We start from the raw sequence: 56,389 nt of genomic DNA, 5'->3' as shown, positions 1-56,389 counted from the left end.
TTTCCTGATTCACCGCGTCGCCCGGCGCCGCCGGTTTTTCCTGGGCCATGGCGGGCAGCAGGCAGGCGTAAAGGGAGGTGAGGAGGCAAAAGCGGGAAAAGTGCATGGAATGCGTGTCAGGTTAAGCTTGCGATGGGGAGCCGGCCAGGCTGGACGGACTGCGGATCTTATCATTCATGTAACTGCCAAATTATCACCAATTGTCTCGTTCGTGTCGCACGGCTGGCGCTGGTGGCGGAAAATGGGACGTCGTGGCGGCAACCACGTAAAATAGCGGATTGACCGAACGATTTTGAAAGCAAGAGCATGGCGATACAATGGTACCCAGGACACATGAACGCGGCCCGCAAGAAAGCGGCCGAGACCATGGAAAACACCGATCTGGTGATTGAAGTGGTGGACGCGCGCCTGCCGGCAGCCAGCTGCAATCCCATGGTGGACGAGCTGCGCCTGTTCCGCCAGCGCCCTTGCCTGAAAATCCTCAACAAGACCGACCTGGCCGACCCTGCCGCCACCGCCGCCTGGGTGGCGTATTTCAATGCCCAGGAAGGCGTGACCGCGTATGCGATGACGACCAAGAAGCCGGGCGACGTGGCGCGCATTCCGGACCTGGCCAAATCGCTGGCGCCGCACCGCGGCGTGCCGACGAAGCCGCTGCGCATCATGATCATGGGCATCCCCAACGTGGGCAAGTCGACCCTGATGAACGCGCTGCTGAAAAAGCGCGTGGCCAAGGTGGGCGACGAGCCGGCTGTTACAAAGATGCAGCAAAAGCTGTACCTGGACAAGAACACCATCCTCGTCGACACCCCCGGCATGCTGTGGCCGAAGATCGCCATCCCCAGCGACGGCCTGATGCTGGCGGCCAGCCACGCCATCGGCTCGAACGCGCTGATCGAAGAGGAAGTGGCCGTGTTCCTGGCCGAGGAATTGCTCAAGCGCTACCCGGACTTGCTGGCAACCCGCTACGGCACCAAGGTCGATGAAGTCGACGCCATCGGCGTGGTCGAGGGCATCGCCGCCAAGCGCGGTTTCCGCATCAAGGGCGGCGACTACGATTTCGAGAAAGCGTCGCACACCCTGCTGCTCGATTACCGCAGCGGCATCCTCGGACGTATCTCTCTGGAAACGCCGGACACGCGCGCGGCCCTGCTGGCCCAGCACGCGGCCGAGATGGCGGAAAAAGCGGCCAAGGCAGCGGAGATCGCTGCCGAGAAGGCGAAGAATGCGGCGCGCGGCAAGCGCGGCACGTAATGAACTAAAAGCCGCTTGTTAGCGGCTTTTTTTAACCCAACAGCGACGACTGGGGTCGGACCCTGAGGGACTCGGCGTCCCCGTCCGACCCCGGCATTTTCGCTGTGCGGGTTTATGTTGCCGCCTTAGCCAAACCGGAAACTCGTCACCGCCAGCGCGCCAAAAAAATCCTCCTCGTGATACACCACCTGCGCCGCTTCCTGCTCGGCCGCGCCGAGCGCCACCATCAGCGGCAGCAAATGGTCTTCCTGCGGATGGGCCTGGCGCGCGCCGGGCGCCCTGTCCCAGGCCAGCAATTGCTCCAATCTTTGTTCCGGCGGCAGGGCCATGGTCTGGCGCAGCCAGGCGTCGAACTGGTGCGAGGCGACGGCGCCCGCCTGGCCGAACTGGCGCAGGTTGTGGTAACTGAGGCCGCTGCCCAGTATCAGCACGCCCTGGCGGCGCAGGCTGGCCAGCGCGCGGCCCACCTCGACGTGCGTCAGCGGGTCGTAGCCGTGTTTCAGCGACAGCTGCACCAGCGGCATGTCGGCCTGCGGGTAGATGGGGAACAGGGCGCTGAAGGTGCCATGGTCGAAACCGCGCTCATGGTCGAGGCGCGCCGGATGGCCAGCCGCGTCCAGCAATTGTTTGACCTGCGCCGCCAGTTCCGGCGCGCCGGGCGCCGGGTACTGGATTTGATAGGTGTGCGGCGGAAAGCCCGAATAATCGTAGATCATGTCCGGCCGGGGGCTGGCCGAGACGAGAAATTGCGGCCCTTCCCAGTGCGCCGTGACGACCAGCACGGCCTTCGGCCGCGCGCCGATCTGGCGCGGGATATCCTGCAAGGACGCTTCCAGCACGTCGTAGCGGCCGCCGAACTGGTCTTTCATGAACGGCCACGGGCCGCCGCCGTGCGACAGGAAGTAAGTGGGAAAGGTGTGCTCTTGCATGGCGGCTCCGGAGTGGAATGACTGATGCTATCGATGATAGTCATGCCCAGCCAGTTGATCAAGATCGCAATTATTGATATATCATTTCCATTTTGTTGATGATCGGATCGTCATGGATACCTTGCGCAGCATGCGCGTGTTTCGCGCCGTGGTGGAACTGGACAGTTTCGTGCGCGCCAGCGAGCGCCTCGATCTGTCGCCGGCCATGGTCAGCAAGCATGTGATGCACCTGGAGCGCCACCTGGGCGCGCGCTTGCTGAACCGCAGCAGCCGCCACCTGAGCCTGACGGAAATCGGCAAGGTGTATTTTGAACAGTGCCGCGACATGCTCGACAATCTCGACGAGGTGGAAGCGACGGTCGGCCGCACGACGGTGGTGCCGCGCGGCATGCTGCGCCTGAGCGCGCCCGTCTGGTTCGCCAACGCCATCTTCACGCGCACCCTGGCCGCCTACCGCGAACGCTTCCCGGAAGTGACGTTCGACATCGACCTCAGCGGAAGAGTCGTCAATCTGGTGGAAGAGGGTTTCGACCTGGCCCTGCGCGTCAGTCAGGCGCCGTCGCCGGCCCTGATCGCGCGGCCCATCGGCAGCATTGCCTTTCACCTGGTGGCCGCGCCCGCCTATCTGGCGCGCGCGGGCCACCCGCAGCTGCCGCAAGACCTGGCGCAACACGCCATGATCAGCTATTCCTTGCTGGCAAACGGTAATGAACTGGATTTCGACGGGCCGCAGGGGCGCGAGACGGTGAAGTTTTCGCCCGTCCTGCAATGCAATAACGAAAGCCTGCTGCACGCGGCCGCGCTCGACGGCATGGGCATCGCGCTGCTGCCGTCGTGGCAGACGGATGCGGACCTGGCGGCGGGGCGGCTGGTGCGCCTTTTCGATGATTTCAAGTTGGCGGGCGGCAAGGTGTACGCCGTCTACACGAGCCGCCGCTACCTGTCTTCGAAAGTGCGCACCTTCATCGACTTTCTCGCCGATGAAGGGCGCCTGGGGACTTGATTACGCCAGCGAGCGTTTGACGTCGATCAGCGCGAACAGGCGCGCGCTGCGCATCCACGCCAGCACCAGCGCCGCCAGCTGCGTCACCAGCAAGCCGGCCACGATGGCCAGTGGACCGGGCGCGGCCAGGTTCAGGCGCGCCACGCCCAGCAGCGCGTACAGCGCCAGTCCCAGCAAGGTGATGACGAGGTAGATGGCCAGGCTGGCCAGCGGACGCCGGCGCAGCATGCCGAGGCCCCGCCACCAGGCCTTGACGGCCGAGGTGCGGCGGCGGTCGACGGCCAGCGCCGCGCGGCCCGCGTCCAGCGTGGCGCAGGCCAGCAGGAACAGCACGCCCGCGAACAGCAAGGCCAGGTGGCGGGCCAGGTCGGCATCGGCTTCCAGGATGGCTTTCGCCGCGTGCTTGTCGGCCAGTTTCAGCGCGCCGGCGCCGATCGTCAGCGCCAGGCCCAGCGGCACGATGCTCCACAGCAGCATGCGCAGCATGCGGCCGTATTCGCTGAAGGCGCCCGTCAGCAGGGCGCCAAAACCGAGTGGCGCAGGCGCGCGCGCGGCCGTCACCACCAGGCCGCTCAGCAGCGGCGACAGCAGCAGGGCCAGCACGATGCCGGTGATGGCGGCCTGGCTGATGGCGGCGCCGTTGCGCCCCGCATTGGCCACCAGGTCGGCCAGGGTCATCAGGTCGAGCTTGTGCGCCAGGGCCGCCGCATGCACGGCGTTATCGAGGCTGGCGCTCAAGGTGCGCCACAGGGGAATGACGGCAAGGATGGCGGGGATCAGCAGCAGGCCGGCCCACAGCAGCAGCAAGCGCCATTGCAGGGCGGCGCGGCTGGCGCGCGTGGTCAGTGTCAGGCCGCTGGCCCGTGTCGTGGAAGTGGCGCTCATACGGTGGCAATCAGGGAAAGAAGGTATTGGAAGGCGGCGGCAAGGTCGAAGCTCCAGCGCCGCGCGGCGGATTTGTCGGCTTTCAGGGTGCGGCCGTCATCGAGCTTGTTGACGTCGAGGTAGTGCACGCGGTCCGGGTCCAGTTCGGCCGAGACGGCCTTCACGGGCTTGCTCCAGGTGTAGCGCTGCCACAGCTGCTCGTTGTCCCACACCACGCGTTCGGACGTGCCGTCGGCAAATTTCACCAGCAGCACCTGCGGCACGGGCGCGCCGCGGCGGCGCAGGACCACGCTGGTGAGATACGGATACGGTCCCGTGCCGGGCTTGGCGTCAGGGTGCGCCTTGTCCCACGCCTCGCGTACCTTTTTCTCCTCTTTTTCCAGCGTGTCGGCCGTATGTTCCACGCGCTTGCCGTTCACCAGCGCCGTGCCGGCCAGCGGCGTCTGCTCTTCGCTGGTGAAGGTGCCGATACGGTCGTCGATATTCGCGCTGGTATACACTTGCTGCGCGAAGACCTGCTCCACGATGCGCCGCTGGCCCGTTGCCTCGGCCAGCGTTTCGCGCAGGTCGGCCACGCTCGGATGGCGGAATTTCCACTGTTCGTAATAAGCCTTGAAGCCCCGTTCCATGGCCTCGCTGCCGATGCGCGCTTCCAGGTCGCGCATGGTGATGGCCGTGCGGCTGTAGACGGGCCCCACGCCCTGCAGGCGGTCCCACGCGTTCTGTCCCAGCGGATCTGCCGCATCCTGGCGCGGTGCGGCCATGCGCTCGAATTCGAAGACCTTGAAGACGGGATCGAAGCCCAGGCGCTTGAGCAGGGGCGTGGTGGCGTGGATGTGCTGGTCGCGCGCGCGCAGCATGCGCTGGTCCCAGTACTCGTTCAAGCCTTCGTCAAGGATCGGTTCCTCGAATTCGTTCGAGGCCAGGATGCCGTAGAAATAGCCATGGCCGAATTCATGGATGGTGACGAAATCGAGGCCGAACTCGGGGATGGTCTTCGGCTGCAGGTTGGCGTAGCTCGACGCCGTGATGAAGGTCGGGTACTCCATGCCGCCCGCTTCAGCCGCGTTAAACGGCGGAATCACCACCGTCAGTGTCTTGTACGGATACGGACCCAGGGTGCGCGAGAAATACGTGAGCGAGTCCTTGGCCGCCTGCAGCGCGGGCGCCGCGTTCGACGCGTATTCTGGCGGGTACAGCACCTTGATGGCTACCGGCGGGCTGCCAGGGCCGCTCCAGCTGCCCGTCAGCGGCTGGGCGCTGTGCTTGTCGGCCGTCCAGGCGAAATCGTGCACGTCGCCCTGCACATAGTGATGCGTGAGCATGCCGTTCTTTTCCTGCGGCGTGCCTTGCAGCTCGCCCGTGGCGCCCACCGTGTACTCCTTGGGCACGGTCAGCTTCACGTCGTAGTGGCCGAAATCGGCGTAGAACTCCGAATTGAGGTGGAATTCATGCGCGTTCCAGCGCGGCGCGGTGGCGCCCCGTTCGCCGGGCAATTCCAGCACGGCGATCTTCGGGAACCACTGGCCCACCAGGTGGAAGCTGCCGAAATAGCCGGTGCGCGCGATGACGCGCGGCAGCTGGTCGAAGAAGCGGATGTCGAGCGTCGTCTCGGCGCCCGGCGCGACGGCCTGCGGCAAGTCGACGCGCACGACGGTGCGGTCGGTGGCCGGGCCGTTGTCGGGCTGGACGAAATGCCAGGGCGCCTTGGCGCCGTTCTGCGTCATGCTGCGCAGTTCGATGTAGCCCCACTCGCCGTCGCGCGTGTCGACGCCCGAGCGGAAGCCAGTATCGAGCTTGCGCTTTTCGGTGAAGAAGGTCGAATGTTCGCCTTCGAAGGCGTTCAGGTACAGGTGCAGGTAGACGCTGCTGACGGCTTGCGCGCTGCGGTTGCGCCAGCGCAGTTTCTGCTGGCCGTCGATGGTGTGCTTGACGGGATCGAGCGTCGCTTCGATCTGGTAGTCGACCACGCGGTCCGACAGGGTCGCTTGCGCGCCCGTGCGAGCGCCGCCCCAGGCGTTGCTGGCGCTGGGCGTGCTGACGGCCGACGCGTGCGGCGACGCTAGGGCGATGCCGTCGGCCGATGGCGCCAGCGGCAAGGGCGCGCTGGCTGGCTTGCCTTGGCCAGGCTGCGCGAACAGGTCGGCCTGCAGGGCAAGGCCGGCCAGCAGCAGGGCGGCGATGGAGAGGGCTTTGAGCTTGCCCGAGATGGGGAAAAAACCAATGCTGCGGCGCGTGCTGCGGGGACTTGGCGGCCCCTGGCGCGTTGTGCTACGACTTTCCATGCGTGACTCCCACAGTGACTTCTTATTGTTGATTTTTAAATGCAGTCGGCTGCGCCCAGGATCGCCGGGCGCAGCTTAATATACCTACAAAAATGCCAAATCACCAATAAAATATTGGCATAAGGAAAGTACCACCGGGCTGGCGCTTGCGGCGCCGCGCGCCGTGCGTATAATGATTCGCTTTTGCCATCCCTCCGTTCCGCCTGCGCGCACCCGCGCCGCGGTGACGCCTCAAGCCTGCCGCCATGATGCCTGCCCCTCCCGTCCTGACCATCGCCACGCGCGCCATGCTGCTGTGCGCCCTGGCCATGCCGGCGTGCGCGCAGGAAGGTGTGGCTGGCGTGGATGCTGGCGCGGCCGGCGTCACGCATGGCGACGTGTCCGCCGAACTGGGTCAGGGCGGCCAGCACAGCGTGCGTGGCGCCCTGTCGCGCGAGCAGGGCGGCATGACGCTCGATGCGGCCGTCGACGCTCTGCGCAACGGCAATTACCGCGATGGCAGCGTGTTTCACCAGCGCGGCTTCACCGGCGGCGCGGAATGGAAGGCGCGCCAGGGCCGCTTCGGCTTCAGCGCCGACCAGCTGAACCAGGACACCCGCTATCCGGCGCCCGAGGCGCCGTTCCTGGCCTTGCTGGCGGCCCGTCCCGAAGACCTGTACCGCTATGAGGTGCGGCGCGCCAGCGCTTTCGTGCAGCGCTATGTCGGCAAGTTCGAGCTGGGCGTGGAACTGTCGCAGCGGGAAAAACGCGCCACGGCCCACTATGCGGGTGAGGACGGCAGCAGCGAATCGACCTACAGCAGCCGTCGCCGGCAACTGGCGCCGCGCCTGCGCCATTACGGCAAGGTGGGCGGCGTGGGCACGGATACGGAAGTGGGCCTGGACCTGATGCAGTGGCAGCGGCGCTCGGGCCGCGATGGCGATGCGCGCCGGCGCCAGATTTCGCGCGCGCTGCTGCTGCGCGAGGAACTGGCCTTCGGTGGCCCGTATGCGCCGCGCCTGCTGCTGGGACTGCGGCATGAACAGTTCCAGCTCGATCCGGCCGACCTGCCCGCCGGCGGCAGCGACTGGGAAAACCAGAATGCCTGGGACGTGCAGGGCAGCCTGCAATTGCGTCCGCAACTGAGCGTGTACGCCAAGGCCGCGCGCAGCTACCGCATCGACGACGACGGCTATACCCGCGCCGGCTACCGCCCCCTGGCGGGCCAGCTGCGGCGCGACATGGAAGTGGGCGCCACCGTCGGCGACGCGGCCCGCAGCGCTTCCGTGCGCGTCTTCAGCGAGCGCCTGAGCAACCAGATCGTCTTCGACCAGAACCTGGGCCAGCTGGGCTTTGCGGGCAACCTCGACCCCTCGCGCCGCGACGGCATCGCCATCGAGGCCAGCATGGCGCTGGCGCGCGACTGGCGCCTCGACGGGCAACTGCGGCAAGTGCATGCGCGCTATGACGATTACGCCTACGACGGGCCGGACATCGCCCTCGTGCCCAAGACTCTGGCCAGCCTGCGCCTGTACTGGACGGGGCAGGGCGGCGCCAGTGGCGACGTGGGCGTGCAGTGGCTGCGCGCGCTGCGCTATGGCCCCGATTTCGCCGGCAGCTGCCTGGCGCAAGTGCCCGCGTTTGCCACCGTGGACGGGCGCTATGCGCGCAAGCTGGGCGCCTGGGAGCTGGAACTGGCCGGCAGCAACCTGGCCAACCGCCGCCATTATGGCGATGCACCGGGCTGCCGTTCCAGCATTTACCTCAACGACGCGCGCCAGCTGCGCGTGTCGGCGCGCTACCATTTTTGAGGCGCAGGCGCAGCGGGGCTTAAATGCGGCTTAAGCGGGCGCAAAGCGGGGCGATAAACACGGCTTTTTTCCGCCCGGGCCTCATCGCCCGGCGCAAAAAGTGGTAATCTCGCCCCGTTCACGACCACTTTATGATGAAGGATTATTATGCGTTTTCTGCGTTTCTTGCGTCCCCTGCTTGCCGCCGTCACCCTGGTGGCGGCCACCGGCGGCGCCATGGCGGCCGATACCGGCTTTACCACGCTCACGACGCCAGTGCGTACGGACACGGGCAAGAAGGTGGAAGTGGTCGAGTACTTCATGTATTCGTGCCCGCATTGCTACGCGCTCGATCCGCTGATGCACGACTGGGTCAAGAAGCAGGGCGACAAGATCGCCTTCCGCCGCGTCCACCTGGCTGCCACCGGCCCGAAAGACTCGCAGGCGCACGCCTATGCCACCTTGGAAGCGATGGGCCAGCTGGACCAGTTCCACGACAAGATCTTCCGCGCCATCCACGTCGAGCGCAACCGCCTGAACCGCGATGACGCCATCCTCGACCTGCTGGTGAAGAACGGCATCGACAAGGCGAAATACCTGGACATGTTCAATTCCTTCGGCGTGCAGACCAAGCTGAAACGCAACGAACAGCTGATCACCGCCAGCAAGATCGACAGCGCGCCGACCATCGTCATCGATGGCCGCTTCGTCACGTCGCCGGCGCAGCTGTCGCGTCCGGGCCAGTCCGAGCCGCAAACCCAGACAGCGACCCTGCGCGTGATGGATGAACTGGTGGCGCGCGTGCTGAAAGAGCGCGCCCCGGCGCCGGCGAAGAAGTAAGCGGAGCGCATCATGAAACAGCTGCCCTGGACCCTGTGCGTGCTGGCCTTCGCCCTCGTGGCGTGGCTGGCGATCGCCGTCGTCAGCGTGGAAAACCAGCGCAATGCGCTGGTCACCAAGGCGTGCGTGGACCCCGCGTTCAAGAACGAGGTCGACGCGAAATGCCTGGCGTCCGTGCGGTCGCGCGAGCACTGGTGGCAGCATCTGAGCTACGCCATGACGCACTTCCGAAACTGAATGCGTCAGCATGAAAACCCGCCGCGCGCGGGTTTTTTTTCGTCCGCGTATGATGAAGACACAACCAGCCAGGAGGGGCAATGAAGGAAGTGATCTTGATTACCGGTAGCAGCCGCGGCATCGGTGCGGCGACGGCGCTGCTGGCGGCGCGCCAGGGCTATGCCGTGTGCATTAACTATGTGCGCGATGCGCAGGCGGCCGAGGCGCTGTGCGCGCGCATCGTGGCCGACGGGGGCGAGGCCATCGCCGTGCAGGCCGACGTCAGCGACGAAGCGCACGTGGCGCGCTTGTTCGGCGAAATCGATGCGCGCCTGGGGACACTCACGGCGCTGGTCAACAATGTGGGCGTGCTGGAGCAGAAATGCCGGCTGACCGACATGTCCGCGCAGCGCCTGGAACGTGTGCTGCGCACCAACGTGATCAGTTATTTCCTGTGCTGCCAGCAGGCCGTGCGGCGCATGTCGACGGCCCATGGCGGGCAGGGCGGGCGCATCGTGAATGTGTCGTCGGCGGCCGCGCGCATCGGCTCCCCGAACGAATACATCGATTACGCGGCTTCGAAAGGCGCCGTCGATACCCTGACCCTCGGCCTGGCGAAGGAAGTGGCGGCCGAAGGCATCCGCGTCAACGGCGTGCGGCCCGGCATCATCCATACGGAGATCCACGCTTCCGGCGGCGAGCCGGGAAGGGTGGCGCGCCTGGCGCCCGGCGTACCGATGCAGCGCGGCGGTGAGCCGGAAGAAATCGCCGACGCCATTTTGTACCTGCTGGGACCGGGCGCGACCTATGTGACGGGCAGCATCCTCGACGTGGCGGGCGGGCGCTGATTTTCAACTCATTTTCAAATTTGGCGAGCGACTGATTCAAGCGCGGGGCCAATTATCAAGCAGGGCAAGCGAGTCCAGAATGGCGGTGTGTCATGTGCACGCCGATCAACCAACCTGGATTCATCATGCCCGTATCTGCTTCCGCCTCCGTTTTTGCCCCCGCCCTCCTGGCCCTGTCGCTGCTGGGCGCCGCGCCAGCCCATGCCGCCATGGATTTGCCCATGCCGGCCCACCTGTCCGGCGCCACCGCCACGGATACAACGGCGCTGGCCGCGCGCCGCTACGCCGCGTTCTGGCAGAGCGGCGACCCGGCCCTGGCGCGGCTGGCGCTGGCCGACGATTTTATTGACCGCACCTTGCCCGCCGGCCGTCCGCAGGGCCTGGCCGGCCCGCTGCAGGCCTCGCAAGTGTTCCATGCGGCCGTGCCGGATTTGAAAGTCGCCATCGAGGAGATGCTGGTGGCGGGCGACCGGGTCAGCCTGCGCCTGCATTTCACGGGCCATTTCACCGGCGTCTTCCCCACGCCGCAGGGCGAGCTGCGCGGCCAGGGGCAAGCCATCGATTTCCATGCGTTCGACCTGTACCGAGTGAACGCGCAGGGGCGCATCAGCGACAACTGGCACCTGGAAGATAATCTGACCCTGCTGCGCCAGCTGGGCGTGCTGGCGCAGTAAGGGCGGCCTTCAGACTTGCAGCGCGGCGAACTGCTGCAGCAGGAACTCGGCCAGCAGGGTGATGCGCGGCGCCTGGAAGCGGCTGCGCCGGTACAGCAGGTTCAGGGGGACACTGTCGGCAAAGTAATCGTCGAGCACCGTCTGCAGGCGCCCCGCGCGCAGGTCGTCGCTGATGTCGAGCAGGGATTTGTAGGCATAGCCATGGCCGGCCACGGCCCAGCGGCGGATGATTTCACCGTCGTTGCTGTGCCATTCCCCTTGCAGGCGCAGGCCGTGGCGCTTGCCGTTTTCGCAGTAGCGCCATTCCTGTGGCGCGCCGTCGCCGGCCATGAGCACGAGGGTTGGCAGCGACGCCAGGTCGCGCGGCGCGGCTGGCACGCCGACCCTGGCGGCCAGCGCGGGCGCCACGCACACGACGCGCCGGCCCGGGTGCAGCAGGCGCGCCACCATGTCGCTGTCGGGCAGCTCGCCGTAGCGGATGGCCAGGTCGACGTCGTCCTGCACCAGGTCGGCCGTGGCGTCCGTCAGGGTCAGCGCATGGCGCACTTGCGGGTGCAGCGCGGCAAAGCGGTCGAGCATCGGCAGCAGCAGCTGGCGGCCGATGTCGGACGGCGCCGAGATGCGCACCAGGCCGCGCACGGCGCCGTCGCCCGCATGCAAGCCGTCTTCGGCCTGCGCCAGCAAGTCCAGCGCCTGTTCGCTGTAGCGGCGGTAGTGCACACCTTCATCCGTCAGGCGCAGCTGGCGCGTGGTGCGTTCGAACAGGGTGGCGCCCAGCGCCGTTTCCAGGCGCGCGATGGCGGCGCTGGCGGCGGCCGGCGACAGGCCGTGCTTGCGGCCGGCCGCGGAAAAGCTGCCCAGCGCCGCGGCGTCGAGGAACAGGGCGATTTCCGCCAGGCGCCCGGCGCCGCCGCGGCTCATGCGGGGTGCGCGGTCGCTGCTGGCTTCGGCGCCGCTGCCGAATGCGGCGTGATCACCACGGTACACGTGGTGCCGGCCACCAGCAATTGTCCCTTCGGCTGCTCGTCGATGTGGATGCGCACAGGCACGCGCTGCGCCAGGCGCACCCAGTTGAAGGTGGGGTTGACGTCGGCCAGCAGTTCGCGGCCCGTGGCGGCGTCGCGGTCGGTGATGCCGCGCGCGATGCTTTCGATGTGGCCATGCAGGGTACCGCCGCTCATCAGGTTCATTTCCGCCTTGTCGTCCTGCGCCAGCATGCCCAGTTTGGTCTCTTCGAAGTAGCCGACGACGTAGTAGGAGGCGCTGTCGATGACGGCCAGCTTGGCCGCGCCGACGGCGGCGAAGTCGCCCTTGTGCACGTTCAGGTTCGTCACGTAGCCGCTGACGGGGGCGCGCACGGTGGTGCGCTCCAGGTTCAGTTGCGCCAGCGTGCGGGCGGCCACGGCGGCCTGCACTTGCGAGGTGGCCGAGCTGGCGGCAAAGGCGGCGCTTTCGCGGCTTTCCGTCGAGATGATGCTGGCGTCCAGGCCTGCGCGGCGCTGGGCTTCCTTGCCGCGGCGGCCCATTTCTGTTTTTTGCGCGGCCAGCACGGCGTCGGCCTGCGCCAGTGCGCTGGCATAGCGTTCCTTGTCGACGACGAACAGGATATCTCCCTTCTGCACCACCTGATTGTCGCGCACCAGCACGTCCGTGACGGTGCCGGCCACGTCGGCGCTGATGTTGACGATGTCGGCCTTGATGCGGCCGTCGCGCGTCCACGGCGACTCCATGTAGCGGTCCCAGACGGTCTTGCCTGTCCACAGGGCTGCGGCCAATAGCAGCACGGTGATTGCATAGCGGGTCAGTTTGCTTACCATGGTGGCAGCCTTTCCTTGATGGGGTTGAACAGTTTTTTTTATTTGTAAAGCGATAAAGCCAGCGCGCCGAAGATGGCGATGAAGATGCATAGCCGCGCCAGCGACGGGTGCCACACCATGCGGTACACGCCCAGCCAGCCCAGCACGCGGTCAAGCAGGGTTTGCAGGGCTATGCTGAGGAGGAACAGGGGCAGCAGGGTAGGAATCAGAATTCCGAACAGGGCGAATTCACGCGGCATGGTGGTCTCCGGCGCCAGGCGCCATATGGTCGAGCAATGAGGTGTAGATCGAATGCAGGTCGGCCAGCGCCGTCTGCAGGCGCAGGTCTTGCTCCTGCTTGCGTTCTTGCGTCGTACCCGCTTCCGTTTGCGCCACGCGCACGACGGCGCCCGCCTGCAGGGTGGCCGCCAGGGCCGCCTGCAGTGCAGGGTCGCTGCGCGTGCGCAGCCAGGTGGCGATGTGATCCACGCACTGTTGCAGCGCGTGAGGCGTGGCGCCTGGCCGGGCGGTGGCGATCAGTTCACGCAATTCGATCACGGAATGGCCGATTTCCAGCAGGGTCAGGGCCTGGCGCACGACGGCGCGCGTGGCCTCGCCCGGCGCCGGTCCGGCCGCCGCATTGAGCTGGCTGAGCAAGTCGCGCACGCGGTTGTCGAAGCGGTGTTTTACACGGCGCGCGGGCGCCGTGCATGCATGCAGCGCTTCGCGCCACAGGGCCCGGCCGATGTGGTCCTTGTGGCCCATCGTGTGCTCGGGCAGCAGCACGGCAAATACGAGGGCGGCCAGCATCAGTCCCACGATCAGTGCCATGCCCGTGTTCAAAAAGGCCGCGCCATCGACGTGCATCACATTCGTTGGCGCCATCTGCGTGATGAAGGTCGACACGCCCAGGCCCACGCCCAGCTTGGCGGGATTGGTCATCAGGTACAGGCCGACGGCCAGAAACGGCGCAAAGCTGAGGACCAGCATGGGGAAGCCGTCGCCGTGCACCAGCACGAAATACACGCAGACGAGCGACAGCGGCATGGCGATGAGGAAGCCTGCCAGCACTTGCCGGATCATCAGGATGGGGCGCGGCGAGGACGAGGCCAGCGCGCAGAACACGGCCGCCATCAGCATCGCCGTGCTGGCATAGGGCCACGCGAGGAAATAGGCGCCCAGCGCCAGCAGGGCCAGGCTGATGCCGGCGCGTGCGCCGCTGGCGAGCACCAGCGCGGGCGGCGTCTTCGGCGCATACGCCTGCGGCGTGCTCACATCGAGCGGCGTGTCGTGCACGAGGCTGAAATACACTTCGTGAAAGCGGCTGATGTCGCGCGCGAAGCGTTCGAGCAGTTCGCACACGGTGTCGAAATCGATGCGCTGCGCATGCGCGATGGCCGCGCCGTCGATGTCCGCGCGGGCCTGGCCCAGCGCCGTTTGCAGATGCCGCTGCATGGTGTCGAGCGAATCTTGCGACGGCGTCGTTTGCAGCGCTTCGGCGACGATGGCGTACAGGGGCGCGCAGGCCTGCATGACCTGGGTTTCGCCATCGCGCTGCAGGCGGTCGAACAGGCGGTGGAAGGTATAGAAGGTGGTCAGCGCCGTCATGAAGGTGGCGTTGAAGGCGTGCAGCTTGCGGTTTTGTGCGCGCACGTGGCCCACTTTGCTGGTGACTTCGAACAGGGCGGCCGAGCGCCCCAGTTCCAGCGCCGCCACGTCGGCGGCAAACTGCAGATGCGTCAGTTCCACCTGCGCCGGCGTGAGCTTTTGCTGCAGCACGTCCTGGCAAAAGGTGAGGAATTTGCCGTAGCGCGCCTGCACCGTGCGCATCACCTGCGTGCCCTGATGGCGTGGCAGCAGCACGCTGGAGACGGCCGCCGAGCAGATGATGCCCAGGCTCACTTCAGCCACGCGCGTGACGGCCAGCGAAAACACCTGCATCGGCTGCTCGATGGCGGGCAAGACGATCATGCAGGCCGTGTAGCCGGCCAGCACGTACACATATGACTGGGCGTTGCGGTGCAGGGCCGAGCCGCTCGTGCACAGGCCCACCCACAGGGCCAGGCCGGCGAACAGCAGCACGGGCTGCTGCGGGAACAGGCCGATCAGGGTCAGCGCGGCCGTGCAGCCGAGCAGGGTGCCGCACAGGCGGTAAAAGCTTTTTTCCAGCACCATGCCGCTGCTGGGCAGGGCCAGGATGATGGTGGTGGTCATCGCCGTGCTGGGCGAATCGAGGCCCAGGCGGTAGGCCAGCCACAGGGCGCAGAATGCGGCGATGAGGGTCTTGCCGACGTAGATCCAGCGCTCGCCTTCCGTCGCGCGCCAGTCCTGCAGCGCCAGCGCCAGCCAGTGGGCCGCCCGGCTCAGGGGGCCGTGCGTAGGTGTTGTTGCTGTGGCTGGCGTCATCGATAGGCTATCAGTTCTGGTTGTTGAGATTGTTCAAATTGCGCAGCTGGCGCATGTACAGCTTGTCGAGCACTTGCAGCTCTTCTTCCGTGAAGCCTTCGTACAGTGCCGAGGTTTCCTGGTACACGTCGGGCAGCGCCGTTTCGATCAGCGCGCGGCCCTTGTCGGTCAGCGAGATCATCACCGAGCGGCGGTCGCCGGGGCGCGTGCCGCGGTGGATCAGGCCGCGCGTTTCCAGGTCGTTGCACACGCGCGTCAGGTTGGCCGGCTTTTCATGGCAGGCCATGCCCAGGGTGCAGGCGTTCGAGGTTTCGTCGTCCGTGCCGTACAGCACGGCCAGCACCATGTAACTGGCATCGACCAGGTCGTGCTTTTTCAGCGCCGCGTTGGTCAGGTCCTTCATGCCTTTTTGAATGTGGTACGTCATGCGCAATAAACGCATCAGTTCCATGGGGAAGCCTGGCATGCGCGTGCGGATGTTTTGCAGCCGCTTGGAGGTGGCGTCAAAAGCGGTCATGTCATATTCCTTCATGTGTGAATAAAGTTCCGATTGTATCTTGTTGGGCTAAGGCAATGCCAGGATTGCAAGCTCAGATGCCGCCTCCTAACGCATTCATCAAGGAAACGTACAGATCGAGCTCGCGCGCCCCATTCTGCGCCTGCTGCTGTTCTTCCGCCAGCAGCGCCACTTGCGTGTTGAGCATGGCGATGGCGTCGCTCATGCCCGCCTTGTAGGCCTTTTCCGCCAGGTCGCGCGCGCGCTGCGCCGTCGCCAGCGCCTGCACGGTCAGCTGGTGCTGTTTGGCCAGCGACTGGGCGCGGGTGACGGCATTGGCCACGTCCGACATGGCGTTGATGACGGTGGCGTTGTACTGCTCCACGGCGCCGTCATACACGGCCGTCTGGCTGCCCAGCTGGGCGCGCAAACGGGCGCCGGCAAAGATGGGCAGGCTCAGCGCGGGCGAGACGCCGCGAATGTCCGAATTGGCGTCGAGAAAATGGCTGAAGCCAAATGCCTGGAAGCCGGCGAAGGCCACCAGGTTGACGTTCGGGTAGAACTCGGCTTTGGCCGCATCGATGCGCTGCGCCGCCGCTTCCACTCGCCAGCGTTGGGCGGCGATGTCGGGACGGCGGCCGATCAGCTCGGCCGGCAGGGCGGCGGGAATGGCCAGCGGCTGGTCCAGGCGCAGCACGGGGCGCGTGAGCGCCGCACCGGCGGCCGGACCCTTGCCTGCCAGGGCGGCCAGCTGGTTGCGCAGCAGGGCCAGCGATTCGGCCGACTGTTCCAGCTGGCGCCGGCCGGCCGGCAAGGTGGTTTCGATTTGCGCCACGTCAATGTCCGTGCCGATGCCGGCCGCCTTGCGCTGGCGCGTGATGTCGAGGATGCGGGCGCGCTGCGCCAGGCTGCGTTCGATCACATCCTGCAGCTGGAATTCATACGACAGCTGGATGTAGGTGCGCACCAGCGCCGTTTCCAGCGCCAGGCGGGCCATCTGCGATTCGGCCGACGCCATTTGCACGTCGCCCAGGGCGGCGGACAGGGCGGCGCGGTTGCGGCCCCACAGGTCCAGGTCGTACGAGGCCGTGACGGTGGCCTGGTTGCGCCATGCGTAATTGCCGGCCAGCGGCGCCGGCGTGCTGCCGTGCTGGGAATACAGTTCGCGGTTGATGGAGATGGCCGCGTCGGCCTGCGGGCGGGACTTGTCTTCGGCCGCGCCGGCCAGCGCCTCGGCCTGGCGCACGCGCGCCTGGGCGCCGCGCAGGGTGGGGCTGTCGGCCAGGGCCTGGTCCATCAAATGGTTCAATTGGGGGTCATGCAAGTCTTGCCACCATTGCGTGCGCGGCCATTCGATGGCGGCGCTGGCGGCGGCATCCATGGCCTGGCTCGCTTGCAGTTTGTTTGCGTCGAGCATGGCCGATTGCGGCGCGATATGGCCCATGTCGGCGCAAGCGCTCAAGGCAAGGATCAGGCTGGCGGCAAGCAAGCGGCGGTGCAGGGACATGCAGGAACTCCGGAAGGTGGTATTGGGGCGATGCTGACAGCTCGCCGCGGTGAGCGCCGGGAGTGGCCCGGCCGGGGTAGGCCCGGGTGCTGCGCCGCAACTGAGGTGTACTACTGTGTGACTGAAACCGGCTGACTGGTTTCTTATTGCACGACCTGCTTGATCGTATGCGCGATATCAAAGTCCGCTTCCGTTTGCGGGATCAGGCCTGCCTTGCGGGCGGCGTAGAACTCGGCCATGACTTGTTCGCGCGTCACCTGGCTGGCGGCGGTGGCCGGCGTTTTCGGGTAGTCGACTTCGCTGGTGGCGATTTCGCCGGCGTTGCGGGCGCGGATGTATTCGGCCGTGACTTGCTCGCGCGTCAGTTGCTTGTCCGTTGGGGCAGGTGCGGCGCTTTGGGCGAAAGCCGAAGTGGCGGTGGTGATGGCAAACAATGCTGCGATGAGTGATTTGGCTTGCATGATAAGACTCCAAAATGTGCATGATGGCTGGGTGGATGGGCCGGATCGCCACGTACCGGTCGGTTCGTCGGCATGGCGCTGGTGGGCGCCGTGCCGGCGATGAAGCAGTTTCTGGATGAGAAGATGCTTACTTGAATTAACTATAGCAATGAATAGTACATTTGTGAAGTAATTTATGAAAATAGTTGTGCGCCGCCGCATTTGCCCCTTGGAAAATGCGGTGCAGGCGTGCGCCGCTGGCCGGGCCAGGGGAGTAAGCTGGTTTTTTGTTCAACGGGAGTCAACCATGAGCGGCAGCACACTCGATCCGGACAATTTGCCCGTCATCCCCGACCGCGTCCTGGGCAGCGGCCATGGCAAGGGCGCGCTCGGCCCCAGCGACAGTTCCGACAGCGGCAGCGACATGCAGGGCGTGCCCGGCCAGGATGCGGAAGAGCTCGACAACGACAGCGATGCGGCCGGCACCGGTGAGCGGGCCGGCGTGGAGCCGCGCAATACGGCGCCCGATGGCGGCGACATCGACGTCGACCATATAGAAAGCATGGCGCCCGTGCGGCCGGCGGAGGAAGGTGGTGGCGAATCGCCCCCATGAATTACCGCCTCTCCTGCGGCATCAGCGTAAAATGCGGGCAAGGCGGCGTGCGCGCCGCCATGGCCAGCCGGCCGGCACAGGATAGGATGTCAGAGGATGCAAACGCAGATGTCGGAAGAGAAAGAAAAAGACTTGATGTCGATGTACCGCGAGACGCGGCCGCGCGAGTTTTTTGGCGAAAAAAGTAACACCAATCACCTGGCCTGGAGTTTGCTGGTGATCTTGCTGGCGCTGGGATTCTGGCTCGTCGTGGCCCTGGCAGCGGCGGAAAACCAGCGCTACGCCTTGGAAACGAAGGCATGCCAGGATCATGTGTTTCCTGCGGAGATCGACACGTCTTGCCTGAAACAGGTCAAGTCGCGCGATCACTGGTGGCAGCACGTGGGCCACGCGCTGGTGCGCATGGGCGCCTGAGCCTGGCGCAAGCTGGCTGAACGGTCTGGCTGACCCTGCGGCGGCAAGTGCCGCTGCGGTGATTGTGATGGGTGATAAAGCGATAGTGCGGGAGACGCCATGCCACGCGATCACTCGCGCGAGCAGCCGCAATGGCTGCTGGCGCGCCACAGTGCCTTGACGGCGCGCCAGTTGCTGCGCGCCTACGGCTTGCTATGCCTGTTTTCCCTCGTCATTGCCGCCGCCTTTGCACTGCGCGGACTCTGGTACATCCCCGTTTTTTCGTTCGCCGAATTGATCCTGGTGGCCGCCGCTCTGCTGCATTACCTGCGCCATGCGCGCGACTATGACCACATCGCCTTGCGCGACGGCGAGCTGATCATCGAACAGGTCAGCGCCGGGCGCCGCCGGCGCCACCACTTTGCGCCGTCGTGCACGCGCATCGCCGTGCCGCAAGGGCCGCGCCAATTGATACACATCAACGATATGCGTGATGCTACCCGGCATGTGGCGGTGGGCGTCTTTGCCACGCCGGAACGGCGCCGGCAAGTCGCGCAGGAACTGGGCGCGTTGCTGCCGCCTTATTTAGGCCCGTAAAACTGGAAAGTCTTGACCACCAGCAAGGTGGCGGGGAAGCCCGTGAGGGTCTTGAATTCCTTGATGCCGGTAATCTTGTAGGCGCCGGCCTGAAACGCTTCGCCTTCCTCCCAGCTGTGGTCCTGCATGGCAAACTGCAGCAGGCGCTGGTCGTTGTAGCGGTAGCTGAAGATGGTGTAGGCGCCGACGCGGCTGGTGACGACGAAACGTTCATCCTGCGCGTCGGCGATCAGCAGGATGCCCGGATAGCGCCCGATGCCCGCCTCCTCGTTCTGGATTCTCAGGATCACATCGGTAAAACTGCATTCGGCGTCGCGGATCTTGTCGCGCTTCGTGGCGATCTTCATCACCTCGTCGTAGCTCTTGTTGTGCACGATCGACCAGCGCGGCGAGTCGCAATAATTGGCTGCGCGGACGTTGGCCGCGCAGGACAGCAGCAGGCAGAGGGCGATGGCGTGGATGGCTTGCATGGAACCTTGTGGTAAATGTTGAAAGGCGGCGGCAGTCTACCTGCCCGCTGCCGCCGCCACAAGCGCAGGACGGGTGATCAGGTGGCCCGCGACGGACCTTCCCACAGGTTGATATGGCCTTCGCGCGCCTGCACGTCGATGGCGGCCAGCTCGTCGGCCGTGAACGACAGCTGCTGCAGCGCGGCCACGTTTTCGCGGATTTGCGCGCTGCTGCTCGCGCCGATCAGGGTCGAGGTGACGCGGGGATCGCGCAACACCCAGGCCAGCGCCATCTGCGCCAGGGTTTGCCCCCGCTGCGCGGCGATCTGGTTCAGTGCGCGCACGCGGGCCAGGTTTTCCGCGCTCAGGTGCTGTTGCGTCAGCGAACCGCCGCCGGGGCGGTTGACGCGGGCATCCTGCGGCACGCCATCGAGGTACTTGTCGCTGAGCAGCCCCTGCGCCAGCGCCGTGAACGTGATGCAGCCTATGCCTTCTTGCTGCAGGGTATCGAGCAAGCCATCTTCCTCGATCCAGCGGTTGAGCATGTTGTAGGCTGGCTGGTGGATCAGGCACGGTACTTTCCATTCCTTCAGCAGGGCGGCCGCCTCGGCCGTTTTTTGCGGCGAATACGAGGACAGGCCCACGTACAGCGCCTTGCCCTGCTGCACGGCGGTGGCCAGCGCGCCCATGGTTTCTTCCAGCGGCGTGTCGGCGTCGTAACGGTGCGAGTAAAAGATGTCGACGTAATCGAGGCCCAGGCGCCGCAAGCTCTGGTCCAGGCTGGCCAACACATATTTGCGCGACCCACCGCCTTGGCCGTACGGGCCTGGCCACATGTCCCAGCCCGCCTTGGTGGAAATGATCAGTTCATCGCGGTACGGTAAAAAATCGTCGCGCAGCAGCTTGCCGAAATTGCTTTCCGCGCTGCCATACGGCGGGCCGTAGTTGTTCGCCAGGTCGAAATGCGTGATGCCCAGGTCAAACGCCGTGCGCAGCATGTCGCGCTGGGAAGCCAGATTGTTGCTGTCGCCAAAGTTATGCCACAGTCCCAGGGACAGCAGCGGCAGTTTCAGCCCGCTGCGCCCGCAGGTGCGGTATGGCATGCTGTCGTAGCGGTTCTCGGCGGCGTGGTAGGTCATGGCATCTCCTGGTTGAATGAAGCGCTTATTTTCGCGCAAAATCAAGGTCCGTGTGCGTGCTCCTTGCGAGCGGCCGGACGCGCCTTACAATGGGCGTTCAGGAGTCTCGCAAGGAGCGGTCATGGAAATCGAATTGAAATTGTTGCTGGCACCGCAAGACGTGCCCCGTTTGCGCGCGCACCCGCTGCTGGCGCAGTATGCGCAAGGTGAGCCGCAGCTGCTGCGGATGCACGATATCTATGTCGACACGCCCGATTTGCAGCTGTGCCGCCAGCAGGCGGGCTTGCGCGTGCGCCAGGTGGACGGGCGCTGGGTGCAAACCCTGAAGGCGGGCGGTACCGTCAGCGGCGGCTTGCACAGCCGCCACGAATGGGAAGGCGAAGTTCCCGGGCCGCAGCCGGACCTGGCCGCGCTCGATGCGGCCATCGGCCGCAAGCAGCCCATCCGCGCGCTGCTGCGCCAGGACGCCATCCGCGACGCCTTGCGGCCCGTGTTTACCACGCGCATGGAGCGCACCGTATGGCAGTTGCGCACGCCGCAGGGCGACGAGATCGAATGCGTGCTGGACCAGGGTGTCATTGAAAGCGGCGCGGACGGGGCGGATAGCGTCGTCCGCACTGTGCCCGTCAACGAGATCGAGCTGGAGTTGAAGCAGGGGCAGGCGGCCAGCCTGTTCGACGTGGCGCTGGCCTTGTTGCAGGACGTGCCGCTGCAGCTGGGCCACATGAGCAAGGCGGAGCGCGGCTACCGGCTGGCCGCATCGCATCCCTTGCAAGCGGTCAAGGCGCAGCCTTTGGCGCTCGACGCGGCCATGTCCGTGGAGCAGGTATTCCTGGCCATCGCCGGCAATTGCCTGGAGCAAGTCAGCGGCAACCAGGATGGCGTGGCGGGCGGCGAGGACGTGGAAAGCGTGCACCAGATGCGCGTGGGCCTGCGCCGCTTGCGTTCGGCGCTGGGTATGTTCAAGTCCCTGCTGGCCTTGCCTGACGCCTTGAAGGGCGAACTCGAGTGGCTGGGCGGCGCGCTGGGCGAGGCGCGCGACTGGGATGTGTTGGCAGGCAATACCCTGGCGCAACTCGACGGCGAGGCGCAGGCGGATGCGGCGGCGCTGGCCGAGGCGGCGCACGCGCAGGCGCGCCTCAAGCACGAGCAAGCGGCCCAGGCCGTCACCTCGGCGCGCTACACGGCCTGCATGCTGGGCTTGCAACGCTGGCTGCAGGCGCGCGCCTGGCGCGACAATTGCTCCGTGCGCCAGTTGCGGCGCCTGGACGCGCGCGTTTCGCCGTTTGCCCGCGCCACGCTGCGCAAGGACCAGCGCCGCCTGATGAAGCGCGGCAAGGGCTTGCTGCATGCCACGCCGCCGCAGCGCCACCGGGTGCGCATCGCGGCCAAGAAGACGCGCTACGCGACGGAATTTTTTGCCTCGCTGTTTGCGGGCCGGGCCGTGAAACCGTATGTGGGACGCTTGTCGGCCCTGCAGGATGAACTGGGCTGGCTCAACGATGTGCAGGTGGCCGACCGGCTGCTGCAGCAATTGCCCGAAGTTCAGGCTGACCAGGCTGGCCAGCTTGATCAGTCGACCCAGGACGGGCTGCGGCTGCACGCGGCCTTCGTGCGCGGCTATCTGGCGGCACGCGCGCAGGCGCAGGGCAGCGATGGCCGCATGCACAAGGCGTGGCGGCGCTTCAAGGCGGCACGTTTGCCGGCCTGAACCTGGCTAAGCCAGCGGACGTTGCAATTGGCGCTCGAGGATGGCCAGCGGCGACTTCTGCGGGGCGGCCATGGCGTGCACGGGCAGCAGCCAGGTTTGCTCCAGCGCATGCTGTCCCCGCAGGGCCGCGTGCGATACGGCGTCGCTGAAGACGATCCACGTCTGGCCCGGCGCGAACGCATGGGTGTGTTGTTCCACCTGCGCCTGGTAACCGAGGTCGGCCTTCATGGCGTCGTGCAACTGCAGCATGTAGTGATCGTAGGCCGTGCGCCGCGACTTGGTGATGCCCAGCCATTGCAGCAGGGCTGCCAGCACCGGTTGCGGACGCTTCGCGACGGGCAAGAAATGTTGCGCCACCTGCTCGAATGGCGCGCCCAGTTTCCACACGCGGGGCGTGTCGCGCGGATGAATGTTGGTGAAGACGCGCAGGATGCGCCGGCCCTGCGTGGGCGAGGAGGGAAAACTGTCGACGTGCAGGCGCGTATCGTCCTTGCGCCAGGAACTGACTCTGCCGGCGATTTCCACGGGACGAAAGCTGCCCTTGCCTTGCTGCAGATGGGGAACATAGCCAGGCAGCAAGCCGCCCAGCAGGCGCTGCGTGTGCCGCGCATAGCGCTGCATCAGCGCGGCCAGCAGGACCGCATCGCAGGCGTCGCCGTGGCCGCGCACGCCGCGCGCCGCTTCCCAGCTGATGTTCTTGGCGCTGCCGGCGCTACCCGCCGCGCCGTTCAGCAGGGCATGCTCTTCCTGTCGTAGCGAGAAGCCCAGGCGGGGCAGCAGCAGCACTTGCCCGTCTTCGAGTGCCTGCAGCGCCGCCGCCTGTTGCGCGGCGCTGCCGCTGGCGTCCCACTGGTCCAGGGAAATATCGATGAGTTTGCTCATGGCACAAACGGGAAAGACATCGGAGCGGCCAGTATGGGCGCTTGCCGCCCGCTCCCGTTTGCGCTGGCGCAGGTTCAGTTCACAGTTTGCTGTTCTGGCAGCCGGCGCTGGTGCATTCGCGCACGCGGTCTTGCAGGAATTGCGCGCGTTCGATGGTGGTCTGGGTGGCGCAATCGAGGTTCACATAAAAGCCCGACGATTCGCGCTTGGAGCAATTCTGGTTGCGGTTGCTTATCCACGCCAGCTGTCCCGATTTCAGCTTTTGTTTGCCGCTGGCATCGAGCTGGGCGGCGAGTTTTTTGTAGTTGGCGTTGAGTTCCTTGTCCGCTTCCTGATACACCTTGTTGAGGCAATACAGGCCGTCGAAGTCGTTGCGCGGTGTGTCGCAAGCCGAGTTGGCGAAGGCGGAACCGGAGGCAAACACGAGCAGGGCAAGCAGGCATTTTTTCATGATGTACTTTCAGACAGAGTGGTGGCGGGATTGGCGCGCAAGACAGCGCTCTTGCGCATCCTACAACACTTTCCTGCCAGCGGCGTCAATAGGCCAGGCGGCCCGGCACGCTCACTTCGATCTGCGTGCCGGCGCCGGGCCGGCTGTCGATGCGCAGGCTGGCCGCGATGCCGGCGGCGCGCTCGCGCATGCCGACCAGGCCCCAGTGGCCGGGCCGCTGGCCCGTTTGCGCCACGGCGTCGTCGAGGCCGCAGCCGTCGTCGCGCACGCGCAAGGTGAAGGCCTGCTCCGCATAGTCGAGTTCCAGCACGATGTTGGCCGCCTCGGCATAGCGCGAGGCGTTGAACAGCGCTTCGCGCGCGATCGCATAGATTTCGTCATGCACGCGCGGCTGCAGGCGCCGGCAGATGCCGCTGACATGCACGGTGAACGCGTGCGCGCGGTGCTCGGCCAGGCCCTTGCCGAATTGCTGCAGCGCCAGGCGCAGTTCATCCGGTTCGGCCGAGGCGCGCAAGTCCATGATCTGGTCGCGGCCTTCGATCAGCAGTTGGTCCGCCAGGTTGAGCGTGCCGTCGAGACGCGCCCGTTCGCGCGTGCCCTTGGGCAGCATGTCCGCATGCGCATGGAACGACAGGATCAAGCCTTGCACGCTTTGCAGCAGGGTGTCGTGCAGCGAGCGGGCGATGCGCGAGCGTTCGGCCAGGCGCTCCTGCAAGCGTTCCTGCAGCCGTTCCTGCATATTGCGCGTCAGGTGGCGGATGCGCAGCACATAGCCGCCATACAGCAGCAGCGCGGCGCCCAGCGCCAGCAGCACGATGAACCACGGCGTTTGCACGAAGGCGGGTGCGATGACGATGTCTAGCCCCGTCCCCTGCGTGTTCCACACGCCGTCTTCGTTGGCGGCCGTGACCTCGAAGCGGTAGCTGCCGGGCGCGAGGTTGGTGTAGTAGGCTTCGCGGCGTCCCACGGCTTCCTGCCAGCCCGCGTCCACGCCCGCCAGCCGGTAGCGCAGGCGCACGCGTTCCGGCATCGACAGGCTCAGGGCCGTGAAACCGATCTGCAGGGACTTGCTGCCCTGCGGCAGGTGCAGCGGCTTGCCATCGTCCAGCGCGTAGCGCACGCCATCGGCCAGCAAGCTGTGGATCTGCACGGGCGGCGCCAGGGTGTTGCGGCGGATGTGCAGCGGGTCGAGCATGCCGATGGTGGCCGAGGTGGAGAACCACAGTTTGCCATCGGGCGCATGGATCAGCGACGGCACGGGGCGCAGCTGCGAGGCATGGCCCTGCAAGCCGTCGAGCGCGTCGAAGCGTTCCGAGGTAACAGCGGTACCGTCGCGCATCCATGCGGCCAGGCTGGCGGCGCCGATATGGGCAATGCCTTCCGCGTCATGCAGCCACAGGTCGCCGTCCGGCAGCCGAACGATGCCCGACACGCCGCGAAACGCCGCGCCGCGCGCGCCGCGCAAGGTGTGGAAGCGGCCGGCCCGGTACAGCGCCACGCCGTTTTCGCCGCCGGCCCACATCGCCTCGCCATCGCGGTACAGCTGCAACACGGTGCCCACCTGCAGACCCTCGGGCGCGCCGAGCCGTTTGACGGCGCCCGCGCGCTGGCCGTCGGCCACCAGGCTGACCGTATTGTCGGCATGGCCCAGCCAGACGGTGCCGGCGCCATCCATCGCCATGGCCGTCGTCAGCACCGCGGGCAGGCCGGACAGGCCGCCGTTGGCGATCCATTTTCCATCGTTCAGGCGAAACAGGCCACCGCCGGAAAACGAGGCCCACAGTGCGCCCGAGCGGTCTTGCTGCAGCGCTTGCGGATCGAGTCCCTGCACGGGCGTCATCACGCGCGTCATGACGCCGTTGCGCGCGCGATGGTGGAGTTCCTGCTCGTTGCCCAGCCATAGCGTGCCGTCGGGCGCCCAGTGGCTGGCCGCCAGCGCCCCCTTCAAGATCACTTTTTTCATCCCGTCGGCCGTAAAGCTGCGCACGTCGCTGACGTAATCGCCGATCCACACGTCGCCATCGGGCCCCGGCAGCATGCCGGGATGGTCGAAGGGCACGGCAACGCTCAGGGTTGTCAGGCGGTTCGGCCGCAGCCGGTCCAGGCCCGTCGAGGTGCCGAACCACAGATTGCCTTCGCGGTCCTGGAACGAGGTTTGCGGCAGCGGGCCGCTGATGCCGTTCTGGCGCGTCAGGCGCTGGGACGGCAGACTGGGGCCGGAAGGGGAGAATTTGCGTTCGATGCCATCGGGCTGCATCAGCCACATGGTGCCGGCGCGGTCGAAGCGGATGCTGTTGCCCCTGGCGTCGGGCCGGATGGGTGCATCGCCGCGCGGCGCGCTGGTGCGCACGCGATAGTAATTGCTTTGCGCGTCGACGGCCCAGATGGCGCCATCGGGCGCTTCATCCATGCCGGTGAGGATGGTGCGCGGCCAGGCGTGGGAAAAGCGCGTCTCGCCCGGCCTGCGGAAATAGGCGCCGTGCATGGTGCCCATCCACTGCGTGCCATCGCGGGCGAACAGGATCTGGTAGACGCGCTTGTCGGGCAGGCCCACGTTGGCCGCCTGCGCAACGAAGCGGTCCGCGCCGGGCGCCAGGCGCGCCGCGCCATCGCGCGTGCCGACCCAGATGGCGCCGTCGGGCGCTGCCTCGATATGGAACACGGCGCCCGGCGGCAAGCCGTCCGCCTCGCGGTAGGTGCGCGCGCCATCCTTGCGAAAGACGCTGACGCCGCCGAGGCGGTAGCCGACCCACACGGCGCCATCGGCCGGCGTGGCCAGGCCCAGCACATTGCTCGACGGCAGGCGGTGGCCGTACACGCTGTCGACCCTGTCGAAGCGCACGCCGTCATAGCGGTACAAGCCGGTGGCTGTGGCGATCCACAGCCAGCCATCCTTGCCCTGGGCGAATTTCAGCACATCGACGGGCGCGCCTTGCAGGGCGCCCCAGGCGTTGTGCGTGTAGTCGGACAGCAGGGGCGATGGGGCGGCTGCGCACGCGTGCAGCTGGCACGCCAGCAGGGGCAAGATCAACAGGCGGCGCAGCAGGCGAGCGGACATCGGGGCAGGGGAGATAGCGGTGGCGGGGCAGTGATTGTAGCGCAGCGCCGTGCCTTTCAGCAGGCAAAAAAAAGCCCGCGCCGGGCGGCGCAGGCTTCTTTTCACCCTACGTTGACAGGAACTGGCGCTTACGCGAAGTTCTTGGCAACGAAGTCCCAGTTGACCAGGCCCCAGAACGTTTCCACGTACTTGGCGCGCAGGTTGCGGTAGTCGATGTAGTAGGCGTGTTCCCAGACGTCGCAGGTCAGCAGCGGCTTGTCGCCGGTGGTCAGCGGGCAGCCGGCGTTCGAGGTGTTGACGATGTCGACGGAGCCGTCGGCTTTTTGCACCAGCCAGGTCCAGCCCGAACCGAAGTTGCCCACGCACGACTTGGTGAATTCTTCCTTGAACTTGTCGAACGACGACCATTTCGCGTTGATCGCGTCAGCCACGGCACCGCTAGGTGCGCCGCCGCCGGCCGGCTTCATGCCGTTCCAGTAGAAGGTGTGGTTCCATACTTGCGCCGCATTGTTGAAGATGCCGCCCGACGATTTCTTGATGATTTCTTCCAGCGACAGGTTCTCGAACTCGGTACCCTTGATCAGGTTGTTCAAGTTGGTGACATACGCCTGGTGATGCTTGGCATAGTGGTATTCCAGGGTTTCTTTCGAAATATGCGGCGCCAGAGCGTCCATTTCATACGGCAGTGGTGGCAGAGTATGTTCCATGTGATGTCCCTTTATGGTGAGTGTTCGGAGTCTTCCAGCCTGTGGCCGGAGGGTTGAGCCTTGCGTGCTTGAACCAAGCATTCTTGCTGAACGAGCCACTATTGTAAAGCGGATGCGCCATTGCTGCAGATTCCCGCACGCGTTGCGCATGCCGTTGGCGTAGTGATTCTCGTTCAGCGCCAGGCCTAGCGAATACGCCGCGTGGTTTCCCGCACGATCAGTTCCAGGGGCGGTATTGCCGCCTGCACGGCTTCGCCATTGATCAGCCCCAGCAGCGCTTGCGTGGCGATGCGGCCGATGTCGTACAGGGGCTGGTGGATGGTCGTCAGCGGCGGCGTCGTGTAGGACGAGCCGGGCAAGTCATCGAAACCGACGAGCGAGATATCGTCGGGCACGCGGATGCCCTTGCGGTACAGGCACAGGCGCACGCCGTAGGCGGACAGGTCATTGGCGGCGAAGACGGCGCTGAATTGCTGCTGCGTATCGAACAAATGGTTCATGGCCAGCATCCCGCTTGCCTCGTGGAAATCGCCTTCCACCATCAGCTTCGGGTCGATGGCGATGTCCGCTTCGCGCAGCGCGCGCTGGTAGCCCGTCAGGCGCTCGGCCGCATCCGTGTTGTTGGCGGGGCCGGCCACGAACGCGATGCGGCGGTGGCCCAGTTCCACCAGGTGGCGCACGGCCAGGTAGGCGCCGTATTCGTTGTCGAGCTTGAAGCCGATGGCGCTTTTCGTGGCCAGCAGGCGGCCCGTCGAGACGATGGGCCGCTGCTGCGAGAAATCGAGCACGCTCTCGTCCGAGATGCGCCCCGACAGCAGGATGATGCCGTCGACTTTTCTTGCCAGCAGCAAACGGATGCGGTCGGCCTCTTCCTGCGCATTCCAGTGACCGCTGACGATGACGGACGCATAGCCCGTGTCCTTCAGGCCATCGTCCACGCCGCGCAGGCTTTCGTCGAAGAAGGGGCTGGAAATATCCTGCACCACGATACCGATGGTCATCGAGCGGCCCTTCTTCAGACCCTGGGCCATCTGGTTCGGCGCGAATTTCATGTGCGCAATGGCCGCCAGCACGGCGTCGCGCTTGTCGTCGGACACTTTGGCCGTGCCATTGAGGATGCGCGAGACGGTGCTGGGCGACACGCCGGCCTGGCGGGCCACGTCGAGCAGGGTGGAAGGGGGAGCAGCGTGGGCGCTATCGTTCAAGGTGATTCCTGGGTATCAAAATGGCTGGTTGTCAGTGCTCTGAAAACCTTTTCATCGAAAGATTACCATAAATGCCGAAAGGGCCGTGGGTCGGCGCTTGAAAACGTTTTCACAAAAAACAACAGCATCTTGAAATGGCGGATTTTTGCGTCTTTTCATAGGAGAAAACGCGCCAGGGCATGCATCTCGCCACGCTGCCCTCAATAAAAATGACAACTTTTTCGGTTGACTTGATTTTCTTTGCGGTGTTAAATGGACACATGTTGTGAAAACGTTTTCAAGATAGAAGACGCTCAATAAACGGAGATGAAATAATGAAGTCAAGCATCCTTGGCGCCGCCCCGCTGGCAGCGCTGACCCTGGCTGCCAGCGTGGCCGCCGCACCCGCACCCGCCCCCGCAGCCGTCCCGCCGGCCGCACCGTTGCCGGCGCTGGCCCCGGCCACGATTACCGTCGCCTCGTTCCCCGACCTGGACCGCGCCGTGAAAACGGCCTTGCCCCTGTGGGAAAAGCTGTATCCGCAAGTGAAGGTCAAGCTGGTCAGCCTGCAGATCGACGACCACCATAACTCGATGACGACGGCGCTGGCGGCCGGCGCGCGCCTGCCCGACGTGATGGCCATCGACTTCCGCTATGTCGGCAGCTTCGCCGAATCGAAGGGCATGGAAGATTTGCTGCAGCCGCCCTACGGGGCAGGGCAGTACCGCGCCCAGTTCGTGCCGTTCACCTTTGTGCAGGCGACCAGTTCGCGCGGCACCCTGGGCGCCATGCCGGCCGACCTGGGACCGGGCACCCTGTTCTACCGCAAGGACTTGATGGACAAGGCGGGCATCAAGGAAGCCGACCTGACGCAATCGTGGGAATCGTATATCGCCGCCGGCAAGAAACTCAAGGCCGCCACCGGCACCTATCTGCTGGCCGGCGCCAGCGACCTGGCCGATATCGTCATCCGCGCCAATTTGAAAGATGGCGAAGGCATCTACTTTGGCGACAAGGGCCAGGTGCTGGTCGACTCGCCCCGCTTCGTGAAAGCGTTCGAACTGGCCAAGGCGGCCAGGGTCGCCGGCATCGATGCGCGCACCGTGGCCTGGACGGGCGAGTGGGCCGAAGGTTTTAAACGCGACAAGGTGGCCAGCCAGATGATGGGTTCGTGGCTCAGCGGCCACCTGGCCAAGTGGCTGGCGCCGGCGTCGTCCGGCCAGTGGCGCGCGGCGAACCTGCCGGCCGGCGCGCTGGCGTCCTACGGCGGCTCCTTCTACGGCATCCCGAAAAAGGCCGCGAATAAAACCCAGGCCTGGGAATTCATCAAGTTCATGACCGTCAACAAGGACATCCAGCTGCATTCGCTCAAAGAGATCGGCGCTTTCCCGGCCCTCAAGGCCGCGTATGCGGACCCGATGATGGACGAGCCGCAGCCGTATTTCGGCGGCCAGAAGACGCGTCTGCTGGCGCGCGACACGGCGGCGAAAATCCCCGTCATCCGCGTCGACAAGTTCGACGCCGTGGCGCGCGACATCGTCAACATGGAACTGGAAAGCGTGCTGGCGCAAAACAAGGATATCAAGACGGCCCTGGCCGACGCCAAGGCCCTGATCACCCACCGCGCGCGGCGCTAGGAGCAGCATGACTACCTCCATGCCTTGTACCGAGGGCGCGCCCGCTGCCGCTGCGGCGCGGCCCGCCAGGAAACGCTACAACATGAAGAAGTGGGCGCCGTATATCTTCATCAGCCCCTTCTTCATCCTGTTCGCCGTCTTCAGCCTGTTCCCGCTGCTGTTTTCCATCTATCTGTCGTTCAACCAGTGGGAAGCGGCCAGCGGCGTGGAAGCCATGCAGTGGGTGGGCCTGGACAACTACAAATACGCCTTGAGCGATCCGTGGTTTTTGCGCTCGCTGGGCAATACCGTGTGGCTGGCGCTGGCCTCGGGCGTGCCGCAGCACCTGGTCGCCATTCCGCTGGCAGCCTTCATCCACAACAGCTTCAAGCGCTCGCGCAACCTGGTGATCGGCATTTACTTTTTACCGTTCATCACGTCCAGCGTGGCCATCGCCATGGTCTTCAATACCCTGTTCTCGCGCGACTATGGGCAGATCAATGTGCTGATTCAATGGTGCGCCAGCCTGCCGCTCGTCGGCGGCCTGTTTCCGGCGGAATCGATCGACTGGCTGGGCAGCTCGCTGTTCATCAAGCCGGCCGTCGCCTTCGTGATTTTCTGGCGCTACCTGGGCTGGAACCTGGTGCTGTATCTGTCCGCGCTGCAGGTGATCCCCAAGGATCTGTACGAAGCGGCCACCATCGACGGCGCCTCGAAACGCCAGCAGTTCTGGTACATCACCCTGCCGCAGCTGCGCCCGATGATCTACCTGGCCGTGACACTGACCATCATGGGCAACCTGCAGCTGTTCGAGGAGCCGTTCGTGCTGGTGGCCGAATCGAGCGGCGTGAGCCAGTCGGTGATGACGACGGCCATCTTCGTCTACAAGACGGCGTTTTCCTCGGGCGACTTCGGCACGGCGTCGGCCATTTCCTGGCTGCTGTTTTTGATCATCGCCAGCACCACCTGGGTCAATAACCGCATTTTCAGCCGCAATGAACGCAACGAGCGCAAGGAGGCCAAATGAAAACCACCCGCTGGACGGCCTACGCCATGGTGGCCATCGGCGCCCTGATCATGGTCGCGCCGTTCTACTTCATGTTCGTCTTCGCCACGCACACGAGCGCCGAGATCTACAGCCTGCCGCCGCCGCGCTGGTTCGGTACGGCCCTGCTCAACAACCTGGAATTGCTGCAGGAGCGCCTGCCGTTCTGGCGCAATATCGGCATCAGCCTGTACGTGGCCCTGATGACGACGGCGCTGACCTTGTTCTTTTGCTCGCTGGGCGGCTATGCCTTCGCCATGTACGAGTTCCGCTTCAAGCGGCCCTTGTTCACCCTGGTGATGGCGTCGATGATCATTCCCTCGTTCATGAACATGATCCCGACCTTCATGCTGATGGATTTCCTCGGATGGCTGGACCAGCCGCGCGCCCTGTACGTGCCGGGAGCGGCCGGCGCGCTGGGGATTTTCCTGATGCGCCAGTACATCGGCACGGCGATACCGAAGGACCTGATCGAGGCGGCGCGCATCGACGGCTGCGGCGAATTCGCCATCTACTGGCGAGTCGTGCTGCCGCTGATCGGTCCCGCCATGGGCACCCTGGGCCTGATCACCTTCATCAACTCGTGGAACAATTTCATCACGCCGCTGGTCGTCATGCGCTCGGTCGAGAACTACACGATCCCGCTGGCCCTGCGCAGCATGCAGGCGCCGAACAACACGGAATGGGGCGCGCTGATGACGGGCGCCGCCATCGCCGTGCTGCCGCTGCTGCTGATGTTTTTTGTCGCCTCGAAGCGTTTAATTGAAGGACTGACCCAGGGCGCCGTCAAAGGCTAGCACTCTCTTTAATCCACTCACACTGACATGACCACCATGCATAACGACGACATTGACACCAACTTTCCCGCCACCTTCACCTGGGGCGTGGCCACCAGCGCCTACCAGATCGAGGGCGCCGCCGCCATCGACGGCCGCGGCCCCTCCATCTGGGATACCTTCAGCCACACGGACGGCAAGATCATCGACGGCAGCAATGGCGACGTGGCTTGCGACCATTACCACCGCTACGCGGAGGACGTGGAGCTGATCGCCAGCCTGGGCGTGAACGCCTACCGCTTTTCCATGTCCTGGTCGCGCGTGCAGCCGACGGGTTCCGGCGCCTGGAACGAGGCCGGCTTCGACTTTTATGGGCGCCTGCTCGACGCCCTGGCCGCCAAGGGGCTCGATGCGCACCTGACCCTGTACCACTGGGACTTGCCGCAAGCTTTGCAGGACGAGGGCGGCTGGCTCAATCGCGCCACCTGCTACCACTTCGCCGCCTACGCGGCCGAAGTGGCGCGCCGCTTCGGCCACAAGGTCGCCAGCATCGCCACGCATAACGAACCGTGGTGCACGGCCGTGCTGGGCCACGGCACGGGCCAGTTCGCCCCCGGCATGGCCGACCCGGCCGCCGCCGTGCAAGTGTCGCACCATCTGCTGCTGTCGCACGGCCTGGCCATGCAGGCGATGCGCGCCGTCAATCCGCCCGCGAAACTGGGCATCGTGCTCAATCAATGGACGGCCACGCCGGCCACCGACAGCGCCCAGGACCGCGAACTGGCCGAACTCGAATATGCGCGCTCGGTGCAGTGGTATATGGACGCCATCTTCAAGGGCCGCTATCCGGCTTTGGCCTTGAAACACGTCGACGCTTCTGCTTTATCCATCCTTGAAAACGATTTCATAGATATCAAGCAGCCCATCGATTTCCTCGGCGTGAACTATTACACGCGCGCTTACATGAGCGCCGAGACGCCGCCGCGCAAGCCCGAATGCAAGCTCGGTGTCAACGACATGGGCTGGGAAACCTATCCGCAGGGCTTGACGGAGCTGCTGGTCGGCCTGCACCGCGAATACCGATTGCCACCCGTCTACATCACGGAAAACGGCATGGCCGTGGCCGACAAGCCCGTCGACGGCAAGATCCACGATGCGCCGCGCATCGAGTACGTGCAGCTGCACCTGGACGCCTTGCGCGCCGTGATCGCGCAGGGCATCGACGTGCGCGGTTATTTCTACTGGAGCCTGATGGACAACTTCGAGTGGAATTCGGGCTACGCCAAGCGCTTCGGCATGCTCTACGTCGATTACGCCACGCAGCAGCGCAGCTTCAAGGACAGCGCCCTGTGGTACCGCGACTTCATCGCCGCGCAGCGTGCATCCCACGCCGCCGTCCTGGCCGAGGCGCACTGACATGGCCGCCATTTCCCTGCGCGGCATCCGCAAGACCTACGGCGACGGCCCGGAAATCGTCAAGGGCCTGGACCTCGATATCCACGACGGCGAATTCATGGTCTTCGTCGGGCCGTCCGGCTGCGGCAAGTCGACCCTGCTGCGCATGATCGCGGGACTGGAAGACATCAGCGCGGGCCAGCTGCGCATCGGCGACTTGCTGGCCAATGACGTGGCGCCGGCCGAGCGGGGCATCGCCATGGTCTTCCAGAGCTACGCCCTGTATCCGCACATGACGGCGCGCGACAACATGGGCTTTGCCCTCAAGTTGGCGGGCAAACCGGAAGCCGAAGTGCGCGCCGCCGTCGGCAAGGTGGCCGAGATTTTGCAGATCACGCACCTGCTCGACCGCAAGCCGAAAGCCCTGTCGGGCGGCGAACGCCAGCGCGTGGCCATCGGCCGCTCCATCGTGCGCCAGCCCAAGGTGTTTTTGTTTGACGAGCCGCTGTCCAACCTTGACGCCTCCTTGCGCGTGCAGACGCGCATCGAACTGGCCAAGCTGCACCAGGAACTGGGCACCACGATGATCTATGTGACGCACGACCAGGTCGAAGCCATGACACTCGGCGACCGGGTTGCCGTCTTCCATGGCGGCCACCTGGAGCAGGTGGGCGCGCCCCTGGACCTGTACCGCCATCCGGCCAGCCAGTTCGTGGCCGGCTTCATCGGCGCGCTGCGCATGAACTTCTTGCCGTGCGCCGCCGTCCCCGCGCTGGCCAGCCAGCTTGGCGGCGAGGCGGGCATGCTGGTCGGCATACGTCCCGAACACCTGCGCCTGGTGCCGCGCCACGAAGGCTATGGCGCCACGGTGACCCTGATCGAGCAGCTGGGCGATGCGCAAATCATCCACGCGACCCTCGATAACAGTCCGCATGCGGTGGCCATCAAGCTGCATGGCGAGGCGCGCCACAGTCTGGCGCAGGGCAGCAGCATCGGCTTCGCGCCGGAAGAAGGCCATGCCTTTCTATTTGACACGGCCGGGCGCGCCGTGGCTACCCATTGACCCCGCACGGAGGCGACATGACTTCAGATTGACACCCAAAAAATGTGCAGCAATAGCCAAAGAGCTATGTGATCATCAATCAACCAGCGGTACAGGAGACAACAACAATGCAACAGCTCAAACGCAATACCATCGCCCTCAGCCTCGCGCATGCGACATTCGCCCAGTTCATCTTGCTGGGCAGCGGCGCCGCCATGGCCCAGGAGGCTGCAGCCACGGACGCGGCAAAACCGGCCGCCGAACAGATGGACCGCATCGTCGTCACGGCCACGCGCCGCAATACCTTCGTGCAGGAGACGCCGCTGGCCGTCACCGCCTTCAACCAGGACACGCTGCAAAACAACCAGGTCAAGGATCTGGCCTCGCTGGCCACCATGGTGCCCAGCCTCGTCGTCGAGCAGCATGGCGACTCGGGCGGCGTGCACGTCTACATGCGCGGCGTCGGTTCGGCCAACCACACGGAGCTGGGCGACCCGGCCGTCGCCTTTTATGTCGACGGCGTGTATTCGCCGCGTCCCCAGGGCGCCACGGCGCTGATGTATGACCTGTCGCACGTCGAGGTGGCGCGCGGACCGCAGGGCACCCTGAACGGCCGCAATTCCACGGCCGGTGCCGTCAACCTCGTGTCGGCCGCGCCAAGCACGGCCAAGTTCATGGGCTCGGCCGGCATCACCGTGGGCGACAAGCGCCATCTGCAGACGCAGGGCATGCTCAATATCCCGTTTTCCGACGACGTGGCGCTGCGCATCGCCGCCATCAAGGATAGCCATGACGGCACGGTGGACTTTCGCCGCGGCTCGAACGTCATGCCGGGCACGGCCAAGTATGGCGCCGGCGACCAGATGGGCGTGCGCGCCTCGCTGCTGTGGAAGTTCACGCCGCAGCTGCGCGGTACCTTCATCGCCGACTACTTCCTCGACCAGGGCGCCGGCAACGTCTACCTGGCGGCCGAACCGAAACGGGGCGAGAAGCTGCGCTCGGCCCTGATCGACACGCCGGGCACCCTGGACCAGTCGATTCTGACCTACAAGGGCAAGCTCAATTACAAGCCGACGGACGCGCTGGACTTCACGTACCTGGGTAGCTGGAGCCGCTACAAGCGCCAGAACAGCAACGATTCCGATGCGGGCCTGTTCCCCGGCTTCAAGTCGGAAAACCGCACCGACTGGGCGCAGTTCGACAGCTATTCGCACGAGCTGCAGGCGCGCTCGGACGACGATGCGCCGTTCCAGTGGGTGGCCGGCCTGTTCCTGTTCAATGAAAAGAACAAGGTGCGCTTCGATATCGACCGCAGCCAGATTTCGCAGGCGGCCGTGCAGCAGGATATCGCCAACGGCGCCGTGATCTTCGTGCAGCCGACCGTGGGCCAGTATGCGTCGTCGATGTCCTTCATCCAGGGCGACCGCCAGCTCAAATCGAAGGCCGTGTTCGGCCAGGTCAGCCAGCAAGTGACGGACCAGATCAAGCTGACGGCCGGCGCGCGCTACACGAAAGACCATAAATTCGACGTCGGCGGCAAGAACTGGGCTTGCCCGAACTGGCCCGCGAACGCGCCGCTGGGCACCACAGTGCTCAATCCCGATCAGCTGGCGCAGCTGGTCAAGCCGGGCACGGGCCTGGCCAACACGCACAATATCGGCCCTGGCGGCGCCATCACGGCCGCCACCTGCGGCAATACGCCGGGCGACAACACGGCCGACCTGAAATATGGCCAGGCCACCTGGCTGGGCCGCATCGAGTACAAGCTGCGCCCGGACATTTTGCTGTTCGGTTCCGTGACGACGGGCTTCCATTCGCCGGCCATCGGCGATGGCGGCGCCACCACCAAGCCGGAAAAGCTGACCAGCTATGAAATCGGCTTCAAGTCGGACTTGCTGAACCGCGAACTGACCCTGAACCTCGACGCCTTCCTGATGAAGTACAAGGACAAGCTCGAATCGCAGGTGGTCAACAGCGTGCTGGCCAACTTTAACGCGGCCGGCGCCACCGTCAAGGGCCTGGAAGCGGAATGGGTCTGGCGGCCAACGAAGGTCGACCGCCTGACGGGCAACGCCACCTGGCTCAAAGCCGTGTATGACGACTTCATGTCGTGCGACGTCGATGCGGCGCGCGCGAATGGCCAGTCTTGCGGTTCGACGGCGCCACTGGTGAACGTGGGCGGCAGCACCATGAAGCATGCGCCGAAGTTTTCCACGACCGTCCAGTACGAGCATGATTTCAGTGTCGCCGGCGGCCAGCTCACGCCGCGCGCCTCGGTGCACTATGAAACCATGTCGTATGTGGGTGCGGGCGCCTTCAACGGCGACGTGCCGGGCCATGCCGGCGTCAAGCGCCAGGAAGCCTACACGACCCTGGACCTGAGCCTGCGCTTCCAGCCGGCCAACAAGGCCTATACGGTGGAAGCGTTCGTGCAGAACGCCACGGACAAGGCGGTCAAGCTGGACGTCAATGAAATCTGCACGGACGTCGGCATGCCATGCCAGCCCACGCAGCAGATCTACGGCGCCTTCTACAACGCGCCGCGCACCTTCGGCGCGCGCGTGTCGATGAAGTTTTAATCAGGCCGTGTGAAAGAGCAGTTGCAGTAGCAGTCCACTCAGTAGGGAAGGTGTTGGGCCGGGGTTCTTCCCCGGCCTTTTTTATTCCAGCGCTTATTCCAGACTCGCCTGCACGCTGGCGATGCCGATCTGCGCGCTGCCTTCGGCCAGGCGCACATTGACGTTCTGGCGCGCCTGCAGCTGCGCCGGCGAGCGCACGATATTCCCCTTTTCATCACGCAGGATGGCATAGCCGCGTTCCAGCGTGCGCTGCGGATTCAATAGCTCCAGCTGCGCCGCCAGGCCGTCGAGGCGGTGGCGCCGCTGGCCCAGCTGCTGCGCCATGGCCGCGCCGCTGCGCCGCTGCATGTCCGCCAGGCGCGCGCGCGGCGCCGTGACGTCGGGCCGCAGGTTGGCCCAGCGCGAGCGCAGGCGCTCTAGCGCGTACTGCGACTGGTTGATGGGCGCGCGCGCCGCATGCGTCATGGCCGTGGACAGGGCCAGCAGCTGCAAGCGCTGTTGCTGCAGCTGCGCCTTCGGGTTGAGCAGGCGGCGGCTGTGGCGGTCCAGCGTCTGCGCCGCATCGTCGAGGCTGCGGCGCATGGCGCGGCGCAGGTCGGCCGCATCGGCGCGCAGGGAAGCCATCCAGTCGGCGCGCGGCGTGGCCGCCAGTTCGGCCGCCGCCGTCGGCGTGGCCGCGCGCAGGTCGGCCGCGAAGTCGGCGATGGTGAAATCCGTCTCGTGGCCCACGCCGCTGATCACGGGCATGGAGCAATCGGCGATCGCATGGGCCACGGCTTCATCGTTGAACGACCATAAGTCTTCGATACTGCCGCCGCCACGGCACACGAGCAGCACGTCGCACTCGGCCCTTGTGGATGCCGTGCGGATGGCGTGCGCGATTTTTTCCGGCGCCTGCTGGCCCTGCACGGGCGTGGGGTACAGGATGATGTTGACGTGCGGCGCGCGGCGCTTGAGCGCGATCAACACGTCGCGCAGGGCCGCCGCCTGCGGGCTGGTGACGATGCCGATGCTGCGCGCGAACATGGGGATGGCGCGCTTGCGTTCCTGGTCGAACAGGCCTTGCGCGGCCAGCTTTTCCTTCAGGCGCTGGAACGCTTCATACAGGGCGCCCACGCCGGCGCGGCGGATGGCTTCCACGTTGATCTGGTAATCGCCGCGCGCGCCGTACAGGGTGACGAGGGCGCGCACTTCCACCTTGTCGCCTTCACGCGGCGTGAAGCCGGCAAACTGGGCGCGGCCGCGGAACATCACGGCGCGCACCTGGGCGCCATCGTCCTTCAAGGTGAAATACCAGTGGCCGGAAGCGGCGCGCGTGAAGTTGGAAATCTCGCCGGCGATCCAGGTCAGGGGGAACGAGCGTTCGAGCAGGCGCGCGACGGCCTGGTTCAGGGCGCTGACGGTCAGCACGGGCGGGGCGGCAAAGCCGCTGTCAGTTGGGGTATCGGTCATCATCTGGTGCTATGGGGGAGGGAACTGTCCACATATTATCGGCGAGGTCATGCTTATGTCATATATCGTGCAAAACAACAAGTTCTATTTCTAAGTATTTGATTTCATGATGAATTCCCGGATGCCTGATTTGCGTGCATGGGGAAAAAAACCTTTAATATCAAGCACATCAGTTCAGCCCCTGCCACTTACGCACAAAGTTATCCACAGAAAGTGTGCGGAACTTTTTGCCTTGGACAAACATGGCCCGGCGAGCCCACATCGACCGATAAAAGTGCCTTGCTACATTTTTGCGCACGGAAATAAAGTGTATAGGAATCAAACGCTTAGTATGCCATGCATGGCCTTGCGCACAATCTTATCCACAAAAAATGTGCAGAACTCTGGCGCGGCGCCGGATATATCCACGGGAAGGCCCATGGCATCGCTTGCCTGAATTTTGCGCAGCATAAAAATAGCCATATAAATCAAGGATGTAGCGTAAGGCCGTGCGCCTTGCTCACAATCTTATCCACAGAATGTGTGCAAAACTGCATAAACCGTTTCGTGGCTTGTCCGGGTTTTCCACCGCGTGAACACGCCGAATTGCTGCCTCATTTTTCAGCATGGAAAAAAATCCCTTTAAAATCAAGGCACTTGCATGGAGTCAATCGGCTTGCTCACAATCTTATCCACACTTTATGTGTGGAACTGCGCTGGCGGTGGAAAACTGCCGTTTGGACGTCAAATCGGACGTGGAAAACCCCGCTTTTCGACCTCTGCCACATTTTTATGCATGGCAATAAAAACGATATAAATCAATGTACTTGGCGCGTATCCGTGCGCTTGCGCACAATCTTGTCCACAGATTGTGTGCAGAACTTTGACCGCCTGTTTGCCACCGATTGCGTGCTGGCTGCCACTTTTTTACGCATTGATTTAATTTCCTTTAAAATCAATGACTTGATTGAATTCCTCGGCTTTGCGCACAATCTTGTCCACAGTAAATGTGCAGAACTCTTGAATTCTTGATTTTGTGACATTGACTAATGGCGATGAGCTGCTATGCCTGTATTTTGCGCAGTGCAGTAATTCTCATGTAAATCAATGACTTGCATGCTGGACTTCATGCTTGCTCACAATCTTATCCACACAAAGTGTGCAAAACTGTGCGGCGGCAGCGCGCGCCCGACGTGCCGTGTGGACAAGTGCCATGCGGGCGCCACTTGCCGCCGGCGCGGCAACGCGCTACATTGCGCCATTCCCGCGCGCACGCACCATCGCACTTCGGCGCTCGGTACAATACAGGCTGTTCGGGCGCTTCACCGCCTTCCCTTTACCAGGAGTTCCTTTTGCTCGCTATATTTCAAGCCGCTGGCTGGCCCATCTGGCTGTTGTTGATCGCTTCCATCGTCGCCCTGGCCTTGATCATTGAGCGCCTGCTGTATTTGCGACGCGCCAAGATCCTGCCCCGCAAGCTGTTTGATGAAGTGGTGCAGGTGTATCGCAGCGGCAAGATCACGCCGGACACGGTGGCCAAGCTGGAAGACAATTCGCCGCTGGGCGTGGTGCTGGCCGCCGCCCTGCGCAACGTCGACGCGCCGCGCGAGGTGATGAAGGAATCGATCGAAGAGGCGGGCAGCGGCGTGGCCCACACACTGGAACGTTTCCTGACGACCCTGGGCACGATTGCCACCCTGGCGCCCCTGATGGGCCTGTTTGGCACGGTGATCGGCATGATCGAGATTTTTGCATCGCCCGGCGCCACCGCGTCGAACTCGGCGCTGTCGCACGGTATTTCCGTCGCCTTGTATAACACAGCGTTTGGCCTGGCCATTGCCATGCCGGCCCTGATCTTCTACCGCCACTTCCGCGCCCTCGTCGACAGCTTCGTCATTGACATGGAGCAGCAAGCGGTCAAGTTCGTCGACATCGTCCACAGTGGCCGCAAATGAACTTCCGCAAAGGCAAGGGGCGTGAAGACCCCGAAATCAACCTGATCCCGTTTATCGACGTGCTGCTGGTGATCCTGATCTTCCTCATGGTCAGCACCACCTACAGCAAGTTTACGGAGTTGCAGATCACCTTGCCGACGGCCGACGCCGAGCAGGCGAAGGAAAAGCCGCAGCAGATCGACGTCACCATCGATGCCAAGGGCAACTACACGGTCAACCGTGAGCCCGTCTCGTTCCGCGACGTGGCGGGCCTGGCCGATGCCTTGCAGGACGCGGCGAAAGCGGCCAACGGCGGCAAGGCGCCGGCGCAGACGCCCGTCGTGGTGGTCAACGCCGACCAGTTCGCCATGCACCAGATGGTCATCCACGTGATGGAAGCGGCCCGCCTGGCCGGCTATGAAAAGCTGACCTTTGCGGCGCAAGCGGGTGGCAAGTAGGTCGGCTTAGCCGGCACGGCGTAAGCCGACACAAGCTGCAGCCAAGCATGTCGGATTACGCTGCGCCTGGCGGCGCAGCTAATCCGACCTACACCATTTTTACGTCTTCCTTCATGCCCACATCCTCCCCCGCCAAGCTTGAATCCACATTGACCCGCGCCTGGCTGACGCGCGGCCCGCTGGCGTGCGCGCTGTGGCCCGTGTCGCTGCTGTTCGGCGCCATGAGCGCCGTGCGGCGCGGCCTGTACCGGGCAAACATTATCAAATCCGCGCGCCTGCCCGTGCCCGTCGTCGTCGTCGGCAATATTTTTATTGGCGGCACCGGCAAGACGCCGCTGACGATCTGGCTGGTGCAAGCCTTGCGCGATGCGGGCATGCGCCCGGGCGTCATTTCGCGCGGTCATGGCAGCGCCGACCGTTCGCCGCGCGCCGTCAGCGCCAGTTCCACGCCGCAGCAGGTGGGCGACGAGCCGCTGCTGATCTTCCAGCGCGGCGGCTGTCCCGTGATGGTGGGGCGCGACCGCGCGCAAGCGGGCAGGGCGCTGCTGGCCGCCCATCCCGAGGTCGACGTGCTGGTCACGGACGACGGCTTGCAGCATTACGCCTTGCGGCGCGACGTGGAAATTGTGCTGTTCGACGGCCGCGGCGCCGGCAATGGCTGGCTGCTGCCGGCGGGACCTTTACGCGAATCGCCGCGCCGCCGGCGCGACGTGACGGTGATCAACGCACCCGAGCTGGCGCCGGCACTCGTGGCGCAGGTGGCGCCAGCAGGTTCCCTGGTGGTGCAGATGCGGCTCGATGGCGGCGTGGCCGAACGCCTTGTCAAGCGCGGCGAAAGCGTGGCTTTGGCGACCCTGGCGGCCAGCGGCCAGCGCATCGTGGCGGCGGCCGGCATCGGCAACCCGCAGCGTTTCTTTGCCATGCTGCGCGGGGCCGGACTGGACTTCATGGAACTGCCCCTGCCCGACCATCATGACTTCCTCGACCAGCCATTTGCGGCGCTCGACACGGATGTGATCTTGATCACCGAGAAGGATGCAGTAAAATGTGCGCAAATTGAACATCTCAAAGATGACCCGAGACTGTGGGTCGTCCCCGTCAGTGCGCGCATCGATAGCGCGCTGGCCCAACAAATTGTGGAGAAATGTCGTGGATGCTCGACTGCTTGATATCCTGGTCTGCCCTGTTTGCAAGGGTCCGCTTGAACACGATAAGAAGGCGCAGGAACTGATTTGCCGCGCCGACCGCCTCGCCTATCCTATCCGCGATGGCATCCCCATCATGTGGGCGGACGAAGCGCGCACCCTGCAAGACGCAGTGGAATAACGATGGCGTTCATCGTCATCATCCCGGCTCGCCTGGCCTCGACGCGCCTGCCCGGCAAGCCGCTGGCTGACCTGGGCGGCAAGCCCATGGTGGTGCGCGTGGCCGAGCAGGCAGCCCTGTCGGGCGCCGCGCGCGTCATCGTCGCCACCGACCATGAATCCATTCGCGCCGCCTGCGCCGCGCATGGCGTGGAAGTGTGCATGACGCGCAGCGACCATCCGTCGGGCACGGACCGCATCGCCGAAGTGGCGCGCACGCTCGATTTGCCGCTCGATGCCGTCGTCGTCAACCTGCAGGGCGACGAACCGCTGATCGATCCGTCCCTGCTGGCCGCCTGCGCCGCGCAGATCAGCGCGACCGTCCCCATGGCCACGTGCGCCCATCCGCTGCACGATGTGCTAGACGCATTCAACCCGAACGTGGTGAAGGTCGTGCTGGACAAGAACGGCCGCGCCTTGTATTTTTCGCGCGCCACCATCCCGTGGCACCGCGACGGCTTCGCGCAGTCGAAAGACAGCTTGCCCGCAGGCTATGTGCCGCTGCGCCATATCGGCCTGTATGCGTACAGCAATGCGTTCTTGCAAGAATATCCGCAATTGTCCGCCTCGCCGCTGGAAGCCATCGAGGCGCTGGAGCAGCTGCGCGTGCTGTGGCACGGTGTTGCCATCGCCGTGCATGTCACGGACTCGGCGCCGGCCGCCGGCGTCGACACGCCGGAAGATCTTGCCCGGGTGCAAGCCCACTACGGTGCCCTGTAAGCGCTACCCGTAAAACGGCAGGCGTGCAAATAAAGTTTTGTGCGCCTGCAGTAAAAACCACATTTTGAAACGTCTGCCGCGCGAATTGCTGGCTTTGATCAATCAGGGCATAGCAATTCGATAGCAAACTGGCGTTCCAGGGATTTTTTGTGGTAAGTTTCGTACGGAAAGATAGCCTTGGCAACACCATCTAAAAATAATTACACATACCACCATCCAAAATCTGTTTTTTAGGAACTTTTCAATGCGTCTGATACTTTTAGGAGCACCCGGTGCCGGCAAGGGCACCCAAGCTAATTTCATCAAAGAAAAATACAACATTCCACAAATCTCCACGGGCGACATGCTGCGCGCGGCGATCAAGGAAGGCACGGAACTGGGCCTGGCCGCGAAAAAAGTCATGGATGCGGGCGGCCTCGTGTCGGACGACATCATGATCGGCCTGGTCAAGAATCGCCTGCAGGATGCCGATTGCGCCAATGGCTACCTGTTCGACGGCTTCCCGCGCACGATCGCGCAAGCGGACGCCATGAAAGACGCCGGCATCAATGTCGACTACGTGCTGGAAATCGACGTGCCTGACGCTTCGATCATCGAGCGCATGGACGGCCGCCGCAGCCACCCGGGTTCGGGCCGCGTCTACCACGTCAAATTCAATCCGCCCAAGGTCGACGGCGTCGACGACATCACCGGCGAACCGCTGATCCAGCGCGACGACGACAAGGCGGAAACGGTCAAGAAGCGCCTGGACGTGTACCACAACCAGACCAAGGTCTTGCTCGGCTACTACAATGACTGGGCCAAGTCCGGCCTGCCAGGCGCGCCGAAATACCGCCGCATCGCCGGCGTCGGTCCGGTCGAGCAAATCCGCGACAGCGCATTTGCCGCCCTGGCGGAATAAGCAGTATTGAAAAGCGGACCTGAGTGTCCGCTTTTTTTGTGCCCGCGCTTCAGGCGGGCGCCGTATCGTTTTCGTGGTTCAGGTTTTTTGCAGGTCGTGTTTTCCTGGCTGCGCGTGCCTACCCGGTGCGGTCTGCAGCTGTTGGCAATGACGTCGGATAAAAACAGAAGGGGACGATATGGCAGCCAGTTTGTGGTTTGCGGTAGCCTGCGGCGTGGTCGCAGTCATTTACGGTTTGGTGTCGCGCAGCTGGATCCTGAGGCAGGATCCCGGCAACGCGCGCATGCAGGAAATCGCGCTGGCCATCCAGCAGGGCGCGGCCGCCTACCTGGCGCGCCAGTACCGCACCATCGCCATCGTCGGCGTGGTGCTCCTGATCGCCATCTATGCGCTGCTTGGCCTGCATACGGCGCTGGGCTTTCTGATCGGCGCCGTGCTGTCGGGCGCCTGCGGTTTCATCGGCATGAATGTCTCGGTGCGGGCCAATGTGCGCACGGCGCAGGCGGCCACGCTGGGCATCAACCAGGCCTTGAACGTGGCCTTCAAGGGCGGGGCGATCACCGGCATGCTGGTCGTCGGACTGGGCCTGCTGGGCGTGACCCTGTTCTACTGGCTGCTGGTGACGACGGGCGCGCCCGGCCTCACGCAGCATGACCTGATCAAGCCTTTGATCGGCCTGGCCTTCGGCGCCTCGCTCATTTCCATCTTCGCGCGGCTTGGCGGCGGCATCTTCACCAAGGGCGCCGACGTGGGCGCGGACCTGGTCGGCAAGGTGGAGGCGGGCATTCCCGAGGACGATCCGCGCAACCCGGCCGTCATCGCCGACAACGTGGGCGACAACGTGGGCGACTGCGCCGGCATGGCGGCCGACCTGTTCGAAACCTATGTCGTGACCCTGATCGCCACCATGCTGCTGGGCGCCTTGCTGATGGCCGAGGCCAGCGGCACGGCCATCATCTACCCGCTGCTGCTGGGCGCCGTCTCCATCCTCGCGTCCATCGTCGGCTGCTCGATGGTCAAGACCAAGCCAGGCGCGAAAATCATGTCGGCCCTGTACACGGGCCTGTGGTGGGCGGCCGGCCTGTCCCTGGTCGGCTTCGCGGTGGTGACGTGGCTGCTGTGGCCCGACGACGCCATGCGCTACAAGATGCTGGGCGCCACCGTCGTCGGCATCGTCCTCACGGGGCTGATGGTGTACATCACCGAGTACTACACGGGCACGGACTTCAAGCCCGTGCGCCACATCGCCGAAGCGTCGACGACGGGCCACGGCACCAACATCATCGCCGGCCTGGGCGTGTCGATGAAGTCCACCGCGTATCCGGTGCTGGCCGTCTGCGTCGCCATCCTCGTCTCGTACCAGCTGGCGGGCCTGTACGGCATCGCCATCGCGGCCACGGCCATGCTGTCGATGGCGGGCATCATCGTCGCGCTCGACGCGTATGGCCCCATCACGGATAACGCGGGCGGCATCGCGGAAATGTCGGGCTTGCCCGACTCCGTGCGCGCCATTACCGACCCTCTGGATGCCGTCGGCAATACCACCAAGGCCGTCACCAAGGGCTATGCCATCGGCTCGGCGGGCCTGGCCGCGCTGGTGCTGTTTGCCGACTACACGCATGCGCTCGAATCCGTGGGCCAGCACATCACGTTTGACCTGTCGAACCCCATGGTCATCGTCGGCCTCTTCATCGGCGGGCTGATACCGTATCTGTTCGGCGCCATGGCGATGGAAGCCGTGGGCCGCGCGGCCGGCGCCGTGGTGGTCGAGGTGCGGCGGCAGTTCCGCGACATCAAGGGCATCATGGAAGGCACGGCGCGGCCCGAATACGACAAGGCCGTCGACATGCTGACGGCGTCCGCCATCCGTGAAATGATCGTGCCTTCCCTGCTGCCCGTGGTGGTACCCATCGTCGTCGGCATGCTGCTGGGGCCAGCGGCCCTCGGCGGCTTGCTGATGGGGACCATCGTGACGGGCCTGTTCGTGGCCATCTCCATGACCACGGGCGGCGGCGCCTGGGACAATGCGAAGAAATACATCGAGGATGGCCACTTCGGCGGCAAGGGTTCGGACGCGCACAAGGCGGCCGTCACGGGCGACACGGTGGGCGACCCGTACAAGGACACGGCCGGCCCGGCAGTCAACCCCTTGATCAAGATCATCAATATCGTGGCCCTGCTGCTGGTGCCGCTGCTGCCAGCCACGGGCTGGCTGGCGGTCAAGGCGCCGGCACCGATCCACGCGCCCGTGCCGCCCATCCTGGCGCCGGCCACACCGGTGCAAAGCTTGCCGGCGCAATAATCCGCGCCATTCCCAACAGCCCCGTGGCCCGCGCCGTAGGGCTGTTGGCGTTTGTAGCGCGCAACTCTCGGCCGTGCTTGCTGCTGGCGCCGGGATGGCTGCTTAGAAGCGCGATGTCAGGCCGACGAACATGCGCCGTCCCGGCACATAATAGTCGACCAGTCCATCGGCCATCGGACCCTTCTTGAACAGGTTTTGCACGCCGCCACGCACGGTCCACTGCGGCGTGACCTTGTACGACACGACGGTGTCGACGATGGTGTAGGCCTTGTCGGCCAGCTTGCCCGCATCGAGTTCCTTGCCCGTGTACTGGGCCGACACTTCGCCGAACAGCTGGTCGTTGACTTGCCAGCCCAGCGCCGAGTACCACGACAGTTTTGGCGTGGAGAGCAGGTTGGCGCCCGTCGTCAGGTTTTTCGCTTCCGCCATGTAGGTGACGTTGTTACGCCAGTTCAGGTTTTTCGTCAGCGGGATGGTGGCCGTCGCTTCCAGGCCGCTGGTGCGCGCCTTCTGGATATTCGTCATCTTGGTCCACCAGCGCTGCTGGTAAAAGCCCAGCGGCGCATAGTCGATCTTGTTCTTGAAATCCGTGTGGAAGTAGGTCAGGCCCACGTCCCAGCCATTCTGTTCCCACGCCACGCCGATTTCGCCAGCCGTGCTCGTTTCCGGCTTCAAGTCCGCATTGCCGGCCATGTAGCAGGAACCGGTGACGTAGCCCAGCGGTTTCAGGCTGCCGCAACCGCGTCCGCCCGAATTGGTCGCCGCCGCCGGCGAGTTTTCCTTCAGGCTCGGGGCGCGGAAGCCTTGCGAGACGCCGCCCTTGATGGTCCAGGCGGGGGCAGGGTGGTACACCAGGTACAGGCGCGGGCTGTAGTGGTTGCCGAACTTGCTGTGGTGATCGAGGCGCAGGCCGGCCGTGGCCGTCAGGTTGTCGCGCAGGAACAGCTGATCTTCCGCAAACAGGGCCGACGTGGTGCCGGACAAGGTCGCGCCACTCACGGTGTTGCCCAGGTAATCGGTGGGCACGGTGCCGATGGTATTCGTGTTCGTCAGTTCCTGGTGCTTCCACTGGCCGCCCATCACCAGCATCTGTTCGATGCCGCCCCAGCCGACCCGTTTTTCCAGGCTGGCGTCGAGCGTGCTGTCCTTGGACTTCGCCACCGTGCCGACGTCCTGGTTATCGAAGTCGTTGTGATACAGGTTGACCGTGGTCTTGCCGAAGTCCCAGCGGCCTTCGTAGCCGAGGCTGACGCTCTTGCGTATCAGCTTGTTGGCGCCCCAGCTGTCGACCAGCGGTTCGCCGTCCGCATCACGCGCGCTCGAAGTGCTGGCTTCCTGCCTGCCATAGCTGGCGTCCAGCGACAGGTTCTGTTTCTTGCCCAGCGCCCAGGTCAGCTGGCCCGAGACAGTCTGGTTGCGCTCGCCGCCCATGCTGCCCGCTTTGTCGAAGAATTTTTCATCGGGATTCTGGCGCGTCTGGCTCACGCCCAGGCGCATGCCGACCGTGTCCGACAGGGGACCGGCCAGGTTTACGCCCAGCTGGTGCGCCGTGCCGCGGCCGCTGTCCTGCGGCTGCGTGTAGTTGGCCGTGGCCGAACCGTTCCACTTGCCAGGCACCTTGCGCGTAATGATGTTGATCACGCCGCCCATGGCGTCCGAGCCGTACAGCGAGGACATGGGGCCGCGCACCACTTCGATACGTTCGATCATGTCGGGCGAAATCCAGTTCAAGTCCTGGCGGCCCAGATCCGGACGGTACGCCGTGTCGGCCGAGCTGCCCACGCGCTTGCCATCGACCAGGATCAAGGTGTATTTGTCGGGCAAGCCGCGCAGCTTGATCTTCGACGCTTCGTCTTCGGTGCCGGTGCCGCCCGTCACGCCGGGGATGCGGCGCAGCAGGGTGTTGAGGTCATACACGGGCTGGCGCTCGATTTCCTCGCGCGTGATGACGCTGATGCTGGCCGGCGCATCCTTGATGTCGATGGCCGTGCCGGAGGCGGTGACGACCACCGTGTTCATGGTGGGATCGGCGGCCACATTGCCTTCGGCCCAGGCGCTGCTGACGGCCAGCGACAGCAGGCAGGGCAGGAGCAGGGCGGCGGAATGCATGGAGCGGACGGGAGTGGAAACGGGGGCTGCAAAGGTTGCGAAAGCGGGACTACGCTTGGTCATGGTGAACTTTCCGGATGTTGTTATTTCCTGGCTGCCTTCCGGGTGGCTCGGGTATGAATGAAAAGAGAATAAACTGCGCTCGAATTCTGATAATGAGAATAAGAATCGTTCTTATTGTAATGCCATGCTGGCAAGAAAGAAAGTGATGAGAGGAAATAAAACACCGTTGCAACATGTGCATGGTATCTGGCGCCGTGTGTGCCAATAATGAAAGCGGTAAGATCGATGCTTGGGAGGTGGCATGAAGACGATGATAAAAACCATACCGGCGCTGGCCTGCGCCATCGTGCTCGCTGGCGGCCATGTCTGGGCGCAGGAGCCGGCGGCGCCTGCTGAATCCTTGCCTGAGCCTTTGCCCGTGTGCCAGCTCGACCCGCGCGACAGCGGCAAGCTGGCCGTGGAGCCATGCAGCCCGGCGCCGCCCGTGCAGCCGCGCCGTTCCGTGGCACAGGTGATCGGCCGCATGCCGGCCCAGCCTGCGCCTCCCGTCGTGCCCATGGCGCCTCTGCCGCCCAGCCCGGCCGTGCCGATGCCGCGCGCGCCGCAGCCCATCGGCGCATGCGACACGGGCGGTTGCAGCGATGCGGCCGGCGCGCGCTACAACGGCGCGGGCAACGCCACGCTCGACGCCAACGGGCGCATCTGCCACCGCAATGGCGCATTCATCCAGTGTTTTTAACCCTGCCACTGGCTGGTGTTGCAAGTTTTCGCTCGGTGCGCGTAAAAATGGCTACAATTGTCGCTGACATTACGTTTACGTAAACGTAATGATGGCATCATGTGCCATGCAACCATCAGGCGCCGGGAACACGGCACTTATTACTCAGGAGATTTCATGCAGATTCAGGACAATGTATTCATCATCACGGGCGGCGCATCGGGCCTGGGCGCGGCCACGGCACGCATGCTGACGGCGGCCGGCGGCAAGGTCGTGCTGGCCGACGTGCAGACGCAGGCGGGCCAGGCGCTGGCAGCGGAACTGAACGGCGTGTTCGTGCAGTGCGACGTGACGTCGGAAGAAGACGGCCTGACCGTGGTGGCGGCCGCGACCAAGCTCGGTACCTTGCGCGGCCTGGTCAACTGCGCCGGCGTGGCGCCGGCCGTGAAAACCGTGGGCAAGGATGGCCCGCATCCGCTGGCCCTGTTCCAGAAAGTCGTCAATATCAACCTGGTCGGCACCTTCAATATGTGCCGCCTGGCGGCCGACGCCATGGCCAAGCAGGATGCGACCGCTGAGGGCGAGCGCGGCGTCATCATCAACACGGCGTCCGTGGCGGCCTACGATGGCCAGATCGGCCAGGCCGCGTATGCGTCGTCGAAGGCGGCCGTGGTGGGACTGACCCTGCCGATGGCGCGCGACCTGTCGCGCAACGGCATCCGCGTGATGACGGTGGCGCCCGGCATTTTCGAAACGCCGATGTTGCTGGGCATGCCGGCCGAAGTGCAGGATGCGCTGGGCAAGATGGTGCCGTTCCCATCGCGCCTGGGCAAGCCAGGCGAATACGCGCAACTGGTGAAAGCCATCGTGGAAAACGTCATGCTCAATGGCGAGACTATCCGCCTGGACGGCGCGATCCGCATGCAGCCAAAGTAAGTTGGGCATGATTTGATGTAGGATACCCCCGTATAGGGCGTACAGCCTTGCTCGGCTGTGCGCCCTTTTTTTATCGGAGAATCCATGATCACATTGAAGCCGCTGGCGCTGAGCCTGACCTTGCTGGGAGCCTTGGCTGCCAGTCCCGTATTTGCCGAGGTGCCGCAAAAGGCGCCGGAAATCGCCACCGCGTATGCGGAAAAATCGGGCTGGGCGGCGCAGAAATTCATGGTCGCCGCCGCCAATCCGCTGGCCGCCGATGCCGGTTACCAGATGCTGAAAAAGGGCGGCAGCGCCATCGATGCGGCCATCGCCACGCAACTGGTGCTGACCCTGGTCGAACCGCAATCGTCGGGCATCGGCGGCGGCGCCTTCTTGCTGTACTCGACCGCCAAGGGCGTGCAGGCGTTTGACGGACGCGAAACGGCGCCTGCCGCCGCCGATGAACACCTGTTCCAGAATGCGGACGGCAGTCCCGTCTCGCGCGCCACGGGCGTGGTGGGCGGGCGTTCCGTGGGCGCGCCGGGCGTGCTGCGCATGCTGGAATTGGCGCACAAGGAACACGGCAAGCTGCCGTGGGCCACCCTGTTCGGCCCCGCCATCAAGCTGGCGCACGGCGGCTTTCCCGTCAGTCAGCGCCTCAATGGCTTGCTGAACTGGGACCAGGCCCTGAAGCGCGACCCCGTCGCTGCCGCCTATTTCTATGACAAAGAGGGCAAGGCCTGGCCCGTCGGCCACGTGCTGAAAAACCCGCAGCTGGCGCGCACCTTGCGCGAGATCGCCCGTGGCGGCGCCGACGCTTTTTACAACGGCCGCATCGCGCGCGACATCGCCGCCAAGGTGGCGTCGCATCCGACCAATCCGGGCAAGCTGACGGCGACCGACATCGCCGGCTACAAGGCCAAGGTGCGCGAACCCGTCTGCAGCGATTACAAGGCCTGGACCGTGTGCGGCATGCCGCCGCCATCGTCGGGCGGCATCGCCATCGCGCAGATGCTGGGTATCCTGGAAGTGAAGGATATCCGCCCGTATGCACCCGTCGACGGTGTACTCGATGCGCAAGCGATCCACCTGTTCTCGGAAGCGGGGCGCCTGGCCTACGCGGACCGCAACCGCTATGTGGCCGACACGGACTTCGTGCCGCTGCCGGGCAACGGTATCGCCTCGATGCTCGATAAAACCTATCTGGCGCAGCGCGCCTCGCTGATCGGCGACAAATCCATGGGCAAGGCCAAACCCGGCACGCCGCCCGGCATGCAGGTGGCGTGGGGCATGGACAACGCCTTGCAGCGTCCGTCGACCTCGCACCTGGTGGCCGTCGACGCCTTCGGGGGGGGGCTGTCGATGACCACCAGCGTGGAAGACGCCTTCGGCTCGCGCCAGATGGTCGACGGCTTTTTGCTCAATAACCAGCTGACGGATTTCTCGTTCGATTCGCGCGATGCGGACGGCCCGATCGCCAACCGCGTCGAAGCGGGCAAGCGTCCGCGCAGCGCCATGTCGCCCACCCTCGTGTTCGAGAAGGGCACGCACAAGCTGGTGCTGGCGACGGGTTCGCCCGGCGGCTCGTCCATCATCAATTATGTCGCCAAGGTCCTCGTCGGCACCATGGACTGGGGCTTGAACGTGCAGCAGGCGATCAGCCTGCCGAACTTCGGCAGCCGCAATGGCCCGACGGAACTGGAAAAGGGCCGTGCGCCGGCAGCGCAAGTCGAGGCGCTGCAGGCCATGGGCCACGAGGTGCGCGTGATCGAGCAGAACTCGGGCTTGCAGGGCATCATGCGCCTGAATGCGCATGGCAAGGATTTCTGGTTTGGGGGTGCGGATCCGAGAAGAGAAGGGATGGTACGCGGAGACTAATCACCCCCTAATCTTTTCCACAAAGTATCCAGACCCTGCTAATCTGCCGGCATGGGAATGCAAAATAAAACAGGCTTGATATTGACGGGAGGAGGCGCCCGTGCCGCCTACCAGGTGGGCGTGCTGCAAGCGATTTCGGCGATACTGTGGGAAGCGGGCTGGGCGCCGGCGCGCAACCCGTTCGACATCATCTGCGGCACCTCGGCTGGCGCCATCAACGCCACGGCGCTGGCCTGCCGCGCCGACAATTTCGGCGAAGGCGTGCAAAAGCTGCTCGACGTGTGGCAGCACATCGAAGTCGAGCAAGTGTATCGGGCCGACTCGCTGGGCGTGATCCGCTCGGGCGCGCGCTGGCTGTCGTTGTTGTCGTTTGGCTGGCTGCTGCGCCAGTGGCATGCGTCGCCGCCCAGTTCCCTGCTCGACAATACCCCGCTGGTCAGCCTGCTGCACCGCATGCTCGACCTGCCGCGCCTGGACGCGGCCCTGGCCGATGGCCTGCTGCATGCGCTGGCCGTGACGGCGTCGTCGTACTCGGGCAGCCGCCACATGACGTTTTACCAGACGGCCGAGGATATCGCGCCGTGGGTGCGCACGCAGCGCCTGGCCCTGCCGGACCAGATCGGCGTGGAGCATTTGCTCGCGTCGGCCGCCATCCCCTTCATCTTCCCCGCCGTGCCCCTGTACGTAGGCGGCCAGCGCGAATACTGCGGCGACGGTTCCATGCGCCAGCTGGCGCCGATTTCGCCGGCGATCCACCTGGGCGCGAACAAGGTGCTGGTGGTGGGCGCGGGGCGCATGACGGAACCGGCGCCGGCCGCGTCCGAAGCGGCGCGCTACCCGAGTCTGGCGCAGATCGCCGGCCATGCGCTGTCGTCGATTTTCCTCGATGGCCTGGCCGTCGACATCGAACGCCTGAACCGCATCAACCTGACTCTGTCGATGCTGCCGCCCGAGTTGCTGGGCAAGACGGCCTTGCGTCCCGTGGAGTTGCTCGTCATCGCGCCGTCCGAGCGCCTCGACGCCATCGCCAGCCGGCATATCGGCAGTTTGCCGCGTCCCATCCGCACCATGTTGTCCGGTATCGGCGCGGCCGAAGCGCGCGGCGCGGCGCTGGCATCGTATTTATTGTTCGAATCGACGTATACTAACGAGCTGATCCGTCTTGGACAGCGCGATACGCAAGCCCGCAAGGATGATGTCCTGGCGTTCTTTGGTTCCTGAGACGGCCCTTGGAGCGGCGTGCGGGTTTTTCGCGTTTTTTTTGACAGGACGACTGTGCTGGTATTTCGACGTGTTTGCGATGTGGTGTTGTTATTCAGTCTACTGTTGAGCGGCTGGGCCGCGGCGGCGCCCGCGCCCACCCTGCGTTTCGACCAGCTCAGCGTCGACCAGGGCCTGGCGCAGGAATCGGTGCTGGCCATCGCCCAGGACCGGCAGGGCTATATGTGGTTCGGCAGCCAGTCTGGCCTGAGCCGCTATGACGGCTACCGCATGGTCGTCTACAAAAATATCGAAGGCGACAAGACCAGCCTGGCCGACAACTGGGTGGGCGAGCTGCACGTCGATAGCCAGGGCCAGCTGTGGGTCGGCACCGACAATGGCCTGGACCGCTTCGACGCCGCCAGCCAGACCTTCATCCACTACGCCCCGGCCGAAAAGAGCAAGCGCGGCAACGGCAACCGGCATATCCACGCCATCCTCGACGATGGCGCGCGCGGCTTCTGGATCGCCACCTCGGACGGCTTGCAGCATTTCGATCCGGCCACGGGCGCCTTCCGCACCTGGCACCATGAAGAAGGCAAGCCGCACAGCCTGGGCGACAATGAAATCAAGGCGCTGGCGCTGGACGCGCAGCAGCGCCTGTGGATCGGCACGGTCACGGGCCTGGACATGCTGGCGCCGGGCAGCGACCGCTTCGAGCATTTCGCCGTCGACACGGAGCCTGGCTCGAAGTACAACGTCATCCAGTCGCTGCTGATCGACCGCCAGCAGAATCTGTGGATCGGCACCATGGCCGGCGCCGAGCGCTGGCGACTGGGTGCCGCCGGGCAGGCGCCGCAGGCCAGAGTGCGCTTCGGCGAGAAACATGGCTTTTCCGCCATCCGCGTGGCCAGCCTGTATCAGGACATTGACGCCACGGTCTGGCTGGGCAGCAATGCCGACGGCCTGTTCCGCTGGCTGCCCGAGAGCGACACCTTCCTGCAGTATCGCCACCAGACGGGCGACAAGTTCAGCGTCGCCGACAACCAGCTGTCATCCTTGTACCGCGACCGCGCCGGCACCTTCTGGGTCGGCTCCTGGTACAACGGCGTGAGCCGGGTCGACCTGGGCAGCGGCGGCTTTTCGCGCATGGCGCGCGCGCCCGGCGACGTGGGCGCGCTGGCGGACAAGAAAGTGCGCGCCGTGGCCGACGCGGGCAATGGCAAGCTGTGGCTGGCCACCAAGGGCGGCCTGAAACTGTACGACACGCGCGACGGCAGCTCGCGCCTGTTCGACCTGCGCAGTTCGCCCGGCATGTCGCGCGACGAGCAGGTCACCACCCTGTACAAGGCGCCGGACGGTGTGCTGTGGGTGGGCGGCTCGACGGGCTTGCACCGCTTCGATCCGGCACTCGGGCGTTTCTTTACCATGCGCTTTGCCGCCGGCGATCCGAACAGCGACACCATCCGTAATGTCGTGAGCGACCGCAGCGGCATGCTGTGGGTCTCGACGCGCGGCGGCGTGCACCGCTTCGACCCCTCGACCAAGCGCTTTACCACCTACCGCCATGACCCGGCCAACCCGAACAGCCTGTCCGACAATATGGTGCGGCCCGTGCTGGAAGACGGCAAGGGGCGCTTGTGGATCGGCTCCTTCCACGGCCTGGACTTGCTCGACCGCGACACTGGCCACTTCCGCCATTTCCGCCACGATCCGCAAAACCCGCAGAGCCTGAGCCACGACGAGGTGCATTTCCTGCACGAGGACAAGCGCGGCGTGCTGTGGGTGGGCACGGCCAATGGCCTGAACCGCATGGACGTCGACGCCAAGGGCGAGATCCGATTCCGGCGCTTCGTGCGCAAGGATGGCATGGCCGACGATGCCGTCGCCAGCATCCTCGGCGACGACAACGAGCAGCTGTGGCTAAGTACGAACAGCGGCATCACGCGGCTCGACATGCGCAGCGGCCTGTTTCGCAACTACGACAGTGCCGACGGCACGGTGGAAGGCTCGTACTTCGATGGCGCGGCCCTGCGCGCCTCCGACGGCACCATGTACTTCGGCGGCTTTAACGGCATGACGGCGTTCGTGCCGCAGGATATCCACGACAACCGCGTGCCGCCGCTGGTGTCCATCACGGAACTGCAGATCTTCAACAAGCCGGTGGCCATCGGCCGCGGCGAGTTCGCGCACGTGCTCAGGACGGCCATCGACCATACGCGCCAGCTGGTGCTGACCAGCCGCGAAAGCGTCTTTTCGCTGGAATTCGCGGCCCTGCATTTCGCCGCGCCCCAGCGCAATATGTTCGCCTACCGGCTCGAAGGCTTCGACCAGGACTGGGTCATGACGGATGCGGGCCGGCGCTTTGCCACCTACACCAACCTCGATGCCGGCAACTACGTGTTTCGCGTCAAGGCGGCCAACAAGGACGGCGTGTGGAACGAGAGCGGCGCCACCCTGGCCATCACGATTTTGCCGCCGTTCTGGAAAACCTGGTGGTTCCGCACCCTGATGGCGGCGCTGCTGCTGGGCGCCATTTATGGCGCCTACCGCCAGCGCGTGCGCGCGCTGCGGCATCAGCAGAATGAACTGGAAAAGCAGGTCAGCGAGCGCACGGCCGAGTTGCAGAGCAAGGAAATCGAAGTGCTGGCCCAGTCGGAAAAGCTGGCGCAAGTGAACAGCAGCCTGACGAAAAACGAGGAAAGCCTGCGCCAGGCCAAGCGCAAGGCCGAGGATGCGACGCGCCAGAAGTCGGAATTTTTGGCCAACATGAGCCACGAGATGCGCACGCCGCTGGCCGGCGTGATCGGCATGCTGGGCTTTGCCCTGCGCGACGAGCAGCTGCACGACGCCACGCGCGAGCAGATCCTGCGCGGCCAGGCCAATGCCCAGTCGCTGCTGGTGATCATCAATGACTTGCTCGATTTTTCCAAGATCGAGGCGGGCAAGCTGAGTATCGAAAACATCGACTTCGCGCTCGGCGCGGCGATCGAGACGGTCGTCAGCCTGTTCGAGGAGCAGGCGGCCGCGCGCAGCATCGGTTTCTCCATCGATTTCGCGCCCGACCTGCCGCCGTTCGTGGTGGGCGACCCGACCCGCTTGCGCCAGGTGCTGGTCAACCTGGTCGGCAATGCCTTCAAGTTCACCCAGCGCGGCGGCGTCAGCGTCTGCGTCGAGCGGGCCGGCGTGGCCAGCGGCAGTGGCGGACGGCGTGTCAACCTGATCCGTTTTACGGTCAGCGACAGCGGCATCGGCATCGATGCGGACGCGATGGCGCGCCTGTTCCAGAAGTTCGAGCAGGCCGACGCCAGCACCACGCGGCGCTACGGCGGCACGGGGCTGGGCCTGGCGATCTGCCGCCAGCTGGTCGAATTGATGGAGGGCGAGATCGAAGTGGCCAGCACACCGGGGCAGGGCAGCACCTTTGCCTTCACCTTGCCGCTGGCCGATGGCGTGGCGCCGCCGCTG

General features: G+C 64.8%; 50 protein-coding genes (2 of these 50 only partly in view). 30 read left to right on the top strand and 20 right to left on the bottom strand.

The window, feature by feature from the left end; all coding sequences use genetic code 11:
- On the bottom strand, positions 1–106 hold the 5' end (the start) of the coding sequence (locus HWE17_RS10195) for a hypothetical protein (RefSeq protein WP_176388690.1). The gene continues 692 nt to the left of window position 1, outside the view; the window shows 106 of its 798 coding nt (coding positions 1–106); the start codon lies at positions 104–106; its stop codon lies beyond the left edge, outside the window.
- Between the two features lie 200 nt (positions 107–306).
- On the opposite strand from HWE17_RS10195, the gene ylqF reads away from it, so the two are divergent.
- Positions 307–1,254, top strand: a complete 948-nt coding sequence (gene ylqF, locus HWE17_RS10190) for a ribosome biogenesis GTPase YlqF (protein ID WP_071653691.1) — start codon at positions 307–309, stop codon at positions 1,252–1,254.
- Between the two features lie 125 nt (positions 1,255–1,379).
- On the opposite strand, the gene HWE17_RS10185 is transcribed toward ylqF, so the two are convergent.
- Positions 1,380–2,183 carry a class III extradiol ring-cleavage dioxygenase gene (locus HWE17_RS10185; protein ID WP_176388689.1) on the bottom strand — a complete coding sequence of 268 codons (804 nt, stop codon included), beginning with the start codon at positions 2,181–2,183 and terminating at the stop codon, positions 1,380–1,382.
- 112 nt (positions 2,184–2,295) lie between these two features.
- Here HWE17_RS10185 and HWE17_RS10180 point away from each other — a divergent pair, with 112 nt between their 5' ends.
- Entirely contained in the window at positions 2,296–3,186 is an 891-nt protein-coding gene (locus tag HWE17_RS10180) for a LysR family transcriptional regulator (protein WP_176388688.1), read from the top strand.
- On the opposite strand, the gene HWE17_RS10175 is transcribed toward HWE17_RS10180, so the two are convergent.
- Together HWE17_RS10175 and HWE17_RS10170 are read right to left on the bottom strand one after the other, a co-directional pair.
- Positions 3,187–4,071, bottom strand: coding sequence for a hypothetical protein (locus HWE17_RS10175; protein WP_176388687.1), 885 nt, complete (start codon positions 4,069–4,071; stop codon positions 3,187–3,189).
- Complete coding sequence (locus HWE17_RS10170; RefSeq protein ID WP_217916737.1) at positions 4,068–6,356, bottom strand: M1 family metallopeptidase; 2,289 nt, start codon at positions 6,354–6,356, stop codon at positions 4,068–4,070. Before HWE17_RS10170 ends, HWE17_RS10175 begins: the two co-directional genes overlap by 4 nt.
- Positions 6,357–6,601: 245 nt before the next feature.
- Here HWE17_RS10170 and HWE17_RS10165 point away from each other — a divergent pair, with 245 nt between their 5' ends.
- From HWE17_RS10165 to HWE17_RS10145, 5 genes are all read left to right on the top strand, one after another.
- Positions 6,602–8,146 carry a TonB-dependent receptor gene (locus HWE17_RS10165; RefSeq protein WP_176388686.1) on the top strand — a complete coding sequence of 515 codons (1,545 nt, stop codon included), beginning with the start codon at positions 6,602–6,604 and terminating at the stop codon, positions 8,144–8,146.
- A gap of 147 nt (positions 8,147–8,293) precedes the next feature.
- Positions 8,294–8,965 (top strand): thiol:disulfide interchange protein DsbA/DsbL, encoded by a 672-nt coding sequence (locus HWE17_RS10160; protein ID WP_166447600.1) that lies wholly within the window; start codon positions 8,294–8,296, stop codon positions 8,963–8,965.
- Between the two features lie 12 nt (positions 8,966–8,977).
- A complete protein-coding gene (locus HWE17_RS10155) occupies positions 8,978–9,202 on the top strand; it encodes a hypothetical protein (protein WP_176388685.1) in 225 nt (74 codons plus the stop codon).
- A gap of 80 nt (positions 9,203–9,282) precedes the next feature.
- A complete protein-coding gene (locus tag HWE17_RS10150; protein WP_176388684.1) occupies positions 9,283–10,029 on the top strand; it encodes an SDR family oxidoreductase in 747 nt (248 codons plus the stop codon).
- Between the two features lie 125 nt (positions 10,030–10,154).
- The gene (locus HWE17_RS10145) at positions 10,155–10,703 is read left to right on the top strand and encodes an ester cyclase (protein ID WP_176388683.1); all 549 of its coding nucleotides are present in this window, start codon (positions 10,155–10,157) and stop codon (positions 10,701–10,703) included.
- Between the two features lie 9 nt (positions 10,704–10,712).
- Here the strand turns inward: HWE17_RS10145 and HWE17_RS10140 are convergent, their stop codons facing one another.
- From HWE17_RS10140 to HWE17_RS10110, 7 genes are all read right to left on the bottom strand, one after another.
- Complete coding sequence (locus tag HWE17_RS10140; protein ID WP_369681718.1) at positions 10,713–11,690, bottom strand: LysR substrate-binding domain-containing protein; 978 nt, start codon at positions 11,688–11,690, stop codon at positions 10,713–10,715.
- Positions 11,621–12,520 carry an efflux RND transporter periplasmic adaptor subunit gene (locus tag HWE17_RS10135; RefSeq protein WP_176388682.1) on the bottom strand — a complete coding sequence of 300 codons (900 nt, stop codon included), beginning with the start codon at positions 12,518–12,520 and terminating at the stop codon, positions 11,621–11,623. The genes HWE17_RS10140 and HWE17_RS10135 overlap by 70 nt, the downstream gene beginning before the upstream one ends.
- A gap of 38 nt (positions 12,521–12,558) precedes the next feature.
- Positions 12,559–12,759: a DUF1656 domain-containing protein gene (locus tag HWE17_RS10130; RefSeq protein ID WP_034751763.1), complete on the bottom strand. Its 201-nt coding sequence runs from the start codon at positions 12,757–12,759 to the stop codon at positions 12,559–12,561.
- Positions 12,749–14,905, bottom strand: coding sequence for an FUSC family protein (locus HWE17_RS10125; protein ID WP_255206186.1), 2,157 nt, complete (start codon positions 14,903–14,905; stop codon positions 12,749–12,751). Before HWE17_RS10125 ends, HWE17_RS10130 begins: the two co-directional genes overlap by 11 nt.
- 10 nt (positions 14,906–14,915) lie before the next feature.
- Complete coding sequence (locus HWE17_RS10120) at positions 14,916–15,422, bottom strand: MarR family winged helix-turn-helix transcriptional regulator (protein ID WP_046682655.1); 507 nt, start codon at positions 15,420–15,422, stop codon at positions 14,916–14,918.
- A 73-nt stretch (positions 15,423–15,495) separates the two neighbouring features.
- Complete coding sequence (locus HWE17_RS10115) at positions 15,496–16,908, bottom strand: efflux transporter outer membrane subunit (protein WP_176388681.1); 1,413 nt, start codon at positions 16,906–16,908, stop codon at positions 15,496–15,498.
- 143 nt (positions 16,909–17,051) lie between these two features.
- Positions 17,052–17,369, bottom strand: a complete 318-nt coding sequence (locus HWE17_RS10110) for a DUF4148 domain-containing protein (RefSeq protein ID WP_158300054.1) — start codon at positions 17,367–17,369, stop codon at positions 17,052–17,054.
- Between the two features lie 286 nt (positions 17,370–17,655).
- On the opposite strand from HWE17_RS10110, the gene HWE17_RS10105 reads away from it, so the two are divergent.
- The 3 genes from HWE17_RS10105 (at position 17,656) to HWE17_RS10095 (ending at position 18,951) form a co-directional block, all read left to right on the top strand.
- Positions 17,656–17,961: a hypothetical protein gene (locus tag HWE17_RS10105; protein WP_176388680.1), complete on the top strand. Its 306-nt coding sequence runs from the start codon at positions 17,656–17,658 to the stop codon at positions 17,959–17,961.
- A 96-nt stretch (positions 17,962–18,057) separates the two neighbouring features.
- Positions 18,058–18,375: a hypothetical protein gene (locus HWE17_RS10100; RefSeq protein ID WP_099400986.1), complete on the top strand. Its 318-nt coding sequence runs from the start codon at positions 18,058–18,060 to the stop codon at positions 18,373–18,375.
- 99 nt (positions 18,376–18,474) lie between these two features.
- Entirely contained in the window at positions 18,475–18,951 is a 477-nt protein-coding gene (locus tag HWE17_RS10095; protein ID WP_176388679.1) for a DUF2244 domain-containing protein, read from the top strand.
- On the opposite strand, the gene HWE17_RS10090 is transcribed toward HWE17_RS10095, so the two are convergent.
- Together HWE17_RS10090 and mgrA are read right to left on the bottom strand one after the other, a co-directional pair.
- Positions 18,936–19,421 (bottom strand): hypothetical protein, encoded by a 486-nt coding sequence (locus HWE17_RS10090; protein ID WP_099400988.1) that lies wholly within the window; start codon positions 19,419–19,421, stop codon positions 18,936–18,938. The genes HWE17_RS10095 and HWE17_RS10090 overlap by 16 nt on opposite strands.
- A 77-nt stretch (positions 19,422–19,498) precedes the next feature.
- A complete protein-coding gene (mgrA, locus tag HWE17_RS10085) occupies positions 19,499–20,539 on the bottom strand; it encodes an L-glyceraldehyde 3-phosphate reductase (RefSeq protein WP_176388678.1) in 1,041 nt (346 codons plus the stop codon).
- Positions 20,540–20,660: 121 nt separating this feature from the next.
- On the opposite strand from mgrA, the gene HWE17_RS10080 reads away from it, so the two are divergent.
- Complete coding sequence (locus HWE17_RS10080) at positions 20,661–22,250, top strand: CYTH and CHAD domain-containing protein (protein ID WP_176388677.1); 1,590 nt, start codon at positions 20,661–20,663, stop codon at positions 22,248–22,250.
- Positions 22,251–22,256: 6 nt separating this feature from the next.
- Here HWE17_RS10080 and HWE17_RS10075 read toward each other — a convergent pair whose 3' ends face one another.
- The 5 genes from HWE17_RS10075 to HWE17_RS10055 all read right to left on the bottom strand — a co-directional run bounded on the left by HWE17_RS10075 (position 22,257) and on the right by HWE17_RS10055 (position 28,553).
- Positions 22,257–23,132 (bottom strand): Kdo hydroxylase family protein, encoded by an 876-nt coding sequence (locus HWE17_RS10075; RefSeq protein ID WP_176388676.1) that lies wholly within the window; start codon positions 23,130–23,132, stop codon positions 22,257–22,259.
- Positions 23,133–23,211: 79 nt separating this feature from the next.
- Positions 23,212–23,583, bottom strand: a complete 372-nt coding sequence (locus HWE17_RS10070) for a lysozyme inhibitor LprI family protein (RefSeq protein ID WP_176388675.1) — start codon at positions 23,581–23,583, stop codon at positions 23,212–23,214.
- An 85-nt stretch (positions 23,584–23,668) separates the two neighbouring features.
- Positions 23,669–26,641 (bottom strand): sensor histidine kinase, encoded by a 2,973-nt coding sequence (locus tag HWE17_RS10065; RefSeq protein ID WP_176388674.1) that lies wholly within the window; start codon positions 26,639–26,641, stop codon positions 23,669–23,671.
- A 128-nt stretch (positions 26,642–26,769) separates the two neighbouring features.
- Complete coding sequence (sodB, locus tag HWE17_RS10060; protein WP_035825732.1) at positions 26,770–27,348, bottom strand: superoxide dismutase [Fe]; 579 nt, start codon at positions 27,346–27,348, stop codon at positions 26,770–26,772.
- A 185-nt stretch (positions 27,349–27,533) separates the two neighbouring features.
- Positions 27,534–28,553 carry a LacI family DNA-binding transcriptional regulator gene (locus HWE17_RS10055; protein WP_035825735.1) on the bottom strand — a complete coding sequence of 340 codons (1,020 nt, stop codon included), beginning with the start codon at positions 28,551–28,553 and terminating at the stop codon, positions 27,534–27,536.
- 314 nt (positions 28,554–28,867) lie between these two features.
- On the opposite strand from HWE17_RS10055, the gene HWE17_RS10050 reads away from it, so the two are divergent.
- The 6 genes from HWE17_RS10050 to HWE17_RS10025 all read left to right on the top strand — a co-directional run bounded on the left by HWE17_RS10050 (position 28,868) and on the right by HWE17_RS10025 (position 36,985).
- Entirely contained in the window at positions 28,868–30,169 is a 1,302-nt protein-coding gene (locus HWE17_RS10050; RefSeq protein WP_176388673.1) for an extracellular solute-binding protein, read from the top strand.
- A gap of 7 nt (positions 30,170–30,176) precedes the next feature.
- The gene (locus HWE17_RS10045; protein WP_255206185.1) at positions 30,177–31,175 is read left to right on the top strand and encodes a carbohydrate ABC transporter permease; all 999 of its coding nucleotides are present in this window, start codon (positions 30,177–30,179) and stop codon (positions 31,173–31,175) included.
- Positions 31,172–31,990 (top strand): carbohydrate ABC transporter permease, encoded by an 819-nt coding sequence (locus tag HWE17_RS10040; RefSeq protein WP_034751746.1) that lies wholly within the window; start codon positions 31,172–31,174, stop codon positions 31,988–31,990. Before HWE17_RS10045 ends, HWE17_RS10040 begins: the two co-directional genes overlap by 4 nt.
- 27 nt (positions 31,991–32,017) lie before the next feature.
- Positions 32,018–33,385: a GH1 family beta-glucosidase gene (locus HWE17_RS10035; protein WP_176388672.1), complete on the top strand. Its 1,368-nt coding sequence runs from the start codon at positions 32,018–32,020 to the stop codon at positions 33,383–33,385.
- A 1-nt stretch (position 33,386) separates the two neighbouring features.
- Positions 33,387–34,427 (top strand): ABC transporter ATP-binding protein, encoded by a 1,041-nt coding sequence (locus tag HWE17_RS10030; protein ID WP_035825752.1) that lies wholly within the window; start codon positions 33,387–33,389, stop codon positions 34,425–34,427.
- Positions 34,428–34,534: 107 nt separating this feature from the next.
- On the top strand, positions 34,535–36,985 hold the full coding sequence (locus HWE17_RS10025) for a TonB-dependent receptor (protein WP_176388671.1): 2,451 nt from the start codon (positions 34,535–34,537) through the stop codon (positions 36,983–36,985).
- A 93-nt stretch (positions 36,986–37,078) separates the two neighbouring features.
- Here the strand turns inward: HWE17_RS10025 and xseA are convergent, their stop codons facing one another.
- The gene (xseA, locus tag HWE17_RS10020; protein ID WP_176388670.1) at positions 37,079–38,440 is read right to left on the bottom strand and encodes an exodeoxyribonuclease VII large subunit; all 1,362 of its coding nucleotides are present in this window, start codon (positions 38,438–38,440) and stop codon (positions 37,079–37,081) included.
- A gap of 333 nt (positions 38,441–38,773) precedes the next feature.
- Here xseA and HWE17_RS10015 point away from each other — a divergent pair, with 333 nt between their 5' ends.
- The 8 genes from HWE17_RS10015 (at position 38,774) to HWE17_RS09980 (ending at position 46,095) form a co-directional block, all read left to right on the top strand.
- Positions 38,774–39,448 carry a hypothetical protein gene (locus HWE17_RS10015; RefSeq protein ID WP_176388669.1) on the top strand — a complete coding sequence of 225 codons (675 nt, stop codon included), beginning with the start codon at positions 38,774–38,776 and terminating at the stop codon, positions 39,446–39,448.
- Positions 39,449–39,768: 320 nt separating this feature from the next.
- The gene (locus HWE17_RS10010; RefSeq protein ID WP_035825764.1) at positions 39,769–40,371 is read left to right on the top strand and encodes a MotA/TolQ/ExbB proton channel family protein; all 603 of its coding nucleotides are present in this window, start codon (positions 39,769–39,771) and stop codon (positions 40,369–40,371) included.
- Positions 40,368–40,808 (top strand): biopolymer transporter ExbD, encoded by a 441-nt coding sequence (locus HWE17_RS10005; RefSeq protein WP_099400996.1) that lies wholly within the window; start codon positions 40,368–40,370, stop codon positions 40,806–40,808. Before HWE17_RS10010 ends, HWE17_RS10005 begins: the two co-directional genes overlap by 4 nt.
- Before the next feature lie 113 nt (positions 40,809–40,921).
- Positions 40,922–41,977, top strand: coding sequence for a tetraacyldisaccharide 4'-kinase (gene lpxK / locus HWE17_RS10000; RefSeq protein ID WP_176388668.1), 1,056 nt, complete (start codon positions 40,922–40,924; stop codon positions 41,975–41,977).
- Positions 41,958–42,134, top strand: coding sequence for a Trm112 family protein (locus tag HWE17_RS09995; RefSeq protein ID WP_010395789.1), 177 nt, complete (start codon positions 41,958–41,960; stop codon positions 42,132–42,134). The genes lpxK and HWE17_RS09995 overlap by 20 nt, the downstream gene beginning before the upstream one ends.
- Positions 42,135–42,136: 2 nt before the next feature.
- The gene (kdsB, locus tag HWE17_RS09990; RefSeq protein ID WP_176388667.1) at positions 42,137–42,892 is read left to right on the top strand and encodes a 3-deoxy-manno-octulosonate cytidylyltransferase; all 756 of its coding nucleotides are present in this window, start codon (positions 42,137–42,139) and stop codon (positions 42,890–42,892) included.
- A 244-nt stretch (positions 42,893–43,136) separates the two neighbouring features.
- Complete coding sequence (adk, locus tag HWE17_RS09985; RefSeq protein ID WP_035825772.1) at positions 43,137–43,793, top strand: adenylate kinase; 657 nt, start codon at positions 43,137–43,139, stop codon at positions 43,791–43,793.
- Between the two features lie 178 nt (positions 43,794–43,971).
- Positions 43,972–46,095: a sodium-translocating pyrophosphatase gene (locus tag HWE17_RS09980; protein WP_035825774.1), complete on the top strand. Its 2,124-nt coding sequence runs from the start codon at positions 43,972–43,974 to the stop codon at positions 46,093–46,095.
- 102 nt (positions 46,096–46,197) lie between these two features.
- On the opposite strand, the gene HWE17_RS09975 is transcribed toward HWE17_RS09980, so the two are convergent.
- Positions 46,198–48,267 (bottom strand): TonB-dependent receptor, encoded by a 2,070-nt coding sequence (locus HWE17_RS09975; RefSeq protein ID WP_099401000.1) that lies wholly within the window; start codon positions 48,265–48,267, stop codon positions 46,198–46,200.
- Between the two features lie 241 nt (positions 48,268–48,508).
- On the opposite strand from HWE17_RS09975, the gene HWE17_RS09970 reads away from it, so the two are divergent.
- From HWE17_RS09970 to HWE17_RS09950, 5 genes are all read left to right on the top strand, one after another.
- Positions 48,509–48,946, top strand: a complete 438-nt coding sequence (locus HWE17_RS09970; RefSeq protein ID WP_176388666.1) for a hypothetical protein — start codon at positions 48,509–48,511, stop codon at positions 48,944–48,946.
- A gap of 156 nt (positions 48,947–49,102) precedes the next feature.
- Complete coding sequence (locus HWE17_RS09965; RefSeq protein ID WP_176388665.1) at positions 49,103–49,861, top strand: 3-hydroxyacyl-CoA dehydrogenase; 759 nt, start codon at positions 49,103–49,105, stop codon at positions 49,859–49,861.
- Between the two features lie 84 nt (positions 49,862–49,945).
- Entirely contained in the window at positions 49,946–51,721 is a 1,776-nt protein-coding gene (gene ggt / locus HWE17_RS09960; protein ID WP_176388664.1) for a gamma-glutamyltransferase, read from the top strand.
- 51 nt (positions 51,722–51,772) lie between these two features.
- The gene (locus HWE17_RS09955) at positions 51,773–52,942 is read left to right on the top strand and encodes a patatin-like phospholipase family protein (protein ID WP_034751717.1); all 1,170 of its coding nucleotides are present in this window, start codon (positions 51,773–51,775) and stop codon (positions 52,940–52,942) included.
- 105 nt (positions 52,943–53,047) lie between these two features.
- On the top strand, positions 53,048–56,389 hold the 5' portion of the coding sequence (locus HWE17_RS09950; protein WP_255206184.1) for a two-component regulator propeller domain-containing protein. It continues 837 nt past the right edge of the window; the window shows 3,342 of its 4,179 coding nt (coding positions 1–3,342); its start codon is at positions 53,048–53,050; its stop codon lies off the right edge, out of view.

It is taken from the genome of Janthinobacterium sp. BJB401 (assembly GCF_013372745.1).
Lineage (GTDB): Bacteria > Pseudomonadota > Gammaproteobacteria > Burkholderiales > Burkholderiaceae_D > Janthinobacterium > Janthinobacterium rivuli.
Note: the sequence above shows the minus strand (reverse complement) of the source record. Positions and strands in the feature narration are given on the sequence as shown.

What these genes read in the sequence shown, in the direction of transcription:
- ylqF (WP_071653691.1), top strand. Translation starts at nt 307, where the DNA reads ATGGCGATACAATGGTACCCAGGACACATGAACGCGGCCCGCAAGAAA.
- HWE17_RS10185 (WP_176388689.1), bottom strand. Translation starts at nt 2,183, where the DNA reads ATGCAAGAGCACACCTTTCCCACTTACTTCCTGTCGCACGGCGGCGGC.
- HWE17_RS10180 (WP_176388688.1), top strand. Translation starts at nt 2,296, where the DNA reads ATGGATACCTTGCGCAGCATGCGCGTGTTTCGCGCCGTGGTGGAACTG.
- HWE17_RS10175 (WP_176388687.1), bottom strand. Translation starts at nt 4,071, where the DNA reads ATGAGCGCCACTTCCACGACACGGGCCAGCGGCCTGACACTGACCACG.
- HWE17_RS10170 (WP_217916737.1), bottom strand. Translation starts at nt 6,356, where the DNA reads ATGGAAAGTCGTAGCACAACGCGCCAGGGGCCGCCAAGTCCCCGCAGC.
- HWE17_RS10165 (WP_176388686.1), top strand. Translation starts at nt 6,602, where the DNA reads ATGATGCCTGCCCCTCCCGTCCTGACCATCGCCACGCGCGCCATGCTG.
- HWE17_RS10160 (WP_166447600.1), top strand. Translation starts at nt 8,294, where the DNA reads ATGCGTTTTCTGCGTTTCTTGCGTCCCCTGCTTGCCGCCGTCACCCTG.
- HWE17_RS10155 (WP_176388685.1), top strand. Translation starts at nt 8,978, where the DNA reads ATGAAACAGCTGCCCTGGACCCTGTGCGTGCTGGCCTTCGCCCTCGTG.
- HWE17_RS10150 (WP_176388684.1), top strand. Translation starts at nt 9,283, where the DNA reads ATGAAGGAAGTGATCTTGATTACCGGTAGCAGCCGCGGCATCGGTGCG.
- HWE17_RS10145 (WP_176388683.1), top strand. Translation starts at nt 10,155, where the DNA reads ATGCCCGTATCTGCTTCCGCCTCCGTTTTTGCCCCCGCCCTCCTGGCC.
- HWE17_RS10135 (WP_176388682.1), bottom strand. Translation starts at nt 12,520, where the DNA reads ATGGTAAGCAAACTGACCCGCTATGCAATCACCGTGCTGCTATTGGCC.
- HWE17_RS10130 (WP_034751763.1), bottom strand. Translation starts at nt 12,759, where the DNA reads ATGCCGCGTGAATTCGCCCTGTTCGGAATTCTGATTCCTACCCTGCTG.
- HWE17_RS10125 (WP_255206186.1), bottom strand. Translation starts at nt 14,905, where the DNA reads ATGACGCCAGCCACAGCAACAACACCTACGCACGGCCCCCTGAGCCGG.
- HWE17_RS10120 (WP_046682655.1), bottom strand. Translation starts at nt 15,422, where the DNA reads ATGACCGCTTTTGACGCCACCTCCAAGCGGCTGCAAAACATCCGCACG.
- HWE17_RS10115 (WP_176388681.1), bottom strand. Translation starts at nt 16,908, where the DNA reads ATGTCCCTGCACCGCCGCTTGCTTGCCGCCAGCCTGATCCTTGCCTTG.
- HWE17_RS10110 (WP_158300054.1), bottom strand. Translation starts at nt 17,369, where the DNA reads ATGCAAGCCAAATCACTCATCGCAGCATTGTTTGCCATCACCACCGCC.
- HWE17_RS10105 (WP_176388680.1), top strand. Translation starts at nt 17,656, where the DNA reads ATGAGCGGCAGCACACTCGATCCGGACAATTTGCCCGTCATCCCCGAC.
- HWE17_RS10100 (WP_099400986.1), top strand. Translation starts at nt 18,058, where the DNA reads ATGCAAACGCAGATGTCGGAAGAGAAAGAAAAAGACTTGATGTCGATG.
- HWE17_RS10095 (WP_176388679.1), top strand. Translation starts at nt 18,475, where the DNA reads ATGCCACGCGATCACTCGCGCGAGCAGCCGCAATGGCTGCTGGCGCGC.
- HWE17_RS10090 (WP_099400988.1), bottom strand. Translation starts at nt 19,421, where the DNA reads ATGCAAGCCATCCACGCCATCGCCCTCTGCCTGCTGCTGTCCTGCGCG.
- mgrA (WP_176388678.1), bottom strand. Translation starts at nt 20,539, where the DNA reads ATGACCTACCACGCCGCCGAGAACCGCTACGACAGCATGCCATACCGC.
- HWE17_RS10080 (WP_176388677.1), top strand. Translation starts at nt 20,661, where the DNA reads ATGGAAATCGAATTGAAATTGTTGCTGGCACCGCAAGACGTGCCCCGT.
- HWE17_RS10075 (WP_176388676.1), bottom strand. Translation starts at nt 23,132, where the DNA reads ATGAGCAAACTCATCGATATTTCCCTGGACCAGTGGGACGCCAGCGGC.
- HWE17_RS10070 (WP_176388675.1), bottom strand. Translation starts at nt 23,583, where the DNA reads ATGAAAAAATGCCTGCTTGCCCTGCTCGTGTTTGCCTCCGGTTCCGCC.
- HWE17_RS10065 (WP_176388674.1), bottom strand. Translation starts at nt 26,641, where the DNA reads ATGTCCGCTCGCCTGCTGCGCCGCCTGTTGATCTTGCCCCTGCTGGCG.
- sodB (WP_035825732.1), bottom strand. Translation starts at nt 27,348, where the DNA reads ATGGAACATACTCTGCCACCACTGCCGTATGAAATGGACGCTCTGGCG.
- HWE17_RS10050 (WP_176388673.1), top strand. Translation starts at nt 28,868, where the DNA reads ATGAAGTCAAGCATCCTTGGCGCCGCCCCGCTGGCAGCGCTGACCCTG.
- HWE17_RS10045 (WP_255206185.1), top strand. Translation starts at nt 30,177, where the DNA reads ATGACTACCTCCATGCCTTGTACCGAGGGCGCGCCCGCTGCCGCTGCG.
- HWE17_RS10040 (WP_034751746.1), top strand. Translation starts at nt 31,172, where the DNA reads ATGAAAACCACCCGCTGGACGGCCTACGCCATGGTGGCCATCGGCGCC.
- HWE17_RS10035 (WP_176388672.1), top strand. Translation starts at nt 32,018, where the DNA reads ATGACCACCATGCATAACGACGACATTGACACCAACTTTCCCGCCACC.
- HWE17_RS10030 (WP_035825752.1), top strand. Translation starts at nt 33,387, where the DNA reads ATGGCCGCCATTTCCCTGCGCGGCATCCGCAAGACCTACGGCGACGGC.
- HWE17_RS10025 (WP_176388671.1), top strand. Translation starts at nt 34,535, where the DNA reads ATGCAACAGCTCAAACGCAATACCATCGCCCTCAGCCTCGCGCATGCG.
- xseA (WP_176388670.1), bottom strand. Translation starts at nt 38,440, where the DNA reads ATGATGACCGATACCCCAACTGACAGCGGCTTTGCCGCCCCGCCCGTG.
- HWE17_RS10015 (WP_176388669.1), top strand. Translation starts at nt 38,774, where the DNA reads ATGCATGGCCTTGCGCACAATCTTATCCACAAAAAATGTGCAGAACTC.
- HWE17_RS10005 (WP_099400996.1), top strand. Translation starts at nt 40,368, where the DNA reads ATGAACTTCCGCAAAGGCAAGGGGCGTGAAGACCCCGAAATCAACCTG.
- lpxK (WP_176388668.1), top strand. Translation starts at nt 40,922, where the DNA reads ATGCCCACATCCTCCCCCGCCAAGCTTGAATCCACATTGACCCGCGCC.
- kdsB (WP_176388667.1), top strand. Translation starts at nt 42,137, where the DNA reads ATGGCGTTCATCGTCATCATCCCGGCTCGCCTGGCCTCGACGCGCCTG.
- adk (WP_035825772.1), top strand. Translation starts at nt 43,137, where the DNA reads ATGCGTCTGATACTTTTAGGAGCACCCGGTGCCGGCAAGGGCACCCAA.
- HWE17_RS09980 (WP_035825774.1), top strand. Translation starts at nt 43,972, where the DNA reads ATGGCAGCCAGTTTGTGGTTTGCGGTAGCCTGCGGCGTGGTCGCAGTC.
- HWE17_RS09975 (WP_099401000.1), bottom strand. Translation starts at nt 48,267, where the DNA reads ATGACCAAGCGTAGTCCCGCTTTCGCAACCTTTGCAGCCCCCGTTTCC.
- HWE17_RS09970 (WP_176388666.1), top strand. Translation starts at nt 48,509, where the DNA reads ATGAAGACGATGATAAAAACCATACCGGCGCTGGCCTGCGCCATCGTG.
- HWE17_RS09965 (WP_176388665.1), top strand. Translation starts at nt 49,103, where the DNA reads ATGCAGATTCAGGACAATGTATTCATCATCACGGGCGGCGCATCGGGC.
- ggt (WP_176388664.1), top strand. Translation starts at nt 49,946, where the DNA reads ATGATCACATTGAAGCCGCTGGCGCTGAGCCTGACCTTGCTGGGAGCC.
- HWE17_RS09955 (WP_034751717.1), top strand. Translation starts at nt 51,773, where the DNA reads ATGGGAATGCAAAATAAAACAGGCTTGATATTGACGGGAGGAGGCGCC.